At 46.7% G+C, this 57,671-nt stretch carries 43 protein-coding genes (1 of these 43 only partly in view); 28 read left to right on the forward strand and 15 right to left on the reverse strand.

Going from position 1 to position 57,671, the window contains the following annotated elements:
• A protein-coding gene (locus NG796_RS07235; RefSeq protein WP_261205228.1) for a GAF domain-containing protein crosses the window boundary here: on the reverse strand, nucleotides 1-474 show its 5' portion. It extends 2,067 nt beyond the left edge of the window; 474 of the gene's 2,541 nt are visible here — the first part of the coding sequence; the start codon lies at nucleotides 472-474; its stop codon lies beyond the left edge, outside the window.
• 189 nt (nucleotides 475-663) lie between these two features.
• On the opposite strand from NG796_RS07235, the gene NG796_RS07240 reads away from it, so the two are divergent.
• Both NG796_RS07240 and NG796_RS07245 read left to right on the forward strand, forming a co-directional pair.
• A complete protein-coding gene (locus tag NG796_RS07240) occupies nucleotides 664-2,652 on the forward strand; it encodes an AAA-like domain-containing protein (protein ID WP_261205229.1) in 1,989 nt (662 codons plus the stop codon).
• Nucleotides 2,649-6,167 carry a GAF domain-containing protein gene (locus NG796_RS07245; protein ID WP_261205230.1) on the forward strand — a complete coding sequence of 1,173 codons (3,519 nt, stop codon included), beginning with the start codon at nucleotides 2,649-2,651 and terminating at the stop codon, nucleotides 6,165-6,167. The genes NG796_RS07240 and NG796_RS07245 overlap by 4 nt, the downstream gene beginning before the upstream one ends.
• Before the next feature lie 12 nt (nucleotides 6,168-6,179).
• On the opposite strand, the gene NG796_RS07250 is transcribed toward NG796_RS07245, so the two are convergent.
• On the reverse strand, nucleotides 6,180-6,815 hold the full coding sequence (locus tag NG796_RS07250) for a hypothetical protein (protein WP_261205231.1): 636 nt from the start codon (nucleotides 6,813-6,815) through the stop codon (nucleotides 6,180-6,182).
• 237 nt (nucleotides 6,816-7,052) lie between these two features.
• On the opposite strand from NG796_RS07250, the gene NG796_RS07255 reads away from it, so the two are divergent.
• The gene (locus tag NG796_RS07255) at nucleotides 7,053-7,913 is read left to right on the forward strand and encodes a carbohydrate ABC transporter permease (protein ID WP_261205232.1); all 861 of its coding nucleotides are present in this window, start codon (nucleotides 7,053-7,055) and stop codon (nucleotides 7,911-7,913) included.
• Nucleotides 7,914-7,944: 31 nt separating this feature from the next.
• Here NG796_RS07255 and NG796_RS07260 read toward each other — a convergent pair whose 3' ends face one another.
• Both NG796_RS07260 and NG796_RS07265 read right to left on the reverse strand, forming a co-directional pair.
• A complete protein-coding gene (locus tag NG796_RS07260) occupies nucleotides 7,945-10,485 on the reverse strand; it encodes an HD family phosphohydrolase (RefSeq protein ID WP_261205233.1) in 2,541 nt (846 codons plus the stop codon).
• Nucleotides 10,486-10,819: 334 nt separating this feature from the next.
• The gene (locus tag NG796_RS07265) at nucleotides 10,820-11,722 is read right to left on the reverse strand and encodes an ADP-ribosylglycohydrolase family protein (RefSeq protein WP_261205234.1); all 903 of its coding nucleotides are present in this window, start codon (nucleotides 11,720-11,722) and stop codon (nucleotides 10,820-10,822) included.
• 260 nt (nucleotides 11,723-11,982) lie between these two features.
• Here NG796_RS07265 and NG796_RS07270 point away from each other — a divergent pair, with 260 nt between their 5' ends.
• Both NG796_RS07270 and NG796_RS07275 read left to right on the forward strand, forming a co-directional pair.
• Entirely contained in the window at nucleotides 11,983-12,714 is a 732-nt protein-coding gene (locus NG796_RS07270; RefSeq protein WP_261205235.1) for a pentapeptide repeat-containing protein, read from the forward strand.
• Nucleotides 12,715-12,927: 213 nt separating this feature from the next.
• Nucleotides 12,928-13,743, forward strand: a complete 816-nt coding sequence (locus NG796_RS07275; RefSeq protein ID WP_261205236.1) for a hypothetical protein — start codon at nucleotides 12,928-12,930, stop codon at nucleotides 13,741-13,743.
• A gap of 36 nt (nucleotides 13,744-13,779) precedes the next feature.
• Here NG796_RS07275 and NG796_RS07280 read toward each other — a convergent pair whose 3' ends face one another.
• The gene (locus NG796_RS07280; RefSeq protein WP_261205237.1) at nucleotides 13,780-13,989 is read right to left on the reverse strand and encodes a Nif11-like leader peptide family natural product precursor; all 210 of its coding nucleotides are present in this window, start codon (nucleotides 13,987-13,989) and stop codon (nucleotides 13,780-13,782) included.
• An 88-nt stretch (nucleotides 13,990-14,077) separates the two neighbouring features.
• On the opposite strand from NG796_RS07280, the gene NG796_RS07285 reads away from it, so the two are divergent.
• From NG796_RS07285 to NG796_RS07385, 21 genes are all read left to right on the forward strand, one after another.
• A complete protein-coding gene (locus NG796_RS07285; RefSeq protein WP_261205238.1) occupies nucleotides 14,078-16,603 on the forward strand; it encodes a substrate-binding domain-containing protein in 2,526 nt (841 codons plus the stop codon).
• Nucleotides 16,604-16,710: 107 nt separating this feature from the next.
• Nucleotides 16,711-17,277 carry a phage tail protein gene (locus NG796_RS07290; protein WP_261205239.1) on the forward strand — a complete coding sequence of 189 codons (567 nt, stop codon included), beginning with the start codon at nucleotides 16,711-16,713 and terminating at the stop codon, nucleotides 17,275-17,277.
• A 10-nt stretch (nucleotides 17,278-17,287) separates the two neighbouring features.
• Nucleotides 17,288-18,100: a hypothetical protein gene (locus NG796_RS07295; protein WP_261205240.1), complete on the forward strand. Its 813-nt coding sequence runs from the start codon at nucleotides 17,288-17,290 to the stop codon at nucleotides 18,098-18,100.
• 41 nt (nucleotides 18,101-18,141) lie between these two features.
• Nucleotides 18,142-18,615: a phage tail protein gene (locus tag NG796_RS07300; RefSeq protein ID WP_261205241.1), complete on the forward strand. Its 474-nt coding sequence runs from the start codon at nucleotides 18,142-18,144 to the stop codon at nucleotides 18,613-18,615.
• A gap of 318 nt (nucleotides 18,616-18,933) precedes the next feature.
• A complete protein-coding gene (locus NG796_RS07305) occupies nucleotides 18,934-21,093 on the forward strand; it encodes a VgrG-related protein (RefSeq protein ID WP_261205242.1) in 2,160 nt (719 codons plus the stop codon).
• Between the two features lie 97 nt (nucleotides 21,094-21,190).
• Nucleotides 21,191-21,490, forward strand: coding sequence for a PAAR domain-containing protein (locus tag NG796_RS07310; protein WP_261205243.1), 300 nt, complete (start codon nucleotides 21,191-21,193; stop codon nucleotides 21,488-21,490).
• A gap of 242 nt (nucleotides 21,491-21,732) precedes the next feature.
• A complete protein-coding gene (locus NG796_RS07315) occupies nucleotides 21,733-22,149 on the forward strand; it encodes a GPW/gp25 family protein (RefSeq protein ID WP_261205244.1) in 417 nt (138 codons plus the stop codon).
• A gap of 72 nt (nucleotides 22,150-22,221) precedes the next feature.
• Entirely contained in the window at nucleotides 22,222-24,453 is a 2,232-nt protein-coding gene (locus NG796_RS07320) for a putative baseplate assembly protein (protein WP_261205245.1), read from the forward strand.
• A gap of 38 nt (nucleotides 24,454-24,491) precedes the next feature.
• Nucleotides 24,492-25,565 (forward strand): phage tail protein, encoded by a 1,074-nt coding sequence (locus NG796_RS07325; protein WP_261205246.1) that lies wholly within the window; start codon nucleotides 24,492-24,494, stop codon nucleotides 25,563-25,565.
• Between the two features lie 64 nt (nucleotides 25,566-25,629).
• Entirely contained in the window at nucleotides 25,630-27,081 is a 1,452-nt protein-coding gene (locus tag NG796_RS07330) for a hypothetical protein (RefSeq protein WP_261205247.1), read from the forward strand.
• A gap of 64 nt (nucleotides 27,082-27,145) precedes the next feature.
• On the forward strand, nucleotides 27,146-29,068 hold the full coding sequence (locus tag NG796_RS07335) for a cyclic nucleotide-binding domain-containing protein (protein ID WP_261205248.1): 1,923 nt from the start codon (nucleotides 27,146-27,148) through the stop codon (nucleotides 29,066-29,068).
• Between the two features lie 31 nt (nucleotides 29,069-29,099).
• Complete coding sequence (locus NG796_RS07340) at nucleotides 29,100-31,334, forward strand: hypothetical protein (RefSeq protein WP_261205249.1); 2,235 nt, start codon at nucleotides 29,100-29,102, stop codon at nucleotides 31,332-31,334.
• Nucleotides 31,335-31,381: 47 nt separating this feature from the next.
• Entirely contained in the window at nucleotides 31,382-34,111 is a 2,730-nt protein-coding gene (locus tag NG796_RS07345) for a transcriptional regulator (protein WP_261205250.1), read from the forward strand.
• Between the two features lie 93 nt (nucleotides 34,112-34,204).
• Nucleotides 34,205-35,743 (forward strand): pentapeptide repeat-containing protein, encoded by a 1,539-nt coding sequence (locus tag NG796_RS07350; protein ID WP_261205251.1) that lies wholly within the window; start codon nucleotides 34,205-34,207, stop codon nucleotides 35,741-35,743.
• 43 nt (nucleotides 35,744-35,786) lie between these two features.
• A complete protein-coding gene (locus tag NG796_RS07355; RefSeq protein ID WP_261205252.1) occupies nucleotides 35,787-37,484 on the forward strand; it encodes a tetratricopeptide repeat protein in 1,698 nt (565 codons plus the stop codon).
• A 283-nt stretch (nucleotides 37,485-37,767) separates the two neighbouring features.
• Nucleotides 37,768-38,061: a hypothetical protein gene (locus NG796_RS07360; protein WP_261205253.1), complete on the forward strand. Its 294-nt coding sequence runs from the start codon at nucleotides 37,768-37,770 to the stop codon at nucleotides 38,059-38,061.
• Nucleotides 38,058-38,408, forward strand: a complete 351-nt coding sequence (locus NG796_RS07365) for a helix-turn-helix domain-containing protein (RefSeq protein ID WP_261205254.1) — start codon at nucleotides 38,058-38,060, stop codon at nucleotides 38,406-38,408. The genes NG796_RS07360 and NG796_RS07365 overlap by 4 nt, the downstream gene beginning before the upstream one ends.
• A gap of 59 nt (nucleotides 38,409-38,467) precedes the next feature.
• Nucleotides 38,468-39,322 carry an ImmA/IrrE family metallo-endopeptidase gene (locus tag NG796_RS07370; protein WP_261205255.1) on the forward strand — a complete coding sequence of 285 codons (855 nt, stop codon included), beginning with the start codon at nucleotides 38,468-38,470 and terminating at the stop codon, nucleotides 39,320-39,322.
• Nucleotides 39,315-40,133 (forward strand): thymidylate synthase, encoded by an 819-nt coding sequence (locus NG796_RS07375; protein ID WP_261205256.1) that lies wholly within the window; start codon nucleotides 39,315-39,317, stop codon nucleotides 40,131-40,133. The genes NG796_RS07370 and NG796_RS07375 overlap by 8 nt, the downstream gene beginning before the upstream one ends.
• On the forward strand, nucleotides 40,123-41,229 hold the full coding sequence (locus NG796_RS07380) for a nucleotide kinase domain-containing protein (protein ID WP_261205257.1): 1,107 nt from the start codon (nucleotides 40,123-40,125) through the stop codon (nucleotides 41,227-41,229). Before NG796_RS07375 ends, NG796_RS07380 begins: the two co-directional genes overlap by 11 nt.
• Before the next feature lie 33 nt (nucleotides 41,230-41,262).
• The gene (locus NG796_RS07385) at nucleotides 41,263-42,141 is read left to right on the forward strand and encodes a nucleoside triphosphate pyrophosphohydrolase family protein (RefSeq protein ID WP_261205258.1); all 879 of its coding nucleotides are present in this window, start codon (nucleotides 41,263-41,265) and stop codon (nucleotides 42,139-42,141) included.
• A 26-nt stretch (nucleotides 42,142-42,167) separates the two neighbouring features.
• On the opposite strand, the gene acpS is transcribed toward NG796_RS07385, so the two are convergent.
• Together acpS and NG796_RS07395 are read right to left on the reverse strand one after the other, a co-directional pair.
• Nucleotides 42,168-42,572 carry a holo-ACP synthase gene (gene acpS / locus NG796_RS07390; protein WP_261205259.1) on the reverse strand — a complete coding sequence of 135 codons (405 nt, stop codon included), beginning with the start codon at nucleotides 42,570-42,572 and terminating at the stop codon, nucleotides 42,168-42,170.
• A 79-nt stretch (nucleotides 42,573-42,651) separates the two neighbouring features.
• Nucleotides 42,652-43,131, reverse strand: a complete 480-nt coding sequence (locus NG796_RS07395) for a DUF1643 domain-containing protein (protein ID WP_261205260.1) — start codon at nucleotides 43,129-43,131, stop codon at nucleotides 42,652-42,654.
• Between the two features lie 318 nt (nucleotides 43,132-43,449).
• Between NG796_RS07395 and NG796_RS07400 the strand changes: the two genes are divergently transcribed.
• Nucleotides 43,450-43,722: a Mo-dependent nitrogenase C-terminal domain-containing protein gene (locus tag NG796_RS07400; RefSeq protein WP_261205261.1), complete on the forward strand. Its 273-nt coding sequence runs from the start codon at nucleotides 43,450-43,452 to the stop codon at nucleotides 43,720-43,722.
• 192 nt (nucleotides 43,723-43,914) lie between these two features.
• Here NG796_RS07400 and NG796_RS07405 read toward each other — a convergent pair whose 3' ends face one another.
• On the reverse strand, nucleotides 43,915-44,871 hold the full coding sequence (locus NG796_RS07405; RefSeq protein ID WP_261205262.1) for a hypothetical protein: 957 nt from the start codon (nucleotides 44,869-44,871) through the stop codon (nucleotides 43,915-43,917).
• 30 nt (nucleotides 44,872-44,901) lie between these two features.
• A complete protein-coding gene (locus tag NG796_RS07410; RefSeq protein ID WP_261205263.1) occupies nucleotides 44,902-46,395 on the reverse strand; it encodes an alpha/beta fold hydrolase in 1,494 nt (497 codons plus the stop codon).
• A gap of 264 nt (nucleotides 46,396-46,659) precedes the next feature.
• Here NG796_RS07410 and NG796_RS07415 point away from each other — a divergent pair, with 264 nt between their 5' ends.
• Nucleotides 46,660-47,076, forward strand: coding sequence for a helix-turn-helix domain-containing protein (locus tag NG796_RS07415; RefSeq protein WP_261205264.1), 417 nt, complete (start codon nucleotides 46,660-46,662; stop codon nucleotides 47,074-47,076).
• A 282-nt stretch (nucleotides 47,077-47,358) separates the two neighbouring features.
• Here NG796_RS07415 and NG796_RS07420 read toward each other — a convergent pair whose 3' ends face one another.
• The 6 genes from NG796_RS07420 to NG796_RS07445 all read right to left on the reverse strand — a co-directional run bounded on the left by NG796_RS07420 (nucleotide 47,359) and on the right by NG796_RS07445 (nucleotide 57,225).
• Nucleotides 47,359-47,877 (reverse strand): hypothetical protein, encoded by a 519-nt coding sequence (locus NG796_RS07420; RefSeq protein WP_261205265.1) that lies wholly within the window; start codon nucleotides 47,875-47,877, stop codon nucleotides 47,359-47,361.
• On the reverse strand, nucleotides 47,878-50,676 hold the full coding sequence (locus NG796_RS07425; protein WP_261205266.1) for a DUF4157 domain-containing protein: 2,799 nt from the start codon (nucleotides 50,674-50,676) through the stop codon (nucleotides 47,878-47,880). It lies immediately after the preceding gene.
• A gap of 199 nt (nucleotides 50,677-50,875) precedes the next feature.
• Complete coding sequence (locus NG796_RS07430) at nucleotides 50,876-53,326, reverse strand: DUF4157 domain-containing protein (protein WP_261205267.1); 2,451 nt, start codon at nucleotides 53,324-53,326, stop codon at nucleotides 50,876-50,878.
• Between the two features lie 187 nt (nucleotides 53,327-53,513).
• Nucleotides 53,514-55,511: an ATP-binding protein gene (locus NG796_RS07435; protein WP_261205268.1), complete on the reverse strand. Its 1,998-nt coding sequence runs from the start codon at nucleotides 55,509-55,511 to the stop codon at nucleotides 53,514-53,516.
• A 15-nt stretch (nucleotides 55,512-55,526) separates the two neighbouring features.
• On the reverse strand, nucleotides 55,527-55,781 hold the full coding sequence (locus NG796_RS07440; RefSeq protein WP_261205269.1) for a hypothetical protein: 255 nt from the start codon (nucleotides 55,779-55,781) through the stop codon (nucleotides 55,527-55,529).
• A 103-nt stretch (nucleotides 55,782-55,884) separates the two neighbouring features.
• Nucleotides 55,885-57,225: a DUF4255 domain-containing protein gene (locus tag NG796_RS07445; RefSeq protein ID WP_261205270.1), complete on the reverse strand. Its 1,341-nt coding sequence runs from the start codon at nucleotides 57,223-57,225 to the stop codon at nucleotides 55,885-55,887.
• Nucleotides 57,226-57,671: the final 446 nt, after the last annotated feature.

The following is a 57,671-nucleotide window of genomic DNA, read 5'->3' on the forward strand; positions in this document are numbered from 1 at the left end:
TAATGCCAGCATGGTATAGGTTCGATAGTCATTTTGTTTATCAAACTCTTTCGCTGCATCAGAACGAGGGTCTTGATAAAAATCAAAGGCAATATTAACCAGTTTTTTAAAGGTTGCTACTTCACCGACAATCCCTCGGTCCGTGGGAATGTGAATTTCTACAGAACCATTTCCGTCATCTTTAGCGACTAAAGACCAGAGTTCATTTTGGTCTTCATCCAGGAGGAAAACACTACTGCGGTCTGCACCGAGTAATTCTCCGACTTTCCAAGTAACTGCGGTCAACATTTCACTCAGGAATGCTTCAAAATCCTGATTAGCTAAACTCAACATGGAAAGGGTTTTATAGGTGATATTGAGTTGCTTTTCAACTTCAGACAGTTCTCGGCGGAAATTGTCTTTGGTCAGGGGGGCAAGAAGACCTGCAATATCAATTTTCTTTGGGGCTAATGCACCGGATTGAGAATTGCTCATGGCGAATAGTTGGCTAAATGTAAGATAGCGGCATCTCCTGATGTATTTAAAGTATAGAAAGCTTGCGGTAAGAATAGGGTCAAAAAATTCAGCCGTTTATTTAGTCTTTTTTCAAGAAAAAATGTAAAAAATTCAGAAAATTCAGAAAATTCATGTTATCTTAGTTTCAAATTAATTCAGGGATGCCCTATGGTTGAGGGAAAGCTCGTTAAACTGCTCGAACTAGCAGAGAACTGCATTACTGAAAAAACCGGAAAACCGCTGGCAGACGTCCAGAAAAATATTCTGCGGCAAGCCTTAGAAGGACAGCGCCTCAAGGATATCCAGGTTTCGGGCTATAGCCAGAGTACGATTAAGTCGGATAAGGCACCGAAACTGTGGAAGCAACTCTCGGATGTGACGGGTCGAAAAGTCACGATTAAGACCCTACGCCTTGTCCTAGAGGAGGTTTTGGAGGAATTGCCCGATCGCCCATCCTCTTCAGTTTCGATGGGATGCCTCGGTTCAAGCTCGTCGCTACAAATGAATGAGCAACTCCTGGACTCGGGAAACCGGCGATCGCTTGTTTTGGAACGACCCGGAGGACAGATTCCTTTAAATTCACCGTTTTATATTCAGCGGTCCCAAGCGGAGTCCCTCGCTTATGAAGAAATTGCAAAACCGGGTAGCTTAATTCGCATCAAAGCGCCCAAACAAATGGGGAAAACTTCCCTGATGGCGAGACTTTTGCACCATGCAGAACGATTGGGATGTCAGACAGTTTCCTTGAATTTTGAGTTAGCTGATAATGAAGTTTTTGCTAATCTGGATAGCTTGTTACGGCGTTTTTTTTGTGCTTCGGTTGCTAAAGCATTACAGTTGCCGATGGAACACATTGATCAATGCTGGAATAAGGGTTATACCAATAAAGTGAGTTGCACAGATTACTTTGAAGAGTATGTACTCCCGGCCATTGACAAGCCTTTAGTCTTAGGATTAGACAAGGTGGATTTAATTTTTCCCCATGACAAGGTAGCCGATGACTTTTTTGTGCTACTACGGGCCTGGTATGAAAAAACCAAAGAAAATTGTATTTGGAGAAATTTTCGGCTGATTATTGTTCATGGAACAGAAGTCTATATTCCTCTGAGTAATGATCAGTCGCCGTTTAATGTGGGTTTACCTGTAGAACTTCCAGAATTTGACCCGAGTCAAGTACAGGATTTAGCCCAATTGCATGGTCTGAATTTAACTTCTGACCAAGTGAATCGACTGATGGCTATGATTGGAGGGCATCCCCATTTAACGCGGATTGCTTTGTATAAAATTGCTAACCAAGAAATTGAGTTAGAAGAATTACTAAAAGCTGCACCAACAGATCGAGGAATTTATGCCGATAGCTTGCGGCTGCATTGGTGGCATCTCCAAAACCACCCTGATTTAATGAAGACTTTAGGGCTTATTCTTTCTTCAAAAAGTCCGGTGGAGTTAGATTCAATCGTTAAATTCAAGTTAAATAGTCTAGGATTGGTTCTGCTTCAAGGCGATTTGGTGACGATTCGCAATGATTTATACCGTCAATATTTCCGCGATCGCCTGAACTTTTCCCAGACTACTTCCTGGCAGTTCAATACCCCCAATACCCTCAAGCGAGGAGAGTATAACAACCCCTTCAATTCCAACTTTTTAGGGGATAATGTTCTGGCTACGATTGTTTTTACCGACGTCAAAGATTCAGCCTTAAAGCAACATGAAAATCAAACCCTTGTCCTAGGGGCAATTTTCCGAGATTTAAACTTGATGACTCAACTCTGTGAACAGTTTGACGGTCAAGTTCTAAAATCGATGGGGGATGGGTTGCTGATGTACTTTGCCTCCGCCGTGAAAGCGGTAAAATGCGCCCAAGAAATTCAACAGACTTTAAGATTAGCGGCGAATAAACTGCCGGAATCAGAAATTCTTGAACACCGGATCGGAATTCATTTAGCTGAAGTGTTTTTTAAGAATCATGATGTCTATGGGGATGGAGTCAATATTGCGTCCCGGATCCAGACTGTAGCTCATCCAGGAGGTATTTGTATTTCTGGCGCGGTTTATCAAGCTATCAAAACTCACTTACAACTGCAAGTTTCTAGCAGTGATTGGTATCAACTGAAAGGATTTAACGAACCCATGTTTCTTTATCAGTTAAACGGATGAATTCTAGTCACTTAATCCCTTACGAATATAAAATTGGCGGTAGTCTTCCCCTGAATACTCCCACCTATGTGATGAGGCAAGCTGATGAAGATTTGTTTAATCACTTAAAAGCGGGGATGTTTTGTTATGTGCTGACTTCTCGGCAGATGGGTAAGTCTAGTTTGCGGGTAAAAACCATGAACCGGCTTCAGGAGTCCGGAATGGTTTGTATGGCGATGGATTTGACAGAAATTGTCGAACTAGATATTACTCGAAATCAGTTTTATAAAAGTATTACTCGCCATTTAGCTAAAAGCTTTAATCTGTTAAACCAGATAGATAACTTCCAGGACTGGTGGCGGGACCATGAACAAAGTCCGATGCAAGGACTTTCTTGTTTTGTTGAGGAAGTCTTGCTCAAATATGAGCCACTGCAAGATAAAAAATTAGGGGTTTTTATTGATGAGATTGATAGTGTTCTTCGTTTACCTTTTTCAGTCAATGATTTTTTTGCCTTGATTCGGTGTTGGCATAATAATCGGGCAGATAATCATGAATATGACCGCCTGACGTTTTGTATTTTAGGGGTGGCTTCACCCTATGATTTAATCAAAGATGCTAATCATAGTCCCCCTTTTAATTTTGGGAAGTCCATTGAATTAACGGGGTTTAAGTTGGAAGAGGCGGAACCCATTGCGGTGGGGTTGAAAGAAAAATTTAATAATTATAAACCCGTTTTAAAAGCTATTTTAGATTGGACGGGAGGACAGCCTTTTTTAACCCAAAAACTCTGTAAATTAATTGTAGAGGCCGAAAGTGTGCCGCCTAGAGGTCGCGAAAAGCAGTGGGTAGAAAAGTTGGTGCGATCGCGAATTATTGAAAACTGGGAATCCCAGGATGAACCGGAACACCTGCGGACTATTCGCGATCGCCTCCTCCGTCAGGGACCGCAGAATCGCCAGCTATTAGAATTATATCAACAAATTTTAAAGAATGCTGAATCAACCCCAGATCTAAACGAGGCTTTAGGTGCAATTCTTGCCGAAGAAACTCCGGAAAAAATGCAACTTAGACTCTCCGGATTAGTCGTCAAACGAAATGGAAATCTCAGGGTAACCAATCGAATTTATAAATCCGTGTTTGATGCCCTTTGGACTGAAAAGGCTTTAGCTTCTTTACCCGGAAGTTCCCCCGTTCCTCAAAGCGAAGATGAGGAATTTTTCCAAACCCTTGTAGAACTAGAAAGAAACCTACTGGTTGCTCAATTAGCACAGGTTCACGATGGAAACTGTTCTGAACAAACCCTGTATGAAGTTTTAAGAAATATTACCCTACAAATTGGCAATTTACTCCATGCGGACCGCGCGACTATTTATTTACTCAATGAAGATAAAAATGAACTATGGTCTGTGGTTGCGGAGAATGAAACCAGTGATTTTTTAGATATTCAAGTGCGGGTCGGCGAAGGAATTGCAGGACAAGTTGCCCAAACCAAAGCATTAATTAATATCCCGGACGGGGTTTATCAAGACCCCCGGTCTAAATTCGTTAAAGAATTTGATACTAAATATAATTATTATACTGCTAATATCTTAGCGGTCCCGGTTTTAAATGAATCGGGAGATTTAGTGGCGGTGATTCAGCTTTTAAATAAATTAACCTCTCAGGTCATTCACGGATTTGAATTAAATCAAACCATTGATAGAAAGGGATTTACTGAAGGAGATAGTCAGCGTCTCTATACTTTTTTAAGTTCAATTGCTCGCATTTTAGAAAGCTGTCAATCTTGTTACAAAGCGACTCAAAAATTGAGAGCAACCGCAGCACTTTCGGAGGCCACTCGGTCTCTGGATCAAGCGAATTTAGATACAAAAGAGATTTTACAGCGCGTGATGAATGCGGCTAAAAAATTGCTTAATGCGGACCGGAGTACCCTGTGGTTAATTGACCGAGAACGGGAGGATTTGTGGACCGAACTGCCCGAGACGGGAGAAAAACGCTGTCCGATTGGGGTGGGGTTTGTGGGCAAAGTTGCGGAAACCCTGCAACCGATGATTATTCCTTTTGACCTGTATGAACATCCTCATGCAGGGACGGCTAAAGAGACAGATAAACAAACAGGTTACCGCACCTCTAGTTTGCTTTGTATGCCGGTTTTGAACCCGGATGGTGAACTCTTGGGGGTCACTCAATTACTGAATAAAAGAAAGCTGGGGGAGTTTCCCGAGTATAACCCCAGCAACTGGCCCGAAGTCCCGGAACAATTTAAGGCGAGTTTTGATGAAAATGACCGACAGTCGATGCAAGTTTTTAATCAAAGAGTAGGGGTGATTCTTCAGTATGCTCAAACTCATGAAGCGCTGCTGAAAATTGCTGAAGTTAAACCCAAAGAAGTGGTTCATAATGCTTTGTTTATGCTGTCTAATGTGGGCAATCATCAAAGTGAACCCTTTCTCTATGATGCCCTTTATAATATTCTGAATTTCCTGGGAAGGTCCCTGAGTAAATTAGTGAATGCAGAAGGTGCAACGATTTGGGTTTTTAATTCTGAACTCAAGGAATTTTGGTCGTTGATGCCTTCAGGGAAAATGGGGGATTTGGTTGAAGAAATTATTCCCGATTCTCCGGAAATTCAGAAAGAAATCATGGCTTTTCACTCTAGGGGGGAGATGAAGGGCGGAAAAGCTAAACGGAAGTCTGGGATGGTGGGGATAACTAATGACCAGCTATCTGTTAATCAGGGGATGGTTGTGCCGATCGCTCATCCCCAGGGTCAGGTGATGGCATTGGTGCACCTTATTCATCCTAAGGCAATAGAATCGGGCCATTTGATTGAACAGCGCACGGAATCCATTTTGCCGATTGTGGAAGGCTGTCAATCTTTTTATCGGGATATCAAAATTTTAGAACATAATCGCGAAAATGAAAAGCTTTGGGCGGCGATGATTTCCCTCAGTGAAAAGGACTGCGATTTGCAAGAAATCCGGCAAGAAATGCTCCAAAAAGTGTTAAATGCAGCGCAGAAAATGACCAATAGCGATCGCAGTACCCTTTGGTTATTGGATCGGCATCAGGGCAACTTATGGACTACCATTCCCGGAGAAGGAGAATTACGCTGTCAAATCGGGGTGGGGTTCGTGGGAATAGTCGCTGAAACTTGCCAATCAATGCTGATTCCGTTTGACCTTTATAAACATCCGAAGGCGGCTAATGCCAAGAAAACCGATAAACAAACGGGTTATCGAACCTTTAGTTTATTATGTACCCCAGTTTTGGGTTCGGATGGCAAGTTGCTAGGGGTCACTCAGCTTGTAAATAAGCGTAAACCTGGGAATTTTCCGCCCTATCAAACCCGTGATAAGCGCAAGATACCGGATTACTTCAAAACCAGTTTTAATGAACGCGATCGCCGGTCGATGGAACTTTTTAATGCTCAAGTTGGAGTGATTTTACAAAATATCCAGCAGAAAGACTTGATCCGCTATGAAATTCAAAATCGCCTTGCCAGTAAAGAACTACAACCGACTCGTTCCTGAGATGGAGTTTGTTTAAGGAGAAACCAGTTTAGGAAAGCGATCGTCTAGGGATTGATTAAAATAATACTGACACCAAAACTCGGCAATATCTAACAACATAGGTAGGGAATTAAGATTCAATCCATTGCCATAGTTGATGTCATAGTTTTCCGCATATTCTCGGGCTAATTGGTACGTGTAATACTGATATTCTTGATTAATAAAACAACACAGGGCATAATCAACTTTGAGTAAGTTACCACTGCGAATAAAATGGACAACTGCCCACTCAGTTCGGCGATAATCGTTCCCTTGGTAGAGTTTAATTTCCTCCCGGAGGGCTGCCATTGATTGTCGCTGTTGGGGGCTGACTTCCTCGATCGCCGCTTCCATTTGGGCGATCGCCTGAGTTACAATCGCTTTGTGGGCTTGCCATTCGGTCTCATCAAAGCGATCATTGGGGGTACTCTCCATTGTTTCCCAGACTCGTTTGGCAATATGGAGGGCGAAGTGTTTTGAGGGCTGACGGTCTTTACACAAACTTTTAATACTGGTCAGTCTAGTCACTTGAACAGAGTTTCTTCCGGTGTCTTCCTGAATTTCCTTAATGGTTTTGAGCCATTTTTTGATAATATTGGCAATTTTCGTTTCATCAAGTTGGCTTTTCATGTTAGCACTTACCTTTATCGGGAAAAATAAAGAATTATTTTTTTAATTTTGACAGAATTATTTTAGCAGAGGCCGGATTAATTTAAGCCACTCTTTGTATTTTAGACTTTTAGGGGTTTTCCTCAAATTATCGGAAATATTTTAGCCGAAAAGAGGTGGGGGAGTATGCTACGCTATTCCTAATTTCCGTTTAAATCCCTTGGATTGTCTTTTTCTCAACTTTCAAGGCTAACCTTTATGAAAAATTCCCTCAAGCTGACGGCTTCGCGTCAAACCGACTCCCGATGGAAACAGTTGGGCTTCTATGCACTCTTGAGTGCGATCGCCTTCCTCACCCTACTCCCTTTAATTTGGCTGATTAGTACCGCCTTTAAATCTCCGAGTGAAAACATCTTTCAAGTTCCTCCGCAATTCTTACCGGCAGAACCGACCTTTCAGAACTTTGTTCGGGTCTGGGAAGCGAGTCCCTTCGGACAATATCTCTTTAATAGTACCCTGATTGCGGTCCTAACAGTGAGCTTTAATGTGATATTTTGTGCCTTAGCGGCTTATCCTTTGGCCCGATTAGAATTTCCCGGGAGGAATTTGATTTTTTCGGGAATAGTTTCTACGATTATGATTCCCTTTCAAATCGTGATGATTCCCTTGTATATTTTAACCGTCCAATTGGGCTTAAAAAACACTTATTTAGGGATTATCTTCCCCTCTCTCGCTTCAGCCTTTGGTATTTTTTTATTACGTCAAGCCTTTCAAGGTGTGCCCAAAGAATTAGAAGAAGCAGGAAGGATGGATGGCTGTTCAGAATTAGGAATTTGGTGGAATGTGATGATTCCGGCAGTGAGACCCGCCCTAGTGACCTTAGCGCTATTTGTCTTTATCGGGTCTTGGAGTGATTTTCTGTGGCCGTTACTGGTGATTGACCGCCCGGAATTTTATACATTACCTCTAGGGGTGGCGCGATTAGAAGGGACATTTTCTTTAGATTGGCGGTTGATTGCGGCGGGGTCAACGATCGCAGTCGCCCCAGTCTTGCTCTTATTTCTTCTCTTGCAGCAATACATTGTTCCCACCGATGCCGGGACGGGAGTCAAAGGGTAAGTATAAGCAGGGGGTTAAGTTCCCCCTCCCCTTACTTGGACTGGAAAGAAAGTGCCGCTTTGGGATAGGCAATCCGTTTGTGATTGAACTGTTGCCAAACTCTCACAAAAATTTCGGCAATTTTCGGCATTTCTTCCCGTTTCAGACCGGACTCACCGAGTTGATTGTCTTGCCACCGGGCTTTTAGAATTTTATTCACCATATTCAGGGCCTCATCTTGACTCACATCCTTGAGACTGCGTAAGGCTGCCTCACAAGAGTCCGCCAACATGACGATCGCCGTTTCCCGAGATTGGGGAATCGGCCCATCATAGCGGAACTCTTCGTCTCGGACTTCTCGCCCTTCTTTTTGAGCCCGTTGTTGTGCTTGATGGTAAAAATAAGCAATCAACATCGTGCCTTGATGTTCAGGGATAAAGGCTTGAATAGCTTTCGGTAAGCGGAATTTTCGGGCCATTGCCAGTCCTTCGGTGACGTGTTTTTTAATAATGGCCGCACTTTCCCAAGGGTCATCAATTTCATCATGTTTATTGGGCCCCCCCATTTGGTTTTCGATAAACCCTTGGGGGTCGTGCATTTTTCCGATATCATGATACAATGTACCCGTGCGAATCAATTCCACATTACAGCCGAGTTCCTTCGCCGCCGCTTCAGCGAGGGTCGCGACAAACAGGGTATGTTGAAAAGTCCCCGGCGCTTCGGAAGCCAACCGTTTTAAAAGAGGGCGATTAGGGTTAGCCAATTCGGCCAGACGGATCGGGGTTACCAGGTCAAACAAATGTTCCAGATAGGGACTCAAACCCAGGGCGACAATACTCCAAGAGACCCCGGCGATCGCCTGAATTCCAGCGGCCCCGAGAATCGTGTACCAAATCGTCCCTGCGGTGGCACTGGGAATCAGACTGCCAATCAGGTAAACGCCACCTTGGGTTAAACCGGCTACACCCCCAACCATTGCCAATTCTTCTCGCGATCGCATTCGTCCGGCTAGGATGCCACTGATTAAACCGGCTGCTGCATTTGCCAGCAAATAAGTCCACTCAATTTCAATACCCAGGGGTAAAAGGACACTCAGGAGTCCCACAACCGTCCCTGAGAGGAAGGACCCGTAGAAACTACCCAGTAATAAACCAACTGCCGGTAAGGTTGTGTAAGGAATACCCAGAGAAATCAGCAGGGGTGCGGTCAAGGAGAGAAGCAACACCAGAGTGCGATCGCGCCGTCGTAACTTGGGATGAACCCGCCCTTGAACCAGCCAAAAAATCCCTACGGCGATCGTCACCGTTCCGCCGAACCCAAAGAGTCCCACCCAATTAATTTCGCGGCGACTCATATCAAAGCGATCGAGCAGCACAAATTGAGACTGAGAAATTGGCTCTCCCTGTTCAATAATCACCTCCCCTTGTTCCACGGTGACAAACACCGGCTTAACTTCCAGGGCCGCTTGTTCCGCGCGGACTCGGGTGCGTTCTAAATCTTTGATTAAATTAGGCTGCAACACCTCTAAGAGCAAAGTTTGAGAGAGTTCCACCGCGCCGGGTGGGACCTGATCCTCCAACTGGATCATCACCGCCATTTGCAGAACATTTTTGGGCAATCCCTGGGGAATCCCTTGGGACAACATCCGCTTTAAAGCATTGTGGAGACCCAATTGAGTTTGAATCCACTCTTCGTCGGAGAGTTCAAATAAATTAAGACCGTAAATATGGGTTGAGGCAATACTGGTCGTATCTGCGATCGCCGCCACCGCTAAACGGTAGGTTTGACGCGCCTGAGAAATTTGCTCAACCAATCCCGAAAACGCCCCGGACCCCCCGCGTTTGCGGTAAGTTTGCAGTTCTATCACCGCTTGCTGTCCGGAGTCGGTTAACAGACCCCGTTCCACCACCCAAGCTGCCGCAGACGAGTCATTCGGGTCCTCCACTGAATTGGCCGGGCTCGCCTCCATTGGCGTATCTTCTCCCGCCGCCTTCACCACCGCGCTATATTCCCACTCCTGCGCCTGTCTCAGATAAAGCTGGCTGGAAGTAGACAAGATGGCGATATCCACAAAGGGAAATTGCCCCCCGACTTGGCGCAATTGGGTCCCTTCATCCAACACGCGTTGCAGGACTTTCTCAATCTGCTGGGAGACAGGGCGATCGATCATTAAAACCGGGCTGGACCCAATGCGGGCCGCCCTGCGATTGTCTTCGGTGGTTTTGGTGTCTTCTACCCTAGCATCGTCAGGGGCGATAAAGGTTTGTGGGGCAATAGTACCTACATCCAGTTGAGGCTGATTGTAAAAGCGTTGTCCAATCGTAGCGGTGAGGCAGGTTACCGCCAGCAGAACCGCTACAGGGGAATGGACTGTGCTATTCATTTGAGATTGGAGTCCCTTTCTCCAAGTCGTCGGTTCAGTCGAACCTTGTTTGGGAGGGGCGGGTAACTCGTGGGGTTTAGACGGATGAGACTCTGGAGGGAGGGTCCCCGTCTTGAGCAGATTGCTGTTGGAAAGATTGCGCGAGTAAATATTGGCGCAATCTCTCCCCCATTGTTCGAGTTGCCGAGTCAGCATCTGAATTGATCTCATGGATCTCTCGTGCCTGTTCTAAGATAGAGGATTGCTAGGAGTAGAAGCCAAGGCGTTATGCACTATTATAGAGGCACTCTTCCTCAGCCTAAATCTTCACCCCCAAAGGCGGGGATGGGTGGGGTCAATTAGCACAAGGGTAGTTCAACCTGTAGCGTTATTTAGAACATCCATTTAGAATAAGGTCAATCGCACCCCCCAAGGGCTTTCTAGCCCCAATCTGTCATTAAACCCAAAAAATTTGTAAAAACAATCTAATTTTTCCTCTCCCCCATCCTCCCCATCTCCCCCATCCTCCCCATCTCCCCCATCCTCCCCATCTCCCCCATCCCCCCTAGACTTGCCAGGGACGAATCACATCAGGGGCCGCGACAGCGCGAAAATGAATGGCTTCTTGCGGTTGATACTGAACCTCATAGACCCCAGACCAAGTGGCAAGCAGGCGATCGCCTAGGTGAAATAGTTTATCGGTTTGCAATAGCCCCTGTTGCCAAGTCCAAGGGATGCCGGGAATGCTATTATAAGCCCCGGACAAAATTCCCGTGATTATGGTTGTCACAGCGCCTTGACTCCCTGTGCGAGTGGCCCGACTGATGGATAATCGGAAGTCTTCTAGGGTACTCAAAAGGCAGTAAAAGCCTAGGGCAAAGGGGAGGCTGCCAGTACCGTCAGTCTGGGTCAATTGTGAGCGAACCCGTTCTAAACTGGCACCTTGGGCGAGGAGGGTTTCGACGGTTGCCAGTTGGGGAATCAGCGGGGAGGGACTGTCCTGAAGATAGGCAATGGTTTCTCCAATCAAACTGTGCCGGTTCAGGCGTTCGGTCAGACTGGTGGCGATCGCATACCCCAAGGCCAATAGTCCATCTCTTTCGGCTAAGGGGATTGACAAAAGTTCACTAATCTGGTACAGGGTGGTTCTTAAAAATTCTAATTGTTCGTGATAAAAGAGGAGAACCGGAAGCACAGCCATCAGGCGATCGCTCCCTAAAATTGCCGTTGATTCAATTCCCTCGGACCGTTGAGACACCGAGGCAACTGCCTCAAACCAACTTGAGGAGTCAAATCCCCCATTTTGAATTAAACTTTGTACACTCCTCACCAGGTAGTCATCTTCCCCTGGCCTCGGGCGCACCTCAAGCCTAGGTCCGCTCAAGGAAATCATCCCGCTTCCTATCCCATAGCCTATATTAGCACCGAGTAGGGTTCCCTGAAACCGACTTAAAACCGAATATCGCATTCTGATAACAATTGCCCGTAAATATTATATAGAGCGAGTCTAAATTAGTTTGTCATAGAAATGAGAAGCTCCATAATCCCGGATCAGCAGTAGCAAGCAAGATGCTGGCACTCCTTCATTGTATTGCCTTTGATAAAGAGGAGTGGGAGCATCTTGTTACCGGATCAATAGAAAGCCGATCGCATTCCACTTCTGGCTAATAGCCAAGGGGAAAACTTGGGGGAGACAATCATAACAGAAGAGGCAACTTCGAGGCATTCATGAAACAAATCCTCCTGGCGATCGCCATGCTGCTGACTAGCGCCCTTCCCCTAGGCGCTGAGAACCCCCTACACCTGCAACAACTCTTCAATACCCGAGACTGTCGCAACTGCGAACTCAGCGGCATCAACCTCAGTGGGGCTAATCTTACCGGCGTCAACCTTAGCGGGGCCAACCTTAACGGGGCCAATCTTAGCGGGGCCAATCTTAGCGGGGCCAACCTTAATGGGGCCTTTCTGCTCGATGCCAACCTGACTGGGGCCAATCTCAGCAGTGCCTCCTTAATCGTCACCAACCTCAGTGGTGCAATTTTGCATGAAGCTGACTTAAAGGATGCGGATTTATATGGGGCGATCGCCCCTCATGCTGAACTTAACTCCGTAAACCTCGTTGGGGCCTCTCTTCCCAAAGCCAATCTCTATCTCTGTGATTTAACCGAAGCGGACCTCTCCACCGCCAACCTAGAAGGTGCCAACCTAGAACGCGCCGACTTAACCGATGCCAAACTTAGGAATACCATCCTGATCGATACCTCCCTCTGTCGCGCCATCATGCCCGATGGTTCTGTCTCGGAAATCGGTTGTCCCCCGGCTGAACCTGCACCTGAACCGGCTGCTGAACCTGCACCTGAACCGGCTGCCGAACCCACACCTGAACCAGTTGCCGAACCCACACCTGAACCGGCACCTCTTCTGCCACCGCCACCACCACCACCCCCAGTCACCCGATAGCGGTGGGGATAACTAGCCATAAGTCGAATGTGACTCCCCAAGGGAGTCCCGTAAAATAGGTGGATTCGATCTCATACCCACTCCGGTTGTACTCGACCTACTTTACTTTTTAGCCTGCATTGGGCGCAGCCTGTGCGACAGCGCCTAGTCCATTTGTCTGTATAGCCCCACCCTTGAGGGTGTGGGTTTTTGATCGCGCCAGGAGGAGACTTTATGAAAAAAATCAGAACCCTAGTTCAGCACAAAAGTAACAAAAAATATCTCCCCACCTCTACCGTAGAGGGTCAATTTGAGTCGCGTCCTTTCCCCTCACCGACGGAGGCATCTGCGGAGCCCACCCCCGGGGTGCAAGCTGCATCCGAGGGGAAAAAGCGTCAGGGTTTCAACTTTGCCAAAATTGATATCTTTCCACCAGAGGAATCGGAAACCCCGGGAGTCCCGGCAACGATTCAGCGTCAGGGAGGCGATCGCCCCGAATCCGAGGCGGAGTTAATCCAGTCCGATTCTGAAACAACAACAACCACTCCTGAGACCCTGCAACTCAAGGAAGATGAAGAATTCCAAACTCAAGCAACGGATCAAGCTGCCGAGGAGGAATTAACCGTCAATGCTGCACCGGCTACCGCCATTCAGCGAAAAGGCAAAGATAGACAAGCGCCAGTAGACGATCGCCATAGTATCAGTGACCCCTACATCGACCCCACGCGCTGGTTGGAAACCCTCAAACGGGAACGAGTCGCCGATTTATTCCGCACTGCTGGGGGATTAGACGGTCATGTTCAACAGATCCAAATTGAAATCAACCGGCTGATTTCAGACCGCAATCGGCGCAAGTTAGAAGGTCAAACGGGGGAAGACGTTGTACACTATACAACCACCTTGAATACCTTACGCAATTCCCTGATTGCCAGTGCTAAAGCCGCAGAATTTGATTTTGCCAAATTTGGGATTACTTTTGCGCCCCTAGGCTCCGATCTTTATCTCGAATGTAGCAATGGTCAAGTCAAAGTGGATGGCAAGCCCGTCTAAGCCAAGGCACGGCAATGCCGTGCCTTTTGGTGACGGTTAAATCCCCGGAATTTCCGATAACTTTGACTCTAATTCTTCTACCTTAAACTGAGTTGCTTCTATCCATTCCTCGGTTGTAAAATCATATCCATCTTGACGAGCCATCGCGACTAATTTATCTAAACTCGGAGCCGAATTATATTTTTCTTTCAGAGAAGGATTGGTTTGAACTGCTCTAAACAGTCGAACAACCTCGGGTAAAGCCATTTTTAGATTCCTCCAAACATTCAAGATTAATCTGTACCCTGAAGCATTTCCTTAAATTCTAAAACAACTTTTAAAAAACAACCAGGTTATGTCTAAAGAAATTGGTAAAAAATTAGCCCAGGAAGCTGGTAGAAGAGAACTGAGTCGCATCATCATGCGGGGTTCCTCTGCGAAAATGGGGATGAAGAATCGCCTATTCGGACTCCTCCCCGCTCGGTTTCAATGGGTGATTCCCTTCGTGCAGCAAAACTTAAAAATTGAAGCGCCCAAACTGTCCGGACTCAAATTCCAGCTACCGGGAGGATTTCGGAAAAGCCAAGACATTACTAAACAGTCACAACAACTCGCACCAGAAATTGAAGTAACCTCCCTACCGCAAATTTTTCAACCCGCTCAACCCCTCTATTTAAAGTATGATTGTCCCCGAGGAAATCCGTTAAGCTGCGAAGTGGCTCAACAGACCCTAGAGGCAAAACCTCAAGCCAAATATTGCCGACAATGTGGGTTTCCAGTTCCCTTGGCACCGGACACCAAAATTCGAGGCGATCGCGGGACTTACAAAATTGAAAGATTGCTGCGTCATCGGGGAATGGGACGGCTTTATGAAGCTATCCAACTCAGCGATCACCAACCCGTTATCCTCAAAGAATATCTCTTACCCAAACGCTATTTTAACTCCGAAGAAATTCGCCAGCGTAAAGACTTATTTCGGTTAGTCGGGGGAATTAATTTAGCCGATGGTCGCATTCAGGATCAGCGCCTGATTTCCCCCTGGGAGGCGATCGCCCCCCTACGGGAAGAACGCTGCTATCTCGTCACTAGAGGACAAATCGACGCTTTCCCCACTCTGTCCAGCTACCTCTTAGAAACAGGCGCTTTTACTAGCGCCCAAGTTCGCCAAGTCCTCGACCAAGTATTACAAAGTTTGGAGTTTCTCCATGAGCAGAAATTTAGGCTGAGATCCGGTGCATTGAAACAAGGAATTATTCATGGTAACCTAAGTTTAGATAGTCTAATTTTTGTCCCCAATACTCAAGGATTTTTTGTTTATTTATGTGATTTATCGCTTTGGGAAAGTTTTGGACAACCGATTTTATCCGACTCGGCCTATTCCTCTCCCCAACAAGATTTAAAAGCATTAGGATATATTGCCTTTTATTTATTAAACGGACGTACTTTCAACCCAAAAACTGAGCAAGAAATCGACCCTAGGGTCGAGGAAGATTGGCCTTTGGGTGTCCATCTTGAACTAAAAAACTTTATTCTAAACTTAATTGGACTGGGAACTCAAAAATTTGAAACCGCTCAATTGGCGAGACAAACGCTCTTGAAATTATCCGGGGAATGGTGGATTGGAGATGGCACTCTCATTCCGGTGGGAATACCGGAAGCACTTGTTGTTGAAGCAATTGAAAAAAAACGCCGTCAACGCACCCGACTTTTAGCTTTTTTATTAGCAACTTTGGGGTTGATTTTGTTGGCCCTATTAATTATGTGGATTAGGGTAATTCGCCAGCAAAAAACGGCAACAAAAGACCCAGTTTGTTGTATTGAAAAAGTAGCGGGTATTCCCCTGGGAAACTTTACTTATACGGCTTCTGTAAATGGCACTTGGAGCTATCTCCTCCAGCAACCGAATTTAATTGCTCCTGGAAGAACATTAGAACAAGACTTGGAACAACGCCTGCAACCTGAAGACCCCAGCGAACCGCCTAAATACAGCTTTCGCTATGTACCCGAACCGACGTCAACCTTGGCGATCGCCAAGGTTTTATCGGGAGAAACCGACTTTGCAATTACCAATTTAGCCAATGCCCGGACAGCTTACAATAATTTAATTCACACTCAAATCGGCTATCGAGAATTTGCTTATGATGGCATTGTTATTTTCGTTCCCTTCAGCTATGCTCGTCGCGAAAATGGACTCCCCCAACGCTTAAATGGGAGCATTACCTTCGACGAATTACGACAACTTTATACGGGTAAAATTAAGAATTGGCAAGAATTAGGCGGTCCGAATCTTCCCGTAAAACTGTATATTCCCAATGAAGAAGAAGCATTAAGAGTCTTTGAACAGCGAGTGCTTCAAAATGAGCGGGCGATCGCCGATTTTCACAACCTCCTCAAAGCCCCCACATCCGCCAATACCCTAGTCAGAACTCCCGCAACCATTACTCCCCTTTCCACCTTTGAAATGCTGCGAACCGTCATCCGGGATTTTGAAGATAGAAATATCGGGAGTATTGGATTCGCCACCTTGAGTAAAGTCTTTGGACAATGTTCGGTTTATCCCCTCGCCTTAAGTGAAGGCAACCAAACTCCGGTATCTCCCTTAGTTAGAAATCTGGATAATCAACCCATTTCTCCCCTCACGGATTTGTGTAATAATAAAGGCAGTTATAGTCCGAATGTGACTGCATTTTCCCAGAATCAATATCCCTTAGCCTATCCTTTGGTAGTGATTTATCCCCGGGACAATCGTCTCCCTTCCGTCGGAGAAAAATTTGCAGAAATTCTCACCACCCTAGAAGTTCAAACCCTACTCGATCGCACCGGACTCATTCCGATTTACCGACAATCTCCGCCCGCATCCCAATCAGTCCAAAGGGAATAGGTGAAGTTCGACCTTTGTCTAGTATCCACAACACTCTAAAAACCCTAAACTGAGCTATAGTTTTGGGGCCTTGGGTGGGTTAAACAATCAAAGGGGAGTCGTTATTGATGACGAAACAAAATCAGCCAGAAACCCACGGACTGAATTATATTACGGCCAATCGCTTTTATGTGGAGATGCAGGAAACCAACTCCATCGCCGCTTGTTTTAGCGAATGTTCCGGGTTGAGCGTTACGGTTAATTATGACACCTATTTTGAAGGGGGAGTTAATAACCAACAGCGAATCATTTTGGGAAACACCCAATTTTCAGAAGTCACCCTCAAACGAGGACTAACGAATGATGCTGCATTTTGGGGCTGGGCATCTCGAATGCTGACTAAAATCACCCCAGAAAATGCCGGGAGTCCCCAGCGGCGCAATATCAATATTTTACTGTTTAACACCGCCGGAGAAACGATTCAATGTTGGACGCTAATCGGGGCGGTTCCTGTTGCTTGGAGAGCACCGGCATTAAGGGCAGATGCGGCAACGGTAGCAATTGAAGAGTTATCTTTGGCCTATGAAGGGTTAAATGTGGAGGTGAATAGTAACTCGGGTAGCGGTGGAAATGCACTCGGTGGTGGGGGTAAGATTCACCAGAGTGGCAGGGGTACGGGTGGATTCTTTATTTAGGGGTTAAATTATGGTAGAAACTGTCAGCAATTATGAGGAAGAACCGGGCGATCGCAGTCGTCTTGCTGGGTTGAAACCCCTGGGAATTCAAAAACCATTTTTGCCCCATGAACCCCTGGGACAAAAACCTTTTGAACCTCAATCTTTAAAACCCATTGCCCGGGAATTGTTAACAAGTTTTGAGTTAGAACCCGCGATCGCACCCGATGAAGAGGAAACTGTTAGAGAATGGGATCAATTCGAGAAACTCCCCAGAGAAATTCCGGAACTGACGGAAATTGCGATCGCCACCCGAGGGGAACAACCTCTGGGACAGTGGCATTCCATCGGCGATCGGCAAACTCAAGTTAGTCTGTCTGCCAACCCCTCCTTTCAACTCCCCCTCACCCTCTCCCTAGAAGAGATTTCCTCCAATGTTCCTGAACTATCCGCCTTAAGCGCCTTCGCGAGTCCTCCTCTGGATTTGGGAATCGCTTCTACAACCGAATCCATGCCAACCACTTGGGCGAACCTTGAAGACTTACTCACCCAAACCGCCCAAATTGATACCGACGGAGAATTTGTGTTAACCCCTTGGGGAGTCCAACGAGAGACTCCCCCACAACCCAAGGGAGATCGGTCCTCCGTCCCTGTCCAAAATCCGCCCGACTATAACGATCCCAGAAGTCGAGAAGTCACCCTCACCGCCCCAGGATATGGACCCACACCGGAACCTGAAAACCTAGAGATTTTAGCGCGAAAAGTTTATGATTTGATTAAACAGCGCCTAACCATTGATCGCGAACGGAATGGAGGTCGCTATTCTCGGCGATCGCCCTGGTAAATGTAATATTAATGCCCTATTAATAAAAAGGAAAAACCGCCATGCCTGGTAACAATGTTGCATCAGGGAAACTCGAAAAAGCAAAATTAATTTCCCAAGAAAGCGATACCATCGAATTCATGTTCAACCCAACCGAACTCGTATTCGATCAATCCGTTAGCGTCAATCCGAGTCGAGGGGCGCGCACCAGTTCCGGATTATCTAAAGTCAGCTTTGCCCATCCCGAACCCTGCACTCTGACCATTAGTAACATCATTTTTGATACCTACGAAACTGGGACAAGTATCCTTCCCTCTATTAATCTTCTCAAACAAGCCCTCAGTTTTGCCACCAAAGGATCTGCTGCTCAAAAACGTCCCCCCACCTATATTTTTGCCTGGGGACAACAACAATATATGCGCTGTTTTGTCACCCGACTCAGCTACAGATTAACCCGCTTTTTACCTGATGGAACCCCCGTACAAGCGCGAGTGGATTTGACCCTCACTGAAGTGGATAAAGCAACGGGGAAATAGGGGAAGATAGGGGAGATGGGGGAGATGGGGAGGATGGGGGAGATGGGGAGGATGGGGGAGATGGGGGAGATGGGGTTATGAGAGTTCAAGATAGATTTTTATTAGACTTCTTGCCAAATTCTCTTAAGCCCCCTAGGAACTAAATATTTATTCCTCTGGCTTCCCCCGATAAATCAACATTTATTCCTCTGGCTTCCCCCTTTTTAAGGGGGACGGGAGGGGGATCCAAGGGGGGTTGGGGGGATCAATCCAGTATTTTGCCAGAGGTTTATTGATTAATTATCATCAGAAATTCAGACCAAAACCACATTAAAAACCATGACAGCAATCTCTTACTTAGCTCAACCTAGCTTAAAAATAGATGGAACCGAGGCGTCTGATAAATTACGGGCAGATATTATAGAAATCTCCGTAGAAGAAAGCATTCATCAGCCGGGAATGTTTACCCTAATGATTAACAATGACTACTTCCCTGGGACGGGAGAACCCTGGGGACATGAATCATTATTTGCCATTGGTAAATCTATCGAAATTGGGTTTAGTTCCAGTACCACCGAAGCGCCAGAATTTTCCCAAGGTAAAACCACTGCCAACCTGTTTAAAGGAGAAATTACCTCAATAGAATGTAGCTTTACTGAAACCTCTGAAGCTACCATGCTAATTCGAGGATATGATGTGGGACATCGGCTGCATCGGGGGAGATATAATCGCTCTTTTCAAAATATGAGCGATACCGATATCCTTAAAAAAGTTATTGGGGAAGTGGGAATTTCCTCGGGGACCATTGATCCGAGTGGTTCTCCCCATGATTATGTATTTCAAGAAAATCAAACCAATATGGAATTTTTGCGGGAACGAGCAACTCGCAATGGATTTGAACTGTTCGTTCAAGATGGAAAATTAAATTTTAGAAAACCTAAAGTAGGCAGCACTTTAGAGTTGAAATGGTTGCGGGATATACACAGTTTTCGAGTGCGGGTTTCTAGTACGGAACAGGTGAGCGCGGTGGAGGTACGCGGGTGGGATTATAAACAAAAAAAAGCGATTGTTTCTAATGCCAGTTCTGCCACTGTTCTGACAAGCACCCAATATCAAGAGGGTAAAAAAACCAGTTCAGCTTTTAATGGAAAACCCTCCCAAGCCACTATGATAGTGGTCGATAAACCCGTTTTTAGTAATCAAGAAGCAGATACGATCGCCCAGTCGTTGTGCAATGAATTAGGCGGAGAATTTGTCCATGCCGATGCCGTAGCGGAAGGGAATCCAGATATCCGCACCGGCAAAGTTATCAAATTTACTGACATGGGAAAATATAGCGGAAAATACTATATTACCGAAGCCCGCCATCTGTATCAAGATGGGATTTATACCACAGAATTTAGTGTCCGAGGATTGCGATCGGATGATATTTCCACCACCGTTGCACCGGAAACCCGACTAGAACCGGGTCAAACCCTAATGGTGGGAGTGGTATCTAATAATAACGACCCCGATGGATTAGGACGAGTGCGGGTGAAATTTCCCACCCTGACGGAAAAACATGAAAGTAATTGGGCTCGGGTGGTGGCGATCGGGGCTGGACCCGATCGCGGATTTGACTGCTTACCCGAAATCAACGATGAAGTGTTAGTTGCCTTTGAACATGGAGATATTCATCGCCCTTATATCCTTGGGGGCGTCTGGAATGGTCAGGATAAACCCCCAGAAAAAGTAGCTGAATCCGTCGCGAGTGGGAAAGTCCGCCTCCGAACCATTAAAACTCGCCTCGGTCATAAATTACAATTTGTCGAAGAAGATAAAGGCAACAGTAAAAAAGGGATTTATATTGAAACCGTTGAGGGAAGTAAACATAAACTCCATCTGAACGATACAGATAAAAAGATGGAACTAAAAACCAGCGGTTCTCATTATCTTTTGTTGGATGATAAACTGAAGAAACTAGAAACCAAAACTACTGGCGGTCATACCGTTTTAATGGATGATAATGGCACCAAAAAAATAGATGTGACCTCCGTCGGGGACATGAACGTGAAAACCGGAAGTTCGGGAAAAACCCGCGCCCTCAAAGTTGATGCAGGGGAAATTGAAGTCACAGGAATGACTAAAATTTTACTGAAAGTTGGCCCGAATAGTATTGAAATATCCAATTCAGGGATTAAAATTGATGGCCTGAAAGTGGAAGTGTTGGGAAAAACAGGAGTTGAGATTAAATCCCCCGTTAAAGTTGATATTAGTGGCGCAACCCAAGTCAATGTGCAATCGGCGGCCCAGGTCGGGATTAAAGCTGGGGCCTCCCTGAGCGCCCAAGCGGGGGGTTCCTTGGGTCTCCAAGCGGGTGGGTCCATAAGTGGAACTGCTGCCGGTTCAGTCAGTTTCACCAGTGGCGGTGCAGCGAGTATTACAGCCGGTGCTTCATTCCAAGTGATGGCAGGTGCTAGTGCCGGGATTTTAGCACCCCTGATTCGCCTCAACTGTTGAGAGGCGCGAGAATGCGACTTATGGCTAATGGTCAGCCCCCGGTGAAACCGTTAAAAATGGGGGCTAAATGATCCAGGCCATAATTTAGAGGAAAATCATGTTTCCTGTAGCAGTATTAGGAGATTTGGCGGGGGGAAGTCCCATTGTAGGACCTTGTGCACCCACGGTTTTAGTGATGGGACGCCCCATTGCTTGTATGGGAGATGCGGTTGCCGGAGCCCCGATGGCAGCCGGAACCTTGATCATGCCTGCTTCGGTGACGGTGTTGGCAATGGGTCGTCCCGTGGCCCATATGATGACAATGGCTGCGGGGATGAGTGTCCCCGCACCGATTCCAGTTCCTTTGATGTTACCCGTAATTGCCACCGGGGTGACGGTGTTGGTTGGGCCTCCGTAATCAGGAAACCCCAACCGGATTTCTTGACCGGATTTGTCCGATTAGCAAGCAAAAGGCTCCCGAGGGCATAGGACCAAAATCCGGGTTAATTAACCCTTATCGGTTCTTATCTCCTAGAGTTGGGTCAGGTCAGAACGTCCAGAAATTCGCCCGCTACTCAACTACACTCGACTTTTGGCGAATATTCCTCAGTCCGGAGACTTTAGTACACTAGCGACTAAAGTCTGTGGGCTAACTGTTTCATGGCAAACGATTACAACCCCCAACCGCCTCGGGATTACATCGGCACGGGATGCTCATTCCCGTTACGAATCAATATCCAGGGCAAAATGCAACTGAGTTCGGATGTCCGCAATGTGGAGGAATCCATTCGGATTATCCTTAATACCAAATTGGGGGAGCGTGTTTACCGCCCCAATTTTGGGTCGCGCCTGTCTGAGTTGGTGTTTGCACCGATGAATACTCAAACCCTCTTACTCATCCGCGTGTACATTGAAGAAGCGCTGGAATTGTGGGAACCGAGGATTATCATCGAGGGAATTTACACCGAACCGGATCCCGTTCGAGGTCGGGTGGAGGTTCGGATTGAATATCGGATCAGAGACCGTCACGAGTCTCGCAGCATGGTCTATCCGTTTTATTTAATGCCGTCATCTTAAACCGATTGGGTCATTGGTCTTTGGTCAAGGGTACGCTCTCAACGGACAAAGAACAAATCAGAAACAACCGTTATGGACTTTGATTTTTTACCGAATTTACCTAAATCTGATTTAGACGATCGCAAGTTTCAAGACTTGGTGGATGAGTGCTTGCTGCGGATTCCGCGCTACTGTCCGGAATGGACGAACTATAATCCCAGTGACCCTGGGGTAACTCTGGTGGAACTGTTCGCCTGGATGACGGACCAAATGTTGGCCCGGTTTAATCAGGTGCCGCGTCGGAATTATGTGACGTTTTTAGAGTTGTTGGGGGTGCGCTTACGTCCACCGACTCCGGCTAAAACCGAGGTGACGTTCTATATGAGTGCCACCTTACCGGAGAACTACACGATTCCGGCAGGGACGGAGGTGGCGACGGTGCGAACGGAGGAGGAGGAGGCGATTGTTTTTAGTACCGATGCTGCGGTGGCAGTCGGCAAACCTCGGATCCGGCATTTGTTAACGGCCCCTTCTGCGGAACAGGAACCCCAGATTTTGCGCGATCGCTTCATCGGATCTTGGCGAATGGAACGCACCGGGGAATGGCAAGGGTTAGAGTTGCCCTTTTTTGACGATACTCCAGAACCGGGCAATTGCTTTTACCTCGTCTTTGATTCAGAATCCCTCATTGAAGGCAATGTCATCGCCCTCACCTTGAAAGGGGAAGCAGCGACCTCCACCGGGATTAACCCCGATATGCCTCCCAGGCGCTGGGAAGGGTGGAATGGGGAAAAATGGCAACCGATTCTGCTTCATGAAGCGGACGATAAAACCCAAGGATTCAGTTTTAGCGAAATTGTTCGCCAAGGGGGCAACCCCCTTTCTGGGGCCGATGTGGTGCTGCATACGCCGAAAACTTGGCCGGTGACGCACTTTTTTACCTACCAAGGTCGGTGGATCCGCTGCGTTTATACCCAACCGGGGCCCTATCAAGCGGGATATACGCGATCGCCCCGGATTGTCGGGTTGAGCGCCCGGTCCATTGGCGGCAGTGTCACCGCCTCCCAAAGTACCCTGATTCGCAATGAAATCCTCGGGGAAAGCGATGGCAATCCGGGACAAACCTTTCAGATTCAGGGCGTCCCGGTCCTGCCACGACGGGAAGAGGAATATATCCTGGTGACTCCTATCGGTGGACTCCCCCAAATCTGGCAAGAAGTCAATGATTTTTCCACCTCGGGGCCGGAAGACCTGCATTACACTCTCGATTCCCTCACGGGAAAAGTCCAGTTCGGACCCCTGATCCGCGAACCCACGCAATTGCGGGAAAAAATGGCATGGCGGGCGTCAGAGCAAGGGGCACGTCAGAGTTCCCTGACCTTAGCCAATGGCCGCCCGGGCGATCGCAATGCCTTTGAACCGATGACCGCCACGGGAATCGAGTCAATGGAACGACAATATGGAGCAGTCCCCCCGCGAGGGGCCAATATTCAAATAGTCAGCTACCGGACAGGAGGGGGACTGCGAGGCAACATTCAAGCCGGAACCATTCAAATTGTCAAATCAGCAGTGCCTTACGTTGCTGGGGTGATTAACCATATGCCGGGACGCGGGGGGGCGGATAGCGAATCCTTAGATGAAGCGGTGATCCGGGCCCCACGAATGCTCCGCACCCGCGATCGCGCCGTGACAGTTGAAGACTTTGAAACCCTTACCCTGGAGGCGGGACAAGGCGCAGTCGCCCGAACCCTCTGCTTACCCCCTACTCACAAATCAGAAGCGGGAATCGTGCGAATGCTCTTGGTTCCCAAACCCGATACCTTGAGCATTGAACGGGGGGAAGGCATTGACCCGGACTTGTTTAATCTCTCCCCCGTCCTGATCAATCGCGTCTTGACCTATCTCGACGATCGCCGCTTGCTGGGGGTGCAGGTCCAATGCAATCAACCCCACTATATGGGAGTATCGGTGCAAACCGAAGTCGCCCTCAAACCCGAATATAAAAACCCCAGCGCCCAACAGCAAATTATTTTTTCCATGCAAGTGGCGCTGTATCGTTTTCTCAACCCCCTCACCGGGGGACCGGACCAGACTGGCTGGCCCTTTGGACGGCCCGTCTATCCCTCGGATATTGTCACCATCCTGCAAAACATTCCCGGGGTCCTTTACCTGGGGTCGGTCCAACTGTTTGAACTGCGCCTGCGCAACGGGGTTTGGGTCAGAAGTCTCCCCCGAGACCCGGTAATCAACCCCGGTCCCTTGGGATTAGTTTGTTCCTGGCGCAATGATACCTTGCGATCGGGTCACACTATCAGCGTCATCTAACCTCAGTGAAAATTCGTGCAATCCGTGATTCAACCCTCATGACTCAAGCCCGTGACACCCTCCCACTCAAACTGCAATTGGTGCCGATGCAAGTGCCAGAAGCACCGACTCAGCCGGTGGGACGGTGGCATGAAGCGTTGGAGATTGCCGAAGGGGTGCGATCGCTCAAAAATGCCTTACCACCCCCTAGAAATCCCTGTGACCTGGTGTTGCATCCAGGAGAAGCCAGCGAAATCCTAGTCAAACTTGAAAACATCGGCCTTCGCCCCCTGCAAGTGAATGTAGCAGTGACCGGCAATTTTCCCCCGCAGTGGTGCCAATTGGGAACTGAAGGACATGAACTGCCCCCAGGAGGCACGATGGAAGCGGTTCTCTACTTCAACGTTCCCCCCCACTTCTTCGAGAGCTCTGAGATTATCAGTGCAAATCCAGCACTTTTAGATTTTCAGGGCCGCTTGAGCGTCTCTTGCACCGAGGAAAATCGCACTGGAGAACATCGGGATTCCGCTGCCTTCAACCTCTACCTCCGTCCTCGGAGTCTCTACCTGGAATTTTTACCGGAACTCTACCAGGAAGTAGACTTTATCGGTCGATTGCTCTCGATTTTTGAGCAAAGTTTTGAGCCCACGGTTCAGGCAATGGATGCCATCTGGGCTTACCTTGATCCCCTGATGGCCCCAGAAAGCCTGTTACCCTTTTTGGCTTATTGGGTGGGGTGGGAAATTGACCCCCATCTGAGTCTGGCACAGCAGCGCTATCTCATCCGCTATGCGATCGAACTGTATCGGTGGCGCGGCACTCGTCGGGGATTGCGGTTTTATCTGTATCTTTATACCAATTTGCCTCTGGATGAACATCTGCCCGAAGATGAAAAACATATCAGTATTCAAGAGGTTTTCACTCAGGGATTAATCATGGGAAGGAGTCGTCTTGGGGAAGATACCATCATTGGAGGCGGACGACCCTATCATTTTATTGTCAAACTGCGCCCGGACTATCCCAACCAAATTGATGAAAGATTGGTTCGGCAAATTATCGAACAAGAAAAACCGGCGTTTTGTACTTACGACCTTTATATCAATCCCGTTAATACTATCCAGCGTCTTGAGTAGAAGACGGATTTTAATTAAAGCTTGATTCATCCACCATTCTCCTTTTACTGGGTAAATTCCTACTATGACACTTCCTTGGCTCCCTCCCAATATTAAACCTTTAAATCGTCTCCATGTCAGTGATGGATTATTAATTGATGCAGAACGCTGGCGCTTGGCCCATGACTACCATCGCCATCGTCAAAATGCGCATTTTCAATCCTTGAATCAGCCGGGAATTGTCAGTGATATGGGGGTGCGATTAATTGACCCTCCCAATGATGTTCCCTCCCAATATCGGGATAAACGATGGGTGCAAGTTCAGCCCGGAATTGCCATTGATTTGTTTGGGAATTTGATTGTGATTCCGGAACCCATTGATTTTCGGATTACTTCAATGGCGCTGATGGGAAAACCGTTGATGGTTTATCTCGTGGTGAGTTATGTAGACCCGGATGGATTGGTGCGGGAAGAAAATGGAACAGCAGATATTGTCACCGAATCCTTTAGAATTGATGAAAAAAATAGTCCCCCGGCAGAGTGGGAAGTTGAACTTTGTCGAATTTTGCTGCAACCGGGAGAGGTGGAACTTGCAACAGCTTTAGATGCTTGGTTTCCTGGGGTGAATAATTTAGACCTCCGGTATCGACCCCAAGTAAATGCCCGAACTCAGGCGGTGGTGAGGTTGGCCCAGGTGGTTAAAAATACGCCGGAAGATGCTCAGATTTATGCGAATTTGGCCTATCTGAGTCAGGCGATCGCCGGTCTTTATCCCGTCTGGCAAGGGTTAAATGAAATCGGACAATTTACCTTAAATTCGTCCTCAGAGATTAATGATTTAATTACCTACGATGTCTTGTATTTTAAAACCCAACCCTCTCTCTCCCTCAGTGCTGGGGAATTTGACCTTTTACGGCAGTATATAGATATGGGAGGGGTGTTGTTAGTGGAAGCATCCATTAAGGGAAGCAAAGTAGAAGAATTGATGGGATTACAGCATCAATTGCAAGAGGCGATCGCCCGGGTGGAAATGAGTCTGAGTATTCCCACTGAACCCAACGAAACCCCGGGTAAAACTGCTTCTACCTCTCGTCAGGAACAACGGGCGAATCAGTTAGAAATTCAACAATCCCTGCAAGAAGAATTAATTTCCATTAAAAGCGCCTTGAGCGAGGAAATTAATACCCTATCTTCTGCCTTTAAAAAGTTTGCCCGAGACTTAGGAATTCCTTTAGAAGACCTCGATATTCTCAGCCGGAATCATCCTCTAAGAACTCAACCTTTTCTATTTTCAGCTTTACCGACGGTGAACGGACAAGCATTAAAAATATTATCCGGGGGTGGAATTATAATTTTAATCGGGAATTTATCGGCGGCTTGGGGATTAGATGAAAAGCTTTCATTAGGAAGAGAAACGATTCGGACGGCCCAAGAAATGGGGATTAATATTTTACATTATGCCCGCACCCGTCGCCAACTCACCCAATTACAAAAAGCGAAGGAATTCCCACCCACTCAAGTCCCCGATTCGATTTGATATTCCTATTTCTATAGCCTACCGGATACCGGGCTAATTTAAAGCCGCATAAGGGGAAATAAAGATGGTTTCAATCCGCAAAGTTCTACCCGCACTAATTGTTTTTCCAATTTTTGTCGCCGTTGGAGTCACCGGATGGCTCTCCTTTCGCAGTGGACAGCAGTCCGTGGAAATGTTGGCTCGCAAGTTAGGGGAAGAAGTCAGCGATCGCATTGAGTCTGAAGTCGCCGAGTATATGAAAAACCCCCATATTTTCAATGAATTGACTTTAGCTGCCATTCGCAGTGGCAACTTAAATGTAGACAATTTAAGACAATTAGAACGGTATTTGTGGTATCAAACGGTTTGGGATAACTCTATCAATTCTTCTTTTTATGGCAATGAAGCGGGTGAGTTTATTGAAATGAATTTAACCGAGGATGGAAACCGAGTGTTACGGGTTCGTGACCCCGAAACGGGTCCTATTCGCAAAACCTATGAACTGGATGATCAGGGGAATCGACTCGGGGAAATCAGTATGGGAGAGTATGATCCGCGCCAAAGACCCTGGTATCAAAAAGCGAAAGCAACTGGGGAAATGAGCTGGAGTCCGATTTACCGTTTTGCATTCCAAGAAGGGGTTTTAGGAATTACCGCCGTTGCACCCGTCTATGGATCAGGGGGAAACTTACAAGGGGTATTGGGAATTGATATTTCCCTGAATCAACTGAGTGAGTTCTTAAATGGTTTAGAAATTTCTCCAGCAGGCGCGGCTTTTATTATAGAACGGTCCGGTGCAATTGTGGCGAGTTCGGTGGTAGAAAATTTGTTAGTAGAAGGGGAAAATCAACCCATAGATTCAGGGGAAGATTCTAACCGACTCTGGGCGATTGAAAGTGTTAATCCCACGATTCAAGGCACTGCCCGCGAGTTATTAGCTCGCTTTAATAGTCTGGATACAATTACGAGTCCCCAGAATTTTAAATTTTCCCTGGATGGGAAAATGCAACTGGTGGCAGTGAAGCCGATCCAGGATACAAGGGGTCTGGATTGGCTGGTGGTGGCGATCGTCCCGGAATCAGATTTCATGGGGTATATCTATAAAAATACACGCCATACAGTTCTACTTTCCTGCGCTGCCTTAATCGTGGCGATCATTTTGGGAATTGCGATCGCCAAATGGTTAATTCAACCCATCTTGCGACTGAGTGCCACCGCCCATGATATCGAAATCGGCAAGTTTGACCCCAATAGTTTAACTGACGTGATCAAGCGTTCCGATGAAGTGGGTCAATTGGCGCGGGTTTTTCAAGATATGGCAAACAAAATTTACGCCCGTGAGCAAGGGTTTAAAGACCAATTAAATTTACTTCAAACTGAGACAGATAAAGCTAAAAAAGCCATGCTATTAACTCAGATGAGTGATAGCAATTACTTTCAGCAATTGCTAATTAAATCTAAGCGCACTCGGAGTAAAGCTGAAGAGTTTAAAAAAATAGACATTGGCGAATTATTAAAAAAAGTCTCTTATTTTCAAGGGTTTAGCGAAGCTGAAATTCAGCGCCTCATTGAAATGGGATATCGCAAAATTTTGTATCCAGGAGAATATGTCTGTCGTGAAGATGAACCGGGAGATGCGTTTTATATTATTTTAGAAGGATCTGTAGAAATTTTTGTGGAAAAAATTAATAAATTTCTTACCAATTTGGGCGTTGGCACTTTCTTTGGCGAACTCTCTTTACTGCTCGGAATTCCCCGGACGGCAACGGTAAGGACCCGAGAAGATACGGTTTTATTTGTACTCGATCGCGAAGGGTTACAAAAACTATTAAGGAATTATAAAGATTTAGCCGAACAAATTGCCCAAGCTTTGCATGAACACAAGGCTGAACTAGAATCGAGAAAAGAACTGCTTCAAAAAATGGGTTTATTAGATGATGAAGAGGGGTTCAATCAAAACCCCTTGGGCTGGATCCGGAACCGAATGGCGACGTTATTTGGCTTGTAATTAAAATAATTCTTTAAAAAAAAGCAATCGTATGGCAACAACAGTAATTAATACCATTGTCTCAACAAAAGAACTGCATTTTCAACCGGGAGGAGTCCCGGCATCGTTTGAAGTCACGGTAGTCAATGGCAGCGATCGCTTTGCCAGCTTTCAAGTCGAACTCGTTGCCGCCGGTGCGGCAGTCAATCGAAATGCAGACTGGTACCATATCTCCCCCACCGCCAGCAGCAAAAAACCCCCGGGTGCTGCCACTCGGTTTCAGGTCTCCATTTTGGATACGCCAGTTCCGGGATTTGTGGGGCTGATGAATATCCGAGTGCGCGTCTTTTCGATGGAACTCCCCGATGAAACCCGGGAAATTCTGCGCTTAGTGGTTGAACGGGGGACGGGTGCAACCCCTTTGCAACTGGAACTCCCGGTCAAACAATTTCAAATCAATCCCGGAAGTCGCCTGGAGGTGCCGGTGCGAGTTTATAACCCGGGTCAACTCCTGAGTAATGTCTTACTGAGTGAGATGGCGATCGACCCCCGATGGTTACCGTTGACAACGGAACGCCGGTTACAAGTGCCTCCAGGTAAGTCGGTGGAAACCACTTTTACCTATCAACCCCCCTTTGGTGCCGCTGCCCCCGGTCAAGCCTACCCTTTCATCATTGAAGCAACCCATAATAATGGCCCTGCTTCTCGGATTTCCGGGACCCTAGAGGTGATGCCAATGGGGTTTGTAGACTTTGCCGCTACGCCTAAGCAACTAGCTATTCCCAGTAAACTCGGTTGGAAATTTTGGCAGTCTCACCCGGTCACTTATCATCTGGAAGCCAAAAATGCCAGTAATTTACACCAGGAAGCAACGGTAGAACTGGCGGAAGAAAATTCCCCGGAATGCGATTTGACCCTAGTCCCAGAAATGCAGGCGATCGCCCCGGAAGAAACGGCCGAATTCCTGTTAACTGCCAGTAAAAAACGGCCTTGGTTTGGCAGAAACCGTAAACTCCTTTTGGAATTAACAGGCATTTGGTCCGATCGCCGGGTGGATACCCGCAATGAACGTCAAACCCTAGAATTAATCGTTAAACCTGTCCTCCCCCTGGCGTTACAACTCTTAGGAGGACTCTTTTTCCTCTATCTCCTGTGGTGGTTATCCTGGCTGAATTCGAGAAATCCCTTTTTTGGACATAATGAACCCGTCAACTCTTTGCAATTTAATGGGGTGGGAGAAAGACTCATTAGCGGTTCCAGTGATCAAACCATCATCGAATGGAACATCAACGGATTTTTTAATTCCATCGTCAATCAAGAAATGCGGAAATTCCCCAACAAAGGGAATCGACTCTGGCAATGGCTGACTCGTCCCTTTCAAAACCGAGGCAATTGCCAATCTCCAGGATGTACCGACTTGATCGCAGAAAAAGCCGTGCGAGTTGTGCAGTATCGCCCAGTTAATAATAATTGGGTCGCAACAGGGTTAGAAAATGGGGAAATTCATCTCTGGAATTTGACAGAGAAACGACCGGACCCATTTCATTCTTTTGTTTATGACAAAGATGACCGGGTATTTAGTTTAGAATTTACCCAAGATTCTCGCTGGTTATTTAGTGGTCATGGGAGTGGGTCGGTCTTACAATGGGACTTGAGAGATTTGGAAGGGGCGGATTCAACCTTGAGCGCAAGGGTTCCGAATCGGAAACAATTTAACTTTGCCGTTTATGCCCTGAAATTTGTGGGCAATGACGATCGCACTTTAGCCGTGGCGGGACAGTTAAATCAGTTGATTCTGTGGAATTGGCGAGAGAATACCGAAGCGGTTGTACCGTACCGGGAAGGCGGCAAGGATGCATATATTAATAGTTTGGATACCGCCGAGTTTCATCCCCACCTGCTCGCCACTGCCGATACTCAGGGGTATATTACGTTATGGAATATGCAATCCTGTTTGAATGGGGGCACAGAATGCCAAAGAATCGAACAATGGGAGGACGGTCACAACGGCCAACCTGTGCGATCGGTGGCGCTGAGTGAAGATGGCTGTTACCTCGTCAGTGGTGGCGATGATGGCCGGGTGATGTTGTGGCCGCTGAACCTCGATGGTAGTCGTGCTCAACCCCAGGGAGAGCAAATTATTCGGGCCAAAAATAAAAACTTTAATGCCGTCGATATTAAGCAGGTGGATGACCATCTGCTGATCGCTGCCGGTAGCGATGATAAACAAGAGGTCCGGGTCGAATCCCACCCCCGATTACCGAACTTGGGGTGTGATTTACCTTAATTCCGATGATTCTGGCGACGCTCCATGCTCGCACTCTCTAATGATTGATGATAGCGCAGCCCAATGCTCGCACTCCTAAAGGAGCCAAACGAATGGTAATGCAGGGTTATAGTCCCAAATCGGGGCAGATAGTCAATGGATTTGAAGACACTAACGGCGATCGCCCCATGATTCGTCCGATTGGGATTATCCTCAATCCCGCTGGGGTTGCCTTAGTCACCGCAGGAGAAGTCTTAGAACTGACAGCAACCATCACCAATCAAGGTTCCGTCAGTGCCATCATTGATGTGTTCATCGCTGAAACCTCCCAACCCGTTCATCAGTGGTTTGTTTGTCCTCGGGAACGACTCGCCTTAAGTCCAGGACAAGCGAGTGAAGTGGTGTTTCAGGTGCAAATTCCCGTAGATGCTATCCCCGGCACCTACGACTATACCCTCGTCATTGATGCGCCTCAACATTACCCCGAAGAAACCCCCATTGACCAAAAGGTTCGACTGCAAGTCATGCCCTTCATTCAAGAAGCGCGGACCGTCAGCGACCCCACGTTTAGCGTACAACCCCCCACCAGTTCAGTCGCCCCCGCCCTCCTGCAACCGGGACAACCCCTAGAACTCCAGGTCACGGTTCATAACCGTTCCGATCGCGTAGACCGCTTTTTTCTCACCTGTCCGGACCTGGAATCCCGGTGGTTTACCATCATCTATCCCGAAGGGTTCCAGCAAGCAGGCATGGCGATCGCCTCAGAAGGGCTCGAACTCAATCCCGGGGATGTCGGTCAAATCCTACTCTTTATCAGCCCCCCTCCCGATACTTGGGCGGGAGTTTATGCCCCCACCATTCGGGTTTACTCCGCCAACAATCCAGACCTCGCCCTGTTGGATGTCGTTTACCTCCAGATTGCTCCCCTGCATCTGGTCACCATCGAACTGCTCTCCCTCGTCGCCAAAATTAAGCGCGAGGCGGGACTGTTTGAACTGAAATTATCCAACCAAGGCAATGTCATCCGCGAGATTGCCATCCATGCCAAAAGTACCGATGAGGAGGACATCTGTACTTATACGATTACTCCGCCTGTCGTCCGACTCTTACCCGGAACCTCGGTCACCGTTGGGGTTTCGGTCAAACCAACCAAGGGATGGCGACCTTTCTTCGGGCGGATGATTAATTTCAGCATTGAACTCGAAGATCTCCAACGCTACCCCTTAATTAATGATCGCTTTCAAGCTTCTTTATTTTGGGAACCCCGTCCCTGGTGGCAATTTTTGCCGATTGTCATTCTGATGTCCGCCAGTGTTGCCGCCCTGATTTTTCTGATTTGGTGGCTGTTAACGCGTCCCCCAGTGCGATCGCAAGTCATGCAATTTTCCCCGGAGAGCAATTCTTATCAAGAACTGAATAATGAAGCCATTCGCCTCAATTGGACGATTGCCAACCCGAATCACCTCAAAACTGTAACCGTGGTGGGGTTTTCTCCCGATGGACTGGTTAAAAGTGGACCGTTTATTTACGAATTTACGCCAGGATTGCCGAATGCTTTGGATCGGTTTTGTACCCAAGGGGAACAACTGATTTGCCGCAATGTGTGGACTGATGCGCGGGAGGCGGGGGATTATGTTTTTGAACTAAGCGCCATTCCTATTAATCCCAAGGCAGAGACGCAAACCATCCGCACTAATCCCATTCGGATTTTACCCGTTCCTGAACCCAAAATTGAGGAATTTTCCTCCACTCAACCCGTCTACCAAGAGCGCCTGTTATCCCCGAATCCCTCCGCTAACCCCACAGCTACCCGACCCTCCACCGAGAGTAATCGAATTTTGTTAAATTGGGTGCTTTCTCATCCGGCTCAGATTCAACAACTTAACTTGCTGGGGTTGGGTCCCGATGGCACCGTTAAAAGTGTGGAAAAGCGCTATAACTTTGCCGCAGGAATTCCCGAAGAGTTGCGGGGATTTTGTGGAGAAAACCCGGCCAATTCGCAAGTGATTTGTACCAATGTTCCCACCGATGCTATTCAACCTGGGGACTATATTTTTCACTTAACCGTTATCCCCAAAAAAGGACAATCGGAACCATTAGAAACCCGCCAAACTAATACCATTAAAATTCTGGCTGAAAAGATTCCCAGCCGCATTGTGCAATTTACCTTTAATGGACAACCCGCACCCCCAAAATTAGTCAGACAAGCCAATCCCCAACAAAATTCCCTGATGATTTCCTGGAAGGTAGAAGGGGGCAAGGGAATGAAAGTGGAACTGCTACCAGCCCCGGGAACAGTCCCTCGGGAAGGGAGAATGCCCTATCCTGTTAGTCAACAACCGGGCAGTGAAACGATTACTTTGCAAGTTACCGATGAAGAGGGCAACCAACAACAGCGATCGGTAATTATTGAAACCTTAGTGCCCCCACCACCCCCAGAAATTGTCGAGGTTCCGCCACCCCCGGCGATTCCACAAGCCCCGGCAATGGTGCCCACAATCGCTGTCCCCCCAGGCGCAAACGGTGACCCGGCAGCTTCCCCCGCACCCGGGACTCCAGAGGCAGCCTTGGTCATTCCCGCACCGATGGCGGCCCCGGGCGGCGCTGCCGTTCCGCCACCCCCGGTAGAGCTCCCCGTTCCTGGAGCAAATCTCCCCGGTGGAGTTGATCCAGCAGCCTCAGAAGCAGCCTCTGAAGGTGCTTCTGAGGGTACAGAGGAAGCCGTTAAAGAACCGGGTCCCCAGTTCTTTGAGACTGAACCTCTTGCGCCAGCAGAACTCCCTCCCCAATTCAATTAAACCAGCCCTTGAGGGGAGAGCAGGGGGGTTTTAAAAAATATCTATCTTGAACGTAATAGTTATGTTTACCCCCAAAAAAATAGGTGAATGAATATGAAAAAATCCCGCCCACCGATTCCCATCTTTGGTCATCCAGAACCCCTATTCTGGACAAAAATTGGACTGCTCACCCTCACTGCATTTTCCCTAATTTCTCTTCCGACTTCCGTCTTCGCCGCCAAGGGTTCGGATGTCACAAAATTGCAAGAAAGCCGTCAATGTACCCGGTGTAATCTTCAAGAAGCAAATCTGATGGGGGCGGAACTTCAAGGGGCGGATATATCCGACTCTAACCTGAGATTAGTGAATTTCCGGGGCGCTAAACTTGACGGGGCAAATTTCTCGCGATCGCAAATGTTTCAAGCGGATTTAAGCAATGCCACCCTCGGCAGCGCTAACCTAGAACAAGCGCACTTGGAAAAAGCCAAATTCAACGGCGCTACTTTATTTAGAGCCAACCTTCATCAAGCCAATTTAGAAAAAGCGGAACTTTTAGACGCTAATTTAAATTCTGCCAATTTAGAACTAGCTAATTTAAAAAAAGCTAATTTAGAGAATGCCAATTTACAAGATGCCACTCTGCCTTTGGCTAATTTAGAAAAAGTAAATTTTAAAAATGCCAACCTCAAAAATGCTAATTTAGCGGGAGCTAATTTAAAAGAAGCTAATTTAGAGAATGCCGATTTAGAAGGTGCAAATCTCAGTAGCGCCAACTTAGAAAAAGCTAAATTATTTAGAACTAATCTTAAAAGTACCATCCTAAACAGTGAAACTATTCTCGATAGTAAATGGCAGTTTATTTGGGCTGTTGTTAATCAACCGTTAGCTAGTCAAATTCTTGTAGGAAGCGACTTATCAGGGGCAAATCTTGAAGGAATGAACTTTCAGGACATTAATTTGGAGGGTGCAAATTTGGAGGGTGCTTCCTTTTTTATGTCTAACCTAGAACGGGCAAATCTGACGGGAGTTAATTTAACTCAGTCTTATCTCCATTATACCGATTTCACGTCAGCTACTCTTGTGGGGGCAAATCTGCATGGTGCTGATTTACGCCATAGCATTTTATTGGAAACCAATCTCACTCGGGCTGATTTGAGTCAGGCTAATTTTCAAGGCGCAAATCTGAGAAACAGTAATTTATTTGCGGCTAATTTAGAACAGGCTGATTTAGGAAATGTTAATCTATTGGGTGCGAATCTAGGAAATGCTAATTTGCGAAATATTTTAATTAATGAAGAAACAGCCATAGACAGTCAATGGTTATTTATTTTAGACTTAATCAAAAATGGGGCGGAAAACCAAGATTTGACTGATGCTAATCTAGCCGAAGCCAATTTGAGTGGGATTAACTTAAAAGGCGCGAGACTGGCGAATGCCAATTTGCAAGGAGCCGATTTAAGTTTGGCGAATCTGGAAACCGCTCATTTATTTGGAGCAAATCTACAAAATGCAAATTTAACGGGAGCAAATTTAACGGGAGCAAATTTGGGCGGGGCTAATTTGACCGGCGCAAATTTAGAAGGGGTGGATTTGAATCAAGTTTATTTATGTAATGCGATTATGCCCAATGGTTTGGAAAATCGCTGCAATTGAAGAAATTTATTGAAATTCATGATGTAATCAGCAGGGAAATTATATGAAGAATAAACAGTTTAGAAAAACCGGAAGTAATTTAGTAAAAATTGGCGGATTCGTGCTCTGGATGATGGCGGGGATGGCGGGGGGAGGCGGCAACTCTCGGGTACTGGCACAGGAGGGATTAGAGGATTTCTCCCATTGGGCGGGGTTATGTCGCACCTTGTTGGAACAAGCGCAATATGAGGAGGCAGTGGCTGCCTGTGATAGCGCGATCGCCCTGAATACCAATGACCCCATTGTGTGGAGCGATCGCGCAGATGCCTTATTTGCCCTGAAACAGTATGCCGAAGCCGTCGCCGCCTACAATCAAGCCATTGAACGCGACCCCAACAATTCCCTATTACTCACAAAACGCTGTTCCGGGGCAGTCGAACTCAGTCAGTATGAAGAGGCAGTTGCCTCCTGTGACAGCGCCTTACGCATCGATAACAACTGGGAAACCCAATCCCCTGCCGTCGCCTGGTATCATCGTGGAGTTGCCTTGAGTCGTTCCGGGCAAATCCAAGAAGCCCTCACCTCCTACGAATGGGCGATTAAACTCAATCCTAATTATTCCATTGCCTTAGCGGGACGATGCGCCATTCTCTCCGAACTAGGACAAGGTGCAGAAGCCCTCGCCGCTTGCGATCGCGCCTTGCAAGTCGATCAAAATTGGGGAACCCTTAACCCCGCCATTGCCTGGGCAAACAAAGCCAGACTGCTCAAATCCCAAAGACGCTACGATGAAGCCCTCGCTGCCTACGATCGCGCCTTGGGACTAGACCCCAATGATGCTGTATCCTGGACTGATCAGGGCATTATCCTCGGCATCCTCGGCAGACATCCCGAAGCGCAACTCTCCTTCCAATGGGCAGTTAAAATTAATCCTAAATCTTCCTTTACCTTGCTGCATCAATGCGCCAACTTCAACCGATTGGGCAGCTATGAACCGGCAAAAGCAGCTTGTGAGATGGCACTACAGGAGGGCGATGGCAACTGGGGCGACTTGGGACCGGCTTATGCCTGGGTACAATTAGCCAATGCGTTGACTGGACTGGAAAACTATGAAGAATCCCTGGCAGCTTCTAATAAGGCGATCGGACTTAATCCACAATTAGCCGATGCTTGGAGTAATCGCAGCGTTCCCCTGTGGCATTTGAATCGAGAACAAGAAGCCTTAGCCGCCACCGAACGGGCGATCGCGATCGCCCCCGGGTCATCCTTAGCCTGGTTCAACCAAGGCCGAATTCTCACCGGATTAGGCCGATATGATGAAGCCGTGGACGCTTACAATCGCGCCTTGAGAGGGGATGCCAATGTAGGCGATCGGCCCACAATGGCCGATATTTGGGTGAATCAGAGTGCCGTCCTCTATCGCTTAGAACGCTATGCGGAGGCGATCGCCTCCGCCGACAGCGCCCTAGGCATGGCCCCAGAATCCGCCCCCGCCCTCTACAATCGCGCCCTGGGACTGATGGCATTGCGCCGCTATGGGGAGGCGGTTACAACTTATGAACGGGCGATTCAAATTAATGCTGAAAATGCTGATTTTTGGGCAGGCAAAGGCATCGCCTTAAGATTTTTAGAAGAATATGGAGATGCTTTAGCCGCGACGCAAAGAGCGTTGGAACTGAATCCTACTCATTCTCAGGCGTTGATTAATCAAGAAATTATTATGGAGGAGATGAATAAGCCGAATCCGACTTCTCAGAATTAGGCATCTGCTGGAAGAACAAGAAACCGGGTTTCTGCCGTAATAGTTGCCCAGATGCAACAGATGGGATGAAAAAACTCGGGTTTTGGCCCCGATTGAGGTGGAGGGGATAGGGGGATGATGAGGCGATCGCATCTGGATCCCACCTTCCGCAGGTTTAAGTGTTGATTTTTTATTTTTTACAATCCCTGCCAGGATATGGAAACCCTGTTAAGTTCTCCATTGTTGATAGTCTGTAATTTTATGGTAAGATATTCTTACCCTTAGTAAGATAAAGGCACAGGCTATGACCTCAAACGAAGTGGAGGTGAAACTGATAGAGGTGCTTCAAGGCATCCAGAGCGATAGCGGATATGACGGCAGCGGCATCGTGGGAACGACGTGTCCACTTAGTAACCTTGAAGGATTTGATAGTATGCTCTGGCCCGTCGCAATCAGTATGTTGGCCGCTGCGCTTGACGTAAACATCCCTAATGATAAAAATATTTTTCTCTCAGAGGATGGTAAGCGTCGGCTTAATATTAGTGAATCAGCGGCTGTAGTCTGCGAAATGGTCAGCAGAAAGGAGAATCAAGGATGACCGAAGCAATAGGAAAAAAAGCAATTATCGCTTCTCGCATTCGTGAAGCTCGCAGGATGGCAGGGCTCTCCCAAGCTCAAGTAGCACAAATGCTGGGTCTTCATAGACCATCGATCTCAGAAATAGAGGCTGCTAACAGAAGTGTTTCGGCTGAAGAGATTGCACAGCTTGCTGAAATTTTTGATGTCAGCGCGTCGTGGTTAGTCGGTGAGGGCGTGGACAAAGTTGATATCCACGACAACAAACTCCAGCTTGCAGCCAGAGAACTACAGAAGCTTAAGCCAGAAGACCTTGATCGGCTTCTAACGCTACTTGCCTCGATACGAACTGGGGGAAATCAACAGTGATAAACAATAGCATTACCCGCCTCAATCCGAACTGGGGGAGACAAACTGTGAGTAATCAGATGCAAGTATTGGCTCAACAAGCAATGCTTAAATCAATTGATGTGCGGAATCAAGCCGAATTTGATCTTAATAGCCCTATTTGCATCTATGGCTTGTGCGACAAGCTGAAGGTGAAAGTCCGGTTTGTTGACATCAGTATGGAAGGAATATACCTCAAAGGAGAGGAACCCAAAATTCTGCTTTCAGCATTAAGACCCCTTCCAAGGCGGAATTTTACCTGTGCTCATGAGCTTGGACATCACATTTTTGGGCATAGTTCGACGGTTGATGAACTCATAGAAGACTCAGACAAACCTAAGACCTTTAATCCAGACGAGTTTCTAGTTGACTCCTTTGCAGGTTTCCTACTCATGCCAATTTTAGCTGTCCGGAAGGCATTCGTTTCGCGCGGATGGGATGTTGCTTCAGTAACGCCTGTTCAAATTTTTACAATCGCCTGTAGTTTTGGTGTTGGCTACAAAACTTTGATCGATCACATGACTTATGCTCTAAAAATGATGAGTCGCTCGCAGGCGGCCTTGCTTCTTAAATCTACTCCTAAAGCTATCCGACAAGAAATTCTGGGGCGCTCATCAACAGACCCGTTAATCGTTGCTGATGCACAGTGGTCACTGCCTACAATAGATGCCGAGGTTGGAAGTCAGCTTTTACTGCCATCCTTGGCAGAGGCTACAAAGAATACTATTACTGTTCAAGCAGATCTTCCTTTAGGACGCCTCTTTCGAGCTAACCGTCCTGGGATCGTGCGCGTCCACTGCCCCAACAACAAATGGGCAGTATTTGTTCGCGTTTCGCGTTATCAGTTTGTTGGACTAAGTAAATATCGTCACCTTGAGGAGGTCGAAGATGAATAACAATGTGCCTCCCTTAATTGAAGAAACAAACCTCTCCCGTGCTTGGGCTCGTGCTTTTCTACACATCATCCATAATCCTGGCAAGGAGATTTCACCGCTGCTGATAACCTTAACAGGTTTTACTAATGGGGTCCCAGACGAAAATAAAGGAATTCGAGATGCACTCGACGATAGCCTCTTAGCTAACAGCAAGCAAAAAGTAGAAACAGTCGCAAACACGATCTTTCCTGCCGCTTACTGGCGGGTATCTAAGCATAATCGCCAAAAGTTATTTGATATCTATATCAAAAATTTACCCAGGATTAAGGCTCTTGCTGCTTCAAAAAATCGACGGGGTATTTACTTTGAAAGGCTGATAGCATTTGGTTCAGGCCCTGAAAATGGTAACCAACTTGAATACATTATTTCTCAATACAACTCGCGACCAAAAGTTAGAAGGAGTATGTTCCAAGCATCGGTTTTTGATCCTGCACGAGATCACGTTTCCAGTGCCCAAATTCCTTTTCCTTGCCTTCAACATATGAGCTTGGTACCACAGGGGAATAGCCTCACGGTCAACGCTTTCTATGCTACTCAACAGATATATGAAAAAGCCTATGGTAACTACTTGGGTCTTTGTAGACTGGGTGATTTTATGGCTCATGAAATGGGATTGACGTTGGGGCGTATGAACTGCTTCATTGGTGTAGCCAAGCTGGACACTATTACGAAGTCACATCACAGCCTAACTACCCTCATAAATGCAGCTCAAAATGAGTTGCATATAACAACTGCTCAACAGACAGGCGAGGGAATAAAACATGGTAACTAAACGTCGTAAACAGGTCAATGAAATCGAACAAAACAAACAATTAACTCTTGACTTTGGAGAGTATGGTAACGAACTAAGTTCTGCACCAGAGATCATTTCACATATTCTTCCTGCCAAGCCGACTGCTGTCTTCAATACTTACTGGCGATTTGCTGCCGAACGGCAAAAAATCTTTTTCAAAAAGCTAGAGAAAGCACCGATGCCTTGGACTGATGATCCAATTCTTTCGATATATAAATTTACTAATGCCTACCGCGCATCAGATCGTGTAAGCCAGTACCTAATACGCCATGTCATCTACCAGGATGAGCTTCCATCATCACTTAATGAGGTGTTCTTTAGAGTTATCCTATTCAAAATCTTCAACAAAATAGAAACGTGGCAGCTTTTGGAGGACAGGCTCGGTTCCATTATTTACGCGGAATATTCCTTTGAACGCTATGATCAAGTTCTTACTGATGCCATTCAGTCAGGTCAAACCATCTATTCTGCGGCATACATCATGCCGTCAGGGGCAACAAGCTTCGGAAACGCTGCAAAACACCGCAATCACCTCAAGCTAATCGAGTTGATGATGGTTAATGATTTACCAAAAAAACTTGCCGATGCTAAAACTATGCATCAAGGATTCGATTTGCTACGTGAATATCCAACTATCGGCGATTTCTTGGCATACCAGTTCATTACTGATGTTAACTATAGCGAAATTACTAACTTTAGCGAGATGGAATTTGTTATTCCTGGACCAGGGGCGCTAGATGGAATTCGCAAATGCTTTTCTGACCTCGGTGGGCTTAACGAACCAGAAATTATAAAGTTTATGGCAGATATTCAAGAGTCTGAGTTTGAGCGGCTAGGGCTCAATTTTCAGTCTCTCTGGGGAAGGAAGTTGCAATTGATCGATTGCCAAAATCTATTCTGTGAGGTCGATAAATATGCTCGAATGAAACATCCTGATATTTCAGGAATATCAGGTCGGACTCGCATAAAACAGAAGTATTCAGGTAAAGGACAACCACTAGATTACTGGTATCCACCCAAGTGGGGAATTAACCAAGCTATTAAGGAATCCAAAAAAATCAAGGCTGATATTTAGTTTGAGTTTAAATAGAATTTAAAGGAGTGGATAATGGATTTTCGCCAATATCAAGAAGAAGCACTCAAGACGGATCATATTCCTGCTGAAAATGATACCCAAATAATTGTACCCCTGCTCGGCCTAGCAGGTGAAGCCGGTGAGTTACTCAGTGAGTACAAAAAGTACCTTCGCGACGGCGAAGCACATAAGCTTTTCCCAGAACGGGTCGCAGAAGAATTAGGCGATCTACTCTGGTATATTGCTAATTTATCTAGCAAATTTAATCTTAATTTGGAACAAATTGCGGAAGGTAATCTTCAAAAATGTCGCGATCGTTGGGGATGGAGAGATTTAGTAGAAACAGGTGCGTACATATTTGACAGGGATTTTCCAGAACATGAGCGCTTACCACGTCAGTTTGTGGTCGAAATTACGGAGGTAAGCGAAAATAACTCAGTCAAGATGAAAGCATTTATTAATGGAGAACAGATTGGAGACCCGCTTACTGATAACTCCTACTCAAGTGATGGCTATCGATTTCACGACATTTTCCATTTCTCTTATGCCGCAGTTTTGGGTTGGTCGCCAGTTTCTCGTAGTAATGTTAAACGTAAGCGCAAAAGCAATCCCCAAATTGACGAAGTTGAAGATGGTGGTCGTGCAATAGCCATTGAGGAAGGTATATCAGCACTCGTCTTTAGCTATGCCAACAAACACAACTTATTGGAAGGAGTTGAAACTCTTGATTATGAACTGCTGAAAACCATCAAAAATATGACCGAACACTTAGAAGTAGCTAAGTGTTCGCTTGGGGATTGGGAAAAGGCTATCCTGCGCGGGTACGAAGTTTGGCGACAGGTTAAAAAAAAGCGTGGTGGAAATGTTGTTGTAAACCTTGATAAACGCTCCATAATCTATCAAGATAATTGAGATTAATCATTGATTGGTTCGGTAACTTATAAATCTGCTTGATCCAACATTGAACCCAAGGCAATTGCACTTGCTACCGCATAGGAATCTGTATGGCTTATACTCAAGAACCATGTTGTAACACCCAAGTCCGCTGCTATTTCTTGACATCTGCCATACAGAACTACTACAGGTTTACCTGTTGATAACCGTTCGATTTCAATATCAGTCCACGAAATTCCTTGAGTCCACCCTGTGCCAAGAGCTTTTAGAACCGCTTCTTTAGCTGCAAAACGACCTGTAAAGTATTGGACGCGGTTCATACTACATTCAGCAGTAAAGCACTCTTTCCCTGTGAAGCATCGCGCTTCAAAACGACTTCCAAAACGCTCTATTATTTTTTTAATACGTTTGGTTTCAACAATATCAATACCATAACCAATAATATCCATAATAGTAATTAGATCGACTTATAGCTAAACAATAAAACATTAGTATTTTTATGTGAAAAATGTAGAAACAAATTTAAGCCTATTTGGATGGGTAAAATACAGGCTTTATATTGCCTTTAACATACAGGGGATGGCGTGGATAGCCTCTCTGGGTAATTCCCAAACAGTAGAGTTCATCAAAGCTAGTTAAACAATCGAGGACCTCTCTACAACGGTTCTTAAACATACCATTATTACCCCAAGCTACTATAAGTTTATCCGCTGATTTAATAGCTTTTTCGAGATAGTAATCATTTTCTAACCCAATGGGATCTCTCACCTTTTTCAGTTCTGCTGGTTTTGAAGCTCGGTAAGCAAATAGGTTGACCACTTCAAGCGAACCATAACCCCAAGACTGAGCGAAACTGATGCAGCGCCGCACCGTAGGGTCATCATTAGTTGCATCCGCGCGACTAGGATTAAGCATAACAAAGGCGACCCTTGAAGCGTTAGGGTCCCACTCCCGCCATAACGAGTAGCGGTAGATCTCCATTAAGTCTATTACTGCACCTTTTTTCATAGTTGTTCCATCTGAACATTCCAGAAAATTTTCCCTCAACTATTGGTAAATTGGCAAGTCTCCTAAAGGGCCGCTACCATCCTCAAACGAAATCGCCGCTAAAACGCTAGAGGTCGTTACCCGGCTTGCCCGGGATTATCCGAGTTGATTTGACGATCGCCAGCAGGCAAACTTTCCGCGCGCTTCACACAAACTTCACAATAGGGCGAGAAGCTTTACAATTTCTTTACACAAGTTTTGCTTAACTCTTGTACCTTGAAAGATAGGAAACGTTTATATCCCAAGCTGAACACCGATCGCATTCCCAGAGGTGCTGTTATGAGGCAATTCTTGTTTACTCTCTCCCACCCCATCCGTCAATGGCTGGATCAGATTGAAATCCGAGATCCAGATGTTGCTCGACTCCTCTACAAATTGATTCCCGCTCAATGTCCCTTCGCCCGAGATATCAAAATCGGGGGTCGTGTCATTCTCCAGATTCCCCCCCTATGTAAGCTCAATCCCTTCTATGAGCAGCTAATGGGACTGAGATTTCGGGCACTGTGCTACCTTGTGGATGAATGTGGCATTGATATCCAAGCCGTTTCATGAACTACCACTCTTGAATCAAAGATTACAATAGTGGCTTTCTCCCAAGCAGATTGCCCAACCGTAGATTTGTTGCATCCTCTAAGGTTGGGTCATACATCTGGACAGTAGGCTTTGTCCCGGGTCCTGCCAGTCAATCAGGGTCAAAAACATTCCTCAACCGAAACCCCCACTAAAACGCTAGAGGTTGTCACACTAATTGTCCGGAATTATCCGAGTTGATTTGACGATCGCCTCGAAGATGGGGACATCCCTCGGTTCATATTGCTTTAAGGTTTCCGCCTTGAATACATAAGCGCTGCTGGGAGTCCAAATTAAGCCTTGGACATTCACTAAATCAATATCCGTTCCTTCATAAGACCATTGCATCTGGCGGAGATAGGCCAGATGCGGTCCTAGGGAAAACTGCTCTTGTTTCAAAATTTCATAGTCAGAATACAGGAGGCGGTGAGTTGCTTCGGACTTGCGAATCGCTTCCTCCAAACCTGCTGGAGTCTTATCGGTGGGAATTGTGCGGGTACAACTGATGCGAGGGTGATATCCATCCAATTCTGGAACTGCTGGAGCGATCGCCTGAAATTGATTCTCCTGGAGTTCTTGTACTGACCAGGACGCAGGGATTAAAATCGATACCCCCAATCTGGGATTAAAATAACTAATCTGCGTCAAGGGGTCACTCCTTAAGGCTGTTCTACCCAGTCCCATTCCGATAAATCGAATTGAACCGACAGCTTGCTCAAAAACAGGCAGCAATGACTCGGCAAACTGCCTCTCGACGATTCCGATCGCGCTGTAAAGGGCATCCGGAAGTTGAATACAAGCTTGATAGTGGGTTACCTGTCTATTAAATTCAGGGTCATAGAAGCTAAAAATATCCACTCTCGCCGGAAAATTATCAACCGTCAGGGGGTAGCGATCGCGAATTTCCAGAGGTGGAGGGTATAACTGCAACAATTCTTCCGCAAGGCGATCGCACCCATCGGACACCCGTTCCCACACAGACAAGGGAACCCGTTGAATTAAAAGCTGGGGATGATAGGGGCCCTCCGATGTACAGCTATAGCTCACCCGTTCCCTGTTGCTTTCCCCTTCGTGCCAATCCTCTGGGAGTTCTAGGGAAACACCCATTTCTGCACTGTAATAAGGGGTCAACTGAATCCTCGGTGATGGCTGCATGAGAGATTAAAACAGATTTTTCCAGAGATTTCGCGTCGAATCATAAATGCTAGAAGCCCCACTAGCAATTTTATCCCCCACATAAGAAGCACCTGTAGCAATTTTATCCCCTACATAAGAAGCACCTGTAGCAATGCTAGAAGCCCCACTAGCAATTTTATCCCCCACATAAGAAGCACCCGCAGCAACGCCACTCCCAATCTTCTTCGCCCCTCGGTAGGCACTGAGTACGGCACCCGGTACGGCACCCAATAGCGTTCTACCGCCCCATTCTGTTAAAATTTGGCGGAACCAATAGGGATATTCTTCAAACTTCTCCACTTTGCCCTGATGGTTAGCTTTATGTTCGGCAACGCCTAATTCTTCCAACATCTCATCGGTCAAGCCAAGGGCATCGCGCTGGTCTTTGAAGGCATCGCTATTGAGTAAATATTGAATATGAGAGGTCGGACTGCTGCCGACTTGGTGCAAGAGCACCTCTCCAGCCAGATGCTTACCCCCGGCAACATCTACGATATCCCCGGTGGCGATGTGATGCCGAACTTCTTCGGGACGTTCACTGGCATCTAACTTGCCAAACATATAGGATTGGATGCGATTGATGGCAGGGGCTTGAAAGGTAACAACGCGACGAACTTTATTAGGAAACGCAGACGCAGCGTGTTGAGCCAGGGCACCGCCGAGACTGTGACCCACAACATCCACTTTGCCACCGGCAGTCGCGATCGCCTCAGCGACTTTTTTCTGTTGTCTTTTGAAGGCCGTAAAACCAATGGCGATCGGATCAAGATCAGCCAGGAGGTCGGATACATCGTCTGGGCTTGTTCCCTTAAAAGCCAGAATGGGAGTCCGGCCTCCCTTCTCTACCGGCATGAGTAATCCCATGAAAAAGCCTTCACCGCGAATAGTGAGAGTCCAATTTCGCTGGTAGCCTCGGGTAGCCAGCCAATCTCCTGCGGCAGCCGGGAGGGTGTCTCCTTGATAGGCGAAACGGTGACCGATGATTTCATATTCGATATCTTCGGATTTAATTTGCGGCTGGGCATCGGTGCGATCGCCGCTATCCCGTTGAATAGTTAGGGGCTTAGTTTGCAAGGACACAGGGGTAAAGTTCTGTTCCTGGCGTTGACTCTTCCGCTGAATCTGGGGTGAGGAGAAAAGTTTACCCTGAATGGATTCGCCCGGGTAGCCGATTTTCTGAGATACCTTCGCCCCCTGGCAGTCGGCTTCTTGCTCGTATGTATCCTGGGGTGCGCCGATTATCAGTTTAGGTTGAATCGGGACCCGAGGCGAAAAGTCAACACGAGAGAGGCGATCGCCTGCGCCATAGCTTTGCTTACCCGATCCCTCATAGCTGGGCATACTCCGGCTGCCCAGGGTTTCGGGAACTTGGGTTTGGAGTTTCGGCACTTCCCTAGGAGTCTGTAACCCGAACGGCCTCACCCTGGGAGTGGGTGCAGGGTTAGGCCATTTTTTTTGAATGCGTTCTCCTGTAGCCATAAGTAGGCTCTCTCGAAGTATTGAGAAATTATCTTTCTAGTTTAGCATCGGTGAAATAGTCATTCATCTTTGAAAAGACTGAGAAATAGCCAAAATTGACCAGGGGTTAGGCCAGGGATGGGAGCCTGAGCGATCGCCCTGTTTGAAGGGACCTTGGTGGAAGAAGGCGATCGCTTATGAATCTCCAAATCGCCGCTAAAAGGCTAGACAACTTAGCCGAGAACTGGCAAAATAAACTATTACGTTGTTATTTTAATTGTTGCCATGCTAGTTGGAACCAAAGAAGTCGCTAAGTTATTGGGAGTGTCCAGCGATCGAGTCAGACGGTTGCTCTTGGATGGGAGGGTTCATGGAGCTTATAAAATTAGCAATGTTTGGGTAATTCCCCTAAAAAATGGAATGCCCATACTCAGCAAGGGGAAGCGCGGCCCAAAGCCAACGTGGAAAGCCTTGCGCCGGGAGGTGATGACTTGCATTCATGTCAACCGGACTCGGATTAGCCAAAATTACAAGCATGGGGAAAATCTGCCGGTTCTCAGCGTTAAACGCGGCAGCAGTAATCAATATGGCTATGAGGTGGAAGTGACCGGACCCTGCCGAGTGGTGTATCGACCGGATCAGCCGAAAGACTGTGGAGCCAAGGTTTGGATTGAGACCCTTTCGCCCGTATTAATTGCGTAAGCGATCGGTTTGGTGGCTTAGTCTTTGTCAGAGGTAAGAAAATGCCTCTTGAAGAGGAGAAGTTGCCTCGAAATAAAGTCAAAAGTCTGGTTATATAAGGATACCCGCACAGGTTTAAGGTTTATGACGATTGAGTTATAAATTCCCTTTTTTGTGTAGGTGTTCCATACCGTTGTGTAGAGACAAACCGAGTTTCTTCACAAAATTTCTGCTTGCTTTGCCGCTAATCACAGCGGTAAAACCCGGTTGATTGTCTTCTTCACGCAATAGTTACGGGACGCTCTATATCCCCTGCATCACTTCATCAGTAGATTTTTTTTGAGTTGCCACTGATTCAATGAGATCCCCCAGCATCAATGAGGTGTAATTAAACAGAGTAACAACTTCTGCGGTGGCTTCTTCTGCTAGGAGGTTAGCCGCAGGTAAGGTTTGAATATAACGGTGATGGATCTTTGGCTTATCCGCTGTGATACTGAAATGACCCAAAACACTTTTATTGTTGACTTCTACAAGAAGTTTATAAACTTCCAGATAAGCTTGGGGGTGAATTTCAAAGGGAAGTTCTAGGAAATATTGTAACAACAGAATATTTTGGGTATCTTCCTCAGTTAACGGGTAGAAGGTACAAGCCATTTCGCGAACGCGATCGGCAGAATCATGATCGAGTTGAGCCACCAGAGTAGGGTAGGGAATTTCAGGCGATCGCTCGATCAACTCAGCCGGATATCCCAACCCTTGAATAATCTCTTGGAGATATCCTAACTCCACTAAATGGCGAGCATAAATTGCTTCTAAGTTCATCTAAAACTCCCGCTTGTACAATGATTTGAGAATCAAGGATGCTTGTTCATTGGGTTTCCCATTCAGACGATAGAGTGCCTTGGGTTCGCATCCGGTGGCGTGAATAAATAGTTCAACCCTAGCACTAGACAACCGGAATCGATCCAGTTTGCTCGCCTTATCTGCTGGTAGATCCCCAGGCAAAGGAACATGATCATTCAGTTTATTCACCATTTTAAAGATAATGGCCGTATGTCGTTTCCGTTCCTCCAACTTGGCTATATCTGATTTATTGGCATTAAACATCCATTGAGAAAATGTCCCGGCCTCTCCCTTAGCTTGACTTTCTGCGGCTTTCTTCCGACCATATTGTTTTAAGGAACGGAAGAAGGGCAGACTCAGATCAACCCCCGCTGCACTCGCTTTGAGCGCAACCCCAACGGTTGCCCCAGCCCCTGTTAAGTTAGCAATACTGCCCGCAATCTTAACCGCATCAGAACTCAGGTGAATCGATTGACGAATGATTCGCTTTTGGTTGCCTGACTTGAGCTCATCAGCTAAATCTACTTCTTCAATATCTTCCTGACTTAGCCCACTGTGGGTTGCATAAGCGCTCATTTCCCCTTGCTTAGACGTAATTTTTGTGGCGGCTGCATTGATCTTCGCCGCAGTGATACTAACTTTCTGTTGTAACTCTTCTTTTTCTTTGCGAATTCCTGATCGGAATAGAGTACCATTCAGCTTCTCATTAATTACCTCAATCTCTTTTTGTTTGGCAGTGATTTGGCTAGAGTGAAGTTTAATCTTCTGCTGATTGGTTTTTATGGCTGCTTGATCGGGTGTTTTACCAGCTTGGAGTAGGCTATTTTGTTTTTCCAACTGCAATTTATCCGCTTCGATCTGCTGCCGTTCAGTTTCTAGTGTTTGTTTTTTACTTTCTAATTCAGTTTGTTGGGTAGACAGTTGATCAATTATTTGCTGGCGAGATTGATTCTTCGCTATTTTAGCGCTTTTGCGGGTCTCCAAATTGGTGATTTCAGCCCGTTGGGTGGCATATTCTTTCTTCGCTGCACTGACTTTTGTTTTATCGCCTTTCCCTTGTCCTTCTAAGTCTTTAACAATATCTGAGGAAGCTGTTCGCATTTTACTCCAGTGGTAAGCCGATGTCGCCAGATAATAACTTTCCATGATCATCTTGACGGCATTAATGGCAATATCAAGTCCGGGAACAGCATCAGCCAACCCCCCAACCGGGCCATTAAAAATTTCAATAAAGCTTTTAATGCTATCCACAACCCCTTTTGCGGTTGACAAAGCACCGGAAATAATCTCGGAGCCTACTTTGGCATACTCAGGCTTGCCAAATTTTTCGTCACTTGACCACATTTTAATCAGATCAATCACACTTTTAATCGTCTTAACCGCTCCTCCCAATGTTTCAAAGGCGCTGGCAAAACTCCCACTCCAGCCACTAACCTCTTTAGCGTTCTTCGCTCCACTAGACTCGCTTTCTGAGGCGGCTGAAATTATCCCACTGATTCCAGCCGTGGCTTTACCGGAATTAACAACGATTCCATTCCAAATCATGTCAACCCAATCGCCGAATTCTTTCTTACCCCCCACTAACCCTTTAATGGACAAAGCCATCCCGAGAAGACCACCTGCGGTTCCTAAAGAGCCAGAAGAGATGTCAACATCCGTCGTGCTGCTCCCTTTCTTTTCCATCTCTTTGCTGAAGTCATCTAGGCTGTCCTTGCTCACACTGATGGCTGAATCATTAAATCCCCCTAACAGGTCATCTTCATTTTCAGGATTTTCAGCATTTCCGACCGTAATCCCTTGAAAAATTTTAGTGGCTCTAACATACCCCTCTCCTTGAGCCGTGCGATACCATTCAATTTTCCCTTCTACATTAATATGATCGCTATCATTATCACTAATTTCAACCAATGTGCCCGGAGCAATATTAGCTCCTACGGTGCCTTTATCTTTCCCATCAATAACCTTGTGGAGACGAGTTTTAGCGCTGATGACCATACCCTTGCGTTGCACCAAGGGGTTTGAAGTTTGCAGGGCTTGATGTGCTGCTGAGATGAGCGGGGTATTACTTTGGCGCTGTACTGTGGGGCTGCCGCCCTGTTGGATGGTGTGGGTTAATTCGTGAGCGAGTAATTCTTTCCCACTTGAACTACTGGGGTTATATTCCCCCTGCTTGAAAAAGATATTGTTTCCCGTGGTAAAAGCACGAGCACTTAGGGAACGGTTGAGGGTGTCAGCGGTGTTATTGGTATGAACTCTGACGCCACTAAAGTCAGCACCAAAGGCCCCCTCCATTTGGCGACGAATCGGTTCCCCTAGGGGCCTTCCACTGCTTCTGGCTTGACTGATGGTACTTTCTAAGTCTGATGATGCTGTTCCTCCCTCTACGGCTTCCCGGCGTTGTACCGTCAGTCTCATGATTGAAGGTGGGGAGAACAGTTGACGCTGCAAAGCATTCCCACCTCCGTTTGTATCCGGCGGGGTGGGGGTACTAATGTGTTTGACGACCTGGCGAGCAATGGTATCAGCTTCTTGCTCGTATTTATCATCCGGTGCGCCGATCGCGAGTTTGGGTTGGATGGGTGGGGGTGCAGAAACATCGATGCGCGAGAGGCGGTTTCCTCCGACTGGTCCCGATTCTGCTTTGGTTTGCAGTTCCGGTGCGGTTGCTGTTTCGGGTTCGGCAGGCATTCCAAAAGGACGGGGTTTGAACATTCCCGTGACAGGAGTCTGCGTGGCGTTCGAGGGTCCTTTTTTCTGAATCTGCCGTCCGGTTGCCATAGTCTCGCCTCAGCAATCGTATTGATAGAGTATTTAATCTACTTTTTCATCAACCGGCGATTATTTCTATTGGACTAAAGTCTAGCTTTAAGAACTACACTCTTGATTCCAAAACTATTCATCGGGCCCTATCGACAAAGCACCCTCTGGCTGTATTTAGAGTCCCCAAAGCGCAGCCATAACTTCCCCACCCCAGAATCTAATTGTGGATAATATGTCCAAAATAAGTTTGGGAAGTTTCGAGACTAGGGGCTGATAATTCATTAGCCCGAGTCCGAACTAGAGTGTTAAATTCCGTTGCCATCTGTAAAATTTTCACCTTAAGTTCAGATGCTGTCTTCACACCCAAAATTGTCTGCATCGCTGCTTCAGCCGCTTGATTTTTTTTCTCATCTGTATCCAGTTCAGCTTTATTTCCTTTTCGGATTTCCACTAACTGTTTATTAATTTCTTGGGCAATTTTATCAGAAGTTCCGCGTTGACTTTCAATCTTTAACGCAAAATCCGGATCCGGAAAATGGTATTGACGCAACTCGGCAACTGCCAAAAATAATCGGTACAAGTATTTAGAAGATCGATAGAAAATTTTACCATCCTGTGCACCAGCATAATGATTCAAATCTTTAAGAAAATCACCAAGCTGCTCATTAAAGGATTGCAAAAAGTGTTCGGGCTTGAGCGAACTCATAATCGCTGCTTTTTGTTCTGGGTTTTTGGACCCCTGAATCCCTGCTACAATATGTTTAACCGCTCCTTCGCTATGATAGGCTTCGGCGGCAAAGAAGCAAGCTTCTCCTAGAATTTGTTTAACTTGCGCTCTGAGAACTTTAACCTGTTCTGAAAACTTCTCTTGGTCGCCTAACTGCCGAATAGTGGCTTGGATTTGACGAACTTTCCTCATGCGTTCTAGGTAAAGTTGGTTACTCTTCTGAAGAACTAAATCAGGGTTTTCATGAGTTATAGCTTGGAGCTTTTCCGACCCTAATAATTGGTCGCGGAGCATAGACCGGAGTTTATTATCTGGGGATTTAATTTGAGATAAAGCTGCTTCTTCTTCTGGGCCCAAGGTAATCGGGTGTGCGCCTGTCTTTTTGGGCAAATCTGGGTCGTTTTCTTCTTCTACTTTCTCCAACAGTTCATGGGCAAAAATTTGATAAACTGAATCGGCTTCTTCATACTGAAGAAGGGTTAATTTTTTTCGCGCTGGGTCGTCGATACTTTGCACCACCTCATCCACATATCTATCCCATTCCACTTGCTTCATGTAGCGGCGTTGTTTCACTAAAGCAGCGACATCTTGAGACAGATGACCCATTGCACCCAATACTCCATCAGGTTGCTCCAGATCTGCATCAGGCTTTTGATCGGATATGGCGGATTCGTCGATATTTTCTTGAACTTTTAGGTAATCTTTCGCATACAAGTTCGTATCAAACAAAGTACCTGGTTCCACCCCAAATTCTTTCCGAACTTGAATATTAAACCATTCGATAGCTTCAACATCCTCTCCTGAATTGGGAGTGGAAATCGTGATGTCATAGTCTGAGGTCGGATCTTGGCTCCCGACAGATTTGGCAATTAAAGTGGGATACTTATCACGCAGAACATTAATTAATGAGTCTACATACCACTGTCGAAAGTCGAAGAATTTCCACATACTTTCCTTCTGACTTGCATATAGTTGTTTAACTTTATCCCAACTTTGACATTCTTTGAGTTTGTCGCGGATCCAGAAATAATCTTGGATCATGTGGAATTTAGATCCTTCCCGTTTAGCGTCAGATTGGGGGGATGGAGCAGAGGCAGCAGGAGCCGATTCTGGAACTGCTGCGCTGGCTTCTTCAACCGGATTCAAAACCTGTGCTTCTTCCACAGGGAGTAGTCTTAGACCTCTGGCTTGGCGAATTCGGTTGGCGTGTTTAATCTGGTCAGGGGTGAGATCGCGTTGAATGGTGGAACTGCCACTCTGTTGTACTACATGAGTCAGTTCGTGAGCGAGTAATTCTTTCCCACTGGAACTACTCGGATTGTATTCCCCTTGCTTAAAAAAGATATTGTTGCCGGTTGTAAAAGCACGAGCGCTTAGGGAGCGGTTGAGGGTGTCGGCTGTGTTATTGGTATGAACGCGCACGTTACTAAAGTCAGCACCAAATGCCCCCTCCATCTGACGACGAATCGGTTCCCCGATCGCCCTTCCACTACTTCTAGCTTGACGAATCGTACTTTCCAAGTTTGATGAAGCTTCTCCCCCCTCTACGGCTTCCCGCCGTTGCACCGTCAGTCTCATGATTGAAGGGGTGGAACACATTTGACGCTGCATAGCATCTCCCCCTCCGTTTGTATCCGGGGGGGTGGGGGTACTAATTTGTTTGACGACCTGACGTGCAATGGTATCAGCTTCTTGTTCGTATTTATCGTCCGGTGCGCCGATCGCGAGTTTGGGTTGGATGGGTAGGGGTTCAGAAACAGGGAGGGGAGAGAGGCGGCTTCCCCCAACTTGTCCCTGTTCTGCTTTGGTTTGCAGTTCTGCTGCGTTTGCGGCTAGGGGTTCCGCAGGTATGGCAAACGGACGAGGTTTGAACATCCCTGTGGCAGGAGTCTGTGTAGCGTTCGATTGGGCTTTTTTCTGATTCTGCCGTCCGGTTGCCATAGTCTCGCCTCAGCGATCGCCTTGATTGAGTATTTGCTTTATTATTTCATGAGACGGTAACTCGGGTCTATTTGACTAAGGTCGAGGATGGGATGGAATCAAGAGAGGATTAACCTCTGATTAACCTGACTTTCACAGCTTCTGCGGATTGGTCTTGTTCGGTGTCCCAATCGATGGAATCTGGGGTTTAAATCCATCCTTTAATCTCCATATCGGTCAAGGGTCGTTCTAATTTCATATATTCACTTTTTGACGCTTCAAGGATATGTTTCATCATCACGGGTTCGTTAGCATCGGCGGCAATAAAGGCGGAGTTTAAGGCAATATTGCGGATGTTTCCTCCAGCGACGTTGAGTTTAGCGAGTTTGGGATAATTTAACCCTTCGGTTGGGGTTTGTTTGGGGAAGATGCGTCGCCAAATTTCTTCTCGTTGATTGGCGTCGGGGAAGGGGAATTGAATGACGAAGCGGATGCGGCGGAGGAAGGCTTGGTCTAAGGAACTTTTGAGGTTGGTGGTGAGGATGGCTAATCCGCGATAGGCTTCCATGCGTTGCAGCAGGTAGGCAACTTCGATGTTGGCATGGCGATCGTGGGAATCTTTGACTTCGCTGCGTTTGCCAAATAAGGCGTCGGCTTCGTCGAAAAGGAGGATGGACCCGCCTGCTTCGGCGGAGTCGAAGACTCGGCGGAGGTTTTTCTCGGTTTCTCCGATATATTTACTAATGATGGAACTGAGGTCGATGCGATACAGATCGAGGTGCAGTTCTTGGGCAATAATATCGGCGGCCATTGTTTTGCCGGTCCCGCTGGCACCGGCAAAGAGGGCGGTGATGCCTAATCCTCGGCCACTTTTCCCCCCAAATCCCCAGGTTTCGTAAACTTTAGCCCGTTGTCGCACATGGGCGATGATTTCTCGGAGGGTGTCTCGTTGGATGTCGGGGAGTACGAGGTCCTCCCACTGGCTACCGGATTCGATGCGTTGGGCGAGGTCTTCCATACGCGATCGCGCCTGGATGCGGCAAGTCTCCCACAGTTGGTTGCCAAAGTCGGTGCTGTTGTCGGTGGCGATCGCCTGGGTTCCTTTGGTTTTGAGGCAGGCGGCACGAATGGCCGGGGCACTGAGGCTAAAATGGGAGACTAAGGTTTCAATATGACCGTTTAAGCTGGCCGCAGATGCACCGAGAGTATTGACCCAGAGTTCCCGTTGTTCCTGGGATGAGGGTTGTTCGACTTCAAAGGTGATTAAGGGACGTTGCCGGGGATGGCGGCGATCGCGGCTGGTAATCAGTAAGGGCTGGTCATAGTTTTCGATAATTCGGGCGATCGCACTTTCTCGGGCCACATCATTACTATCAATTTCATCGCAGTCTAAGAGAAGGGCGCTGTTATTTAAAAATGCCTCTCTCTCCCATAACCGCATCAGTTCGGTGATTTCCCCCAAGGCGATGGGGATGACATCCCCTGCCATGACGTGCAGATTCCACCCGATCGCACTACAAACCCCCGAGGCGATCGCCCGCTTACTCGCGACATCACTGCCACATAATTGGACAATGGGCACTTTGCCCATCTCTTCACTCACCAGCATTCCCGCCACCTGTTCAGCTAACTGGCGATGAGACCCACATAAACGGTCCATTTCCCCAACCTGGATGGGAATGCGGGTGACTGCTGCTACTAACCGTTCCTCTGGATGTTCTATCCCGACTAAATAATGCAACACCCGTTCATCAATTCTCAAGGGACTCTGGGTGAGGGCATTTCCCACTCCGATATCCAGGAGTCGCCACCGGCGCAATGCCCCCACCGGGGTGAGTGCCATCCAATTGGGTGAGGGTAAGACATCCAAAGCCAGATTAAACGTAGGATATTGGGCTTGATTATCCCCTTGTGCTGTAGCACACAGTGTTCCCCAAGTACCATCCAGTTCCATCCCCGCACATAACAGCAGGATGTCCCGTTCAAAACCCGATAACCCAAAACGCTCGCTGAGTTCGTCTAAACTTGGAGGGGTCTGCAAATTCCAAGCGATCGCCTGTTCTGGAAGCGAAAAGAATTCTGCTGTATCAAATTCGGCCTCTGGATTCAGGCGTTGGATGTGAAGTTGTAAATAGGAACGAACCCGGGCGATCGCTGCCATTAAATACTCTTGATTGGCGATCGACCAAGTTTTAGTCGGACTCATTTTGACTCCAGACATTTATCCACCAATTTCTTTAATCAAGTTTTCCAAGTAACTCTGAGCTTCCTGGGGAGTCATCATCAACGCTTCCCCTTTGCGCAAAATTTCATACTTCCCACCGCGATATCCATGTCCCACAATCAACCCCATTTTAACCGCTCGATTCCCCAACTCATTTAACTGATTGATACTCATCATATCCACCTCTTGAATCAACCGATTTTTTAACTCGTCTTCGTTCATCATAGTTTTTGGGTGTAAGTGATTGGTCATTGGTCATGTTTCCCTAATTTTCTCAATTTATCCCATTAATCCTCCCCGGTTATAAAAATCTATTTTGGTTTAAATCACAACAATTAAACCTTAAAAATCTCCCTCATCGAATTACCATTTTAGGCTCCGTATAACGATTAAAATTAGGACTATTGGGATCTGAATCTACATTCAGGATACTTTCCGCCCCATCTACCTGTAACCGCACCAAATACTCACCCGGTTTCACATTTTTCACCGGAATGGTCACCACCATGCCATCCCGATGACGGTTAGGGGCTTCAAACATATAAGCAGCCGGATTCTGGATTGATTTTTCATTTAAAACTAAGACAATCCGTTGATGTTTGCCCAGGGTTAGATTGACCCGGACCTTAATCTCTGCGGAACGAACATCTTCGTCCTTTCCTTCTAATTTAGAAACCGTTACTTTTGTGACCACTGGACGTAAAATAAACGGAATGGCATTGGATTCTAAACTTTGGGAAAATACGATGGGTTTAGATAAGGTTTGGGTTGCGGTTTCATGGGTATATTCTCCCCGCCATCCATTACCATTTTCTGACCGAGATTCCGTTGAAATATGATGAATGACTTGCAAACTCTGTACTCCCGCTTTTAGCGAATTATCCGGAGTTGAAGAAAGGGGAACTAATAGTTCTGTTTCACTGACGGATTGGGGAGTAATTTCTAAACCACTAATCCTCACGGTTGTCTGTTTACTGTTGAAGTTTTTGCCGCGAATCAGTAGGGTACTATTAGCGAGAATGGGGTCAAATTTTCCCGAACGAGAGACCACTTGTTCTACCAGGGGACGATTGAAAAAGGGAATAACACCACTGAGGGCGCGTTCGCGCACAGGTAACGCTCGGTAAGCGGATTCTTCACCTTCAATCATCACGACTGTTGCTTTATATACCAAAGAAATACTATAAGGTGTTTGAAAAAAGACTGACCAAACTTTCGATAAATCTTCTAAAGATAAATCCATCGGACTAAAGGAAATTTCTTCGGTTTGGTCGGCCAAATTGGAATCAATTAAATAGGGATAGCTAGAATCAGCCAAGGTTTCGTAAATGGTGTCTCGGGTTAAGGTAGTGCGATCGCTCAAAATTTTGACCACACTACCTAATAGCCGTTGTGGCTCTAATTCCGTTTCATTGCCGTAGAAACTGAGAATATAATGCAAATCTAATGCGGTCCGAGATTTCTTCGCCCCAGCATCCCGGGTACTTCGCATCCGCACTTCCGCATTCTTTTGCCACACGGGATTAAGGGAGACTTGATACATATAAAGGTTAACCCCCTTTTCAGGAGTGCCGCTGCCTAAATTATTGGGCCGAACGGTGGTGACTCTTGCCCCATCTAAATCTAATTGAACAGAAGACTGTAACATCCGTTGTAAACAGGCAGTCACGGTGGCAATAGCCAGATAATTGCTCATAATTATTATGCACTCTGGGCTGATACTAAAATGAGGATTGAGTCTAAATAGATTGTAGCTGCAAAATTTTCAGTCTGAGCGGTTCGATCGCCATTGGGTGAATCAGGCTAAACTCATCAGATTGAGTTTAACATAACGGCTGGTGAGATTTTTGAGGAAAATAACAGCGGAATTTTCTGACGATAACCGATTCAGAGGTCAAGGCTGACAAAACTTAAGCAAAGTTTAAATTTTATCCATTCTGGGAAAATTGAGCTAAACTTTTCAGGGATACGGGGGTGTCAGATTAATTGAGAAAAATGTGCCAATTGAGAGGCGATCGCCCCTGGGTAGTCTCAGCTTAAAACCTGTAAGTTGTTGCGGATTTAATCGATACCTGGACGAGGAGGCAGTTCCTCCAATGGGTGCGTTCCCCGGCTAACTCAGGGAACGAGGAACGGATTCAG

This window comes from Laspinema sp. D2d (assembly GCF_025370755.1).
In the GTDB taxonomy this organism is placed as follows: Bacteria; Cyanobacteriota; Cyanobacteriia; order Cyanobacteriales; family Laspinemataceae; genus Laspinema.

Coding starts and splice junctions, on each gene's coding strand:
- NG796_RS07240 (WP_261205229.1), top strand. CDS start 664: ATGGTTGAGGGAAAGCTCGTTAAACTGCTCGAACTAGCAGAGAACTGC.
- NG796_RS07245 (WP_261205230.1), top strand. CDS start 2,649: ATGAATTCTAGTCACTTAATCCCTTACGAATATAAAATTGGCGGTAGT.
- NG796_RS07250 (WP_261205231.1), bottom strand. CDS start 6,815: ATGAAAAGCCAACTTGATGAAACGAAAATTGCCAATATTATCAAAAAA.
- NG796_RS07255 (WP_261205232.1), top strand. CDS start 7,053: ATGAAAAATTCCCTCAAGCTGACGGCTTCGCGTCAAACCGACTCCCGA.
- NG796_RS07260 (WP_261205233.1), bottom strand. CDS start 10,485: ATGAGATCAATTCAGATGCTGACTCGGCAACTCGAACAATGGGGGAGA.
- NG796_RS07265 (WP_261205234.1), bottom strand. CDS start 11,722: ATGCGATATTCGGTTTTAAGTCGGTTTCAGGGAACCCTACTCGGTGCT.
- NG796_RS07270 (WP_261205235.1), top strand. CDS start 11,983: ATGAAACAAATCCTCCTGGCGATCGCCATGCTGCTGACTAGCGCCCTT.
- NG796_RS07275 (WP_261205236.1), top strand. CDS start 12,928: ATGAAAAAAATCAGAACCCTAGTTCAGCACAAAAGTAACAAAAAATAT.
- NG796_RS07280 (WP_261205237.1), bottom strand. CDS start 13,989: ATGGCTTTACCCGAGGTTGTTCGACTGTTTAGAGCAGTTCAAACCAAT.
- NG796_RS07285 (WP_261205238.1), top strand. CDS start 14,078: ATGTCTAAAGAAATTGGTAAAAAATTAGCCCAGGAAGCTGGTAGAAGA.
- NG796_RS07290 (WP_261205239.1), top strand. CDS start 16,711: ATGACGAAACAAAATCAGCCAGAAACCCACGGACTGAATTATATTACG.
- NG796_RS07295 (WP_261205240.1), top strand. CDS start 17,288: ATGGTAGAAACTGTCAGCAATTATGAGGAAGAACCGGGCGATCGCAGT.
- NG796_RS07300 (WP_261205241.1), top strand. CDS start 18,142: ATGCCTGGTAACAATGTTGCATCAGGGAAACTCGAAAAAGCAAAATTA.
- NG796_RS07305 (WP_261205242.1), top strand. CDS start 18,934: ATGACAGCAATCTCTTACTTAGCTCAACCTAGCTTAAAAATAGATGGA.
- NG796_RS07310 (WP_261205243.1), top strand. CDS start 21,191: ATGTTTCCTGTAGCAGTATTAGGAGATTTGGCGGGGGGAAGTCCCATT.
- NG796_RS07315 (WP_261205244.1), top strand. CDS start 21,733: ATGGCAAACGATTACAACCCCCAACCGCCTCGGGATTACATCGGCACG.
- NG796_RS07320 (WP_261205245.1), top strand. CDS start 22,222: ATGGACTTTGATTTTTTACCGAATTTACCTAAATCTGATTTAGACGAT.
- NG796_RS07325 (WP_261205246.1), top strand. CDS start 24,492: ATGACTCAAGCCCGTGACACCCTCCCACTCAAACTGCAATTGGTGCCG.
- NG796_RS07330 (WP_261205247.1), top strand. CDS start 25,630: ATGACACTTCCTTGGCTCCCTCCCAATATTAAACCTTTAAATCGTCTC.
- NG796_RS07335 (WP_261205248.1), top strand. CDS start 27,146: ATGGTTTCAATCCGCAAAGTTCTACCCGCACTAATTGTTTTTCCAATT.
- NG796_RS07340 (WP_261205249.1), top strand. CDS start 29,100: ATGGCAACAACAGTAATTAATACCATTGTCTCAACAAAAGAACTGCAT.
- NG796_RS07345 (WP_261205250.1), top strand. CDS start 31,382: ATGATAGCGCAGCCCAATGCTCGCACTCCTAAAGGAGCCAAACGAATG.
- NG796_RS07350 (WP_261205251.1), top strand. CDS start 34,205: ATGAAAAAATCCCGCCCACCGATTCCCATCTTTGGTCATCCAGAACCC.
- NG796_RS07355 (WP_261205252.1), top strand. CDS start 35,787: ATGAAGAATAAACAGTTTAGAAAAACCGGAAGTAATTTAGTAAAAATT.
- NG796_RS07360 (WP_261205253.1), top strand. CDS start 37,768: ATGACCTCAAACGAAGTGGAGGTGAAACTGATAGAGGTGCTTCAAGGC.
- NG796_RS07365 (WP_261205254.1), top strand. CDS start 38,058: ATGACCGAAGCAATAGGAAAAAAAGCAATTATCGCTTCTCGCATTCGT.
- NG796_RS07370 (WP_261205255.1), top strand. CDS start 38,468: ATGCAAGTATTGGCTCAACAAGCAATGCTTAAATCAATTGATGTGCGG.
- NG796_RS07375 (WP_261205256.1), top strand. CDS start 39,315: ATGAATAACAATGTGCCTCCCTTAATTGAAGAAACAAACCTCTCCCGT.
- NG796_RS07380 (WP_261205257.1), top strand. CDS start 40,123: ATGGTAACTAAACGTCGTAAACAGGTCAATGAAATCGAACAAAACAAA.
- NG796_RS07385 (WP_261205258.1), top strand. CDS start 41,263: ATGGATTTTCGCCAATATCAAGAAGAAGCACTCAAGACGGATCATATT.
- acpS (WP_261205259.1), bottom strand. CDS start 42,572: ATGGATATTATTGGTTATGGTATTGATATTGTTGAAACCAAACGTATT.
- NG796_RS07395 (WP_261205260.1), bottom strand. CDS start 43,131: ATGAAAAAAGGTGCAGTAATAGACTTAATGGAGATCTACCGCTACTCG.
- NG796_RS07400 (WP_261205261.1), top strand. CDS start 43,450: ATGAGGCAATTCTTGTTTACTCTCTCCCACCCCATCCGTCAATGGCTG.
- NG796_RS07410 (WP_261205263.1), bottom strand. CDS start 46,395: ATGGCTACAGGAGAACGCATTCAAAAAAAATGGCCTAACCCTGCACCC.
- NG796_RS07415 (WP_261205264.1), top strand. CDS start 46,660: ATGCTAGTTGGAACCAAAGAAGTCGCTAAGTTATTGGGAGTGTCCAGC.
- NG796_RS07420 (WP_261205265.1), bottom strand. CDS start 47,877: ATGAACTTAGAAGCAATTTATGCTCGCCATTTAGTGGAGTTAGGATAT.
- NG796_RS07425 (WP_261205266.1), bottom strand. CDS start 50,676: ATGGCAACCGGACGGCAGATTCAGAAAAAAGGACCCTCGAACGCCACG.
- NG796_RS07430 (WP_261205267.1), bottom strand. CDS start 53,326: ATGGCAACCGGACGGCAGAATCAGAAAAAAGCCCAATCGAACGCTACA.
- NG796_RS07435 (WP_261205268.1), bottom strand. CDS start 55,511: ATGAGTCCGACTAAAACTTGGTCGATCGCCAATCAAGAGTATTTAATG.
- NG796_RS07440 (WP_261205269.1), bottom strand. CDS start 55,781: ATGACCAATCACTTACACCCAAAAACTATGATGAACGAAGACGAGTTA.
- NG796_RS07445 (WP_261205270.1), bottom strand. CDS start 57,225: ATGAGCAATTATCTGGCTATTGCCACCGTGACTGCCTGTTTACAACGG.